The 56,647-nt window shown below is 45.1% G+C and carries 65 protein-coding genes and 1 riboswitch (2 of these 66 running past the window's edge); of the genes, 50 read left to right on the top strand and 15 right to left on the bottom strand.

Features of this window, described 5'->3' with window-relative positions:
• Window positions 1-933 carry the 3' portion of an NADH:flavin oxidoreductase gene (locus P8596_RS15005; RefSeq protein WP_279724238.1) on the top strand. Its footprint begins 171 nt before the window's first position, so 933 of the gene's 1,104 nt are visible here — the last part of the coding sequence; the start codon falls outside the window, past its left edge; the stop codon is at window positions 931-933.
• A 93-nt stretch (window positions 934-1,026) separates the two neighbouring features.
• On the opposite strand, the gene P8596_RS15000 is transcribed toward P8596_RS15005, so the two are convergent.
• Together P8596_RS15000 and zwf are read right to left on the bottom strand one after the other, a co-directional pair.
• Window positions 1,027-1,647: a cyclase family protein gene (locus tag P8596_RS15000; RefSeq protein WP_279724237.1), complete on the bottom strand. Its 621-nt coding sequence runs from the start codon at window positions 1,645-1,647 to the stop codon at window positions 1,027-1,029.
• A 16-nt stretch (window positions 1,648-1,663) separates the two neighbouring features.
• Window positions 1,664-3,172, bottom strand: coding sequence for a glucose-6-phosphate dehydrogenase (gene zwf / locus P8596_RS14995; RefSeq protein ID WP_034758133.1), 1,509 nt, complete (start codon window positions 3,170-3,172; stop codon window positions 1,664-1,666).
• Window positions 3,173-3,452: 280 nt separating this feature from the next.
• Between zwf and rnz the strand changes: the two genes are divergently transcribed.
• The 3 genes from rnz to P8596_RS14980 are packed head-to-tail and all read left to right on the top strand — an operon-like array spanning window position 3,453 to window position 5,720.
• Window positions 3,453-4,379 carry a ribonuclease Z gene (gene rnz, locus P8596_RS14990; protein ID WP_279724236.1) on the top strand — a complete coding sequence of 309 codons (927 nt, stop codon included), beginning with the start codon at window positions 3,453-3,455 and terminating at the stop codon, window positions 4,377-4,379.
• Window positions 4,380-4,390: 11 nt separating this feature from the next.
• Window positions 4,391-4,930, top strand: a complete 540-nt coding sequence (locus tag P8596_RS14985; RefSeq protein WP_279724235.1) for a histidine phosphatase family protein — start codon at window positions 4,391-4,393, stop codon at window positions 4,928-4,930.
• A 34-nt stretch (window positions 4,931-4,964) separates the two neighbouring features.
• Complete coding sequence (locus P8596_RS14980) at window positions 4,965-5,720, top strand: GNAT family N-acetyltransferase (protein WP_279724234.1); 756 nt, start codon at window positions 4,965-4,967, stop codon at window positions 5,718-5,720.
• A gap of 49 nt (window positions 5,721-5,769) precedes the next feature.
• Here the strand turns inward: P8596_RS14980 and namA are convergent, their stop codons facing one another.
• From namA to proC, 3 genes are all read right to left on the bottom strand, one after another.
• Window positions 5,770-6,789, bottom strand: a complete 1,020-nt coding sequence (namA, locus tag P8596_RS14975) for an NADPH dehydrogenase NamA (protein WP_254651788.1) — start codon at window positions 6,787-6,789, stop codon at window positions 5,770-5,772.
• A gap of 96 nt (window positions 6,790-6,885) precedes the next feature.
• The gene (locus P8596_RS14970; protein ID WP_279724233.1) at window positions 6,886-8,037 is read right to left on the bottom strand and encodes a glycosyltransferase; all 1,152 of its coding nucleotides are present in this window, start codon (window positions 8,035-8,037) and stop codon (window positions 6,886-6,888) included.
• Window positions 8,038-8,112: 75 nt separating this feature from the next.
• On the bottom strand, window positions 8,113-8,931 hold the full coding sequence (proC, locus tag P8596_RS14965; RefSeq protein WP_279724232.1) for a pyrroline-5-carboxylate reductase: 819 nt from the start codon (window positions 8,929-8,931) through the stop codon (window positions 8,113-8,115).
• A 507-nt stretch (window positions 8,932-9,438) separates the two neighbouring features.
• Between proC and P8596_RS14960 the strand changes: the two genes are divergently transcribed.
• From P8596_RS14960 to P8596_RS14930, 7 genes are all read left to right on the top strand, one after another.
• Window positions 9,439-10,398 (top strand): MBL fold metallo-hydrolase, encoded by a 960-nt coding sequence (locus P8596_RS14960; protein WP_224519571.1) that lies wholly within the window; start codon window positions 9,439-9,441, stop codon window positions 10,396-10,398.
• A 15-nt stretch (window positions 10,399-10,413) separates the two neighbouring features.
• Entirely contained in the window at window positions 10,414-11,208 is a 795-nt protein-coding gene (locus tag P8596_RS14955) for an SDR family NAD(P)-dependent oxidoreductase (protein WP_224519572.1), read from the top strand.
• A gap of 49 nt (window positions 11,209-11,257) precedes the next feature.
• A complete protein-coding gene (locus P8596_RS14950) occupies window positions 11,258-11,779 on the top strand; it encodes a DUF3221 domain-containing protein (protein WP_224519573.1) in 522 nt (173 codons plus the stop codon).
• 168 nt (window positions 11,780-11,947) lie between these two features.
• On the top strand, window positions 11,948-12,799 hold the full coding sequence (locus P8596_RS14945; RefSeq protein ID WP_034760584.1) for a GRP family sugar transporter: 852 nt from the start codon (window positions 11,948-11,950) through the stop codon (window positions 12,797-12,799).
• Between the two features lie 13 nt (window positions 12,800-12,812).
• On the top strand, window positions 12,813-13,598 hold the full coding sequence (locus P8596_RS14940; protein ID WP_224519574.1) for a glucose-1-dehydrogenase: 786 nt from the start codon (window positions 12,813-12,815) through the stop codon (window positions 13,596-13,598).
• Between the two features lie 499 nt (window positions 13,599-14,097).
• On the top strand, window positions 14,098-15,360 hold the full coding sequence (locus P8596_RS14935; protein WP_279724231.1) for a Y-family DNA polymerase: 1,263 nt from the start codon (window positions 14,098-14,100) through the stop codon (window positions 15,358-15,360).
• Window positions 15,361-15,382: 22 nt separating this feature from the next.
• Window positions 15,383-15,715, top strand: coding sequence for a YolD-like family protein (locus P8596_RS14930; protein ID WP_034758153.1), 333 nt, complete (start codon window positions 15,383-15,385; stop codon window positions 15,713-15,715).
• A gap of 52 nt (window positions 15,716-15,767) precedes the next feature.
• Here P8596_RS14930 and P8596_RS14925 read toward each other — a convergent pair whose 3' ends face one another.
• Window positions 15,768-15,983: a CDGSH iron-sulfur domain-containing protein gene (locus tag P8596_RS14925; RefSeq protein ID WP_034758155.1), complete on the bottom strand. Its 216-nt coding sequence runs from the start codon at window positions 15,981-15,983 to the stop codon at window positions 15,768-15,770.
• 130 nt (window positions 15,984-16,113) lie between these two features.
• On the opposite strand from P8596_RS14925, the gene P8596_RS14920 reads away from it, so the two are divergent.
• The gene (locus tag P8596_RS14920; RefSeq protein WP_034758157.1) at window positions 16,114-16,446 is read left to right on the top strand and encodes an iron-sulfur cluster biosynthesis family protein; all 333 of its coding nucleotides are present in this window, start codon (window positions 16,114-16,116) and stop codon (window positions 16,444-16,446) included.
• A gap of 39 nt (window positions 16,447-16,485) precedes the next feature.
• Here the strand turns inward: P8596_RS14920 and P8596_RS14915 are convergent, their stop codons facing one another.
• The 5 genes from P8596_RS14915 to P8596_RS14895 form a co-directional block, all read right to left on the bottom strand.
• Window positions 16,486-16,914: a hypothetical protein gene (locus P8596_RS14915; protein ID WP_224519577.1), complete on the bottom strand. Its 429-nt coding sequence runs from the start codon at window positions 16,912-16,914 to the stop codon at window positions 16,486-16,488.
• A gap of 83 nt (window positions 16,915-16,997) precedes the next feature.
• Complete coding sequence (locus P8596_RS14910; RefSeq protein WP_224519578.1) at window positions 16,998-17,894, bottom strand: aminoglycoside phosphotransferase family protein; 897 nt, start codon at window positions 17,892-17,894, stop codon at window positions 16,998-17,000.
• A complete protein-coding gene (locus P8596_RS14905; RefSeq protein ID WP_279724230.1) occupies window positions 17,891-18,817 on the bottom strand; it encodes an alpha/beta hydrolase in 927 nt (308 codons plus the stop codon). The genes P8596_RS14910 and P8596_RS14905 overlap by 4 nt, the downstream gene beginning before the upstream one ends.
• A gap of 130 nt (window positions 18,818-18,947) precedes the next feature.
• Complete coding sequence (locus tag P8596_RS14900; RefSeq protein WP_279724229.1) at window positions 18,948-19,076, bottom strand: hypothetical protein; 129 nt, start codon at window positions 19,074-19,076, stop codon at window positions 18,948-18,950.
• 61 nt (window positions 19,077-19,137) lie between these two features.
• Window positions 19,138-20,037 (bottom strand): hydroxymethylglutaryl-CoA lyase, encoded by a 900-nt coding sequence (locus P8596_RS14895; protein WP_279727011.1) that lies wholly within the window; start codon window positions 20,035-20,037, stop codon window positions 19,138-19,140.
• A 176-nt stretch (window positions 20,038-20,213) separates the two neighbouring features.
• Between P8596_RS14895 and P8596_RS14890 the strand changes: the two genes are divergently transcribed.
• The 5 genes from P8596_RS14890 (at window position 20,214) to P8596_RS14870 (ending at window position 23,687) form a co-directional block, all read left to right on the top strand.
• Window positions 20,214-21,401 carry an acetyl-CoA C-acetyltransferase gene (locus tag P8596_RS14890; protein WP_224519580.1) on the top strand — a complete coding sequence of 396 codons (1,188 nt, stop codon included), beginning with the start codon at window positions 20,214-20,216 and terminating at the stop codon, window positions 21,399-21,401.
• Window positions 21,402-21,436: 35 nt separating this feature from the next.
• The gene (locus P8596_RS14885) at window positions 21,437-22,129 is read left to right on the top strand and encodes a CoA transferase subunit A (RefSeq protein ID WP_034758170.1); all 693 of its coding nucleotides are present in this window, start codon (window positions 21,437-21,439) and stop codon (window positions 22,127-22,129) included.
• Window positions 22,130-22,147: 18 nt separating this feature from the next.
• Complete coding sequence (locus P8596_RS14880) at window positions 22,148-22,810, top strand: CoA transferase subunit B (protein WP_279724228.1); 663 nt, start codon at window positions 22,148-22,150, stop codon at window positions 22,808-22,810.
• 116 nt (window positions 22,811-22,926) lie between these two features.
• A complete protein-coding gene (locus tag P8596_RS14875) occupies window positions 22,927-23,157 on the top strand; it encodes a YqkE family protein (protein WP_261750470.1) in 231 nt (76 codons plus the stop codon).
• Window positions 23,136-23,687, top strand: coding sequence for a GrpB family protein (locus P8596_RS14870; RefSeq protein ID WP_279724227.1), 552 nt, complete (start codon window positions 23,136-23,138; stop codon window positions 23,685-23,687). Before P8596_RS14875 ends, P8596_RS14870 begins: the two co-directional genes overlap by 22 nt.
• A 23-nt stretch (window positions 23,688-23,710) precedes the next feature.
• Here the strand turns inward: P8596_RS14870 and P8596_RS14865 are convergent, their stop codons facing one another.
• Together P8596_RS14865 and mciZ are read right to left on the bottom strand one after the other, a co-directional pair.
• The gene (locus P8596_RS14865) at window positions 23,711-24,634 is read right to left on the bottom strand and encodes an aldo/keto reductase (RefSeq protein WP_224519581.1); all 924 of its coding nucleotides are present in this window, start codon (window positions 24,632-24,634) and stop codon (window positions 23,711-23,713) included.
• A gap of 79 nt (window positions 24,635-24,713) precedes the next feature.
• A complete protein-coding gene (gene mciZ / locus P8596_RS14860; protein WP_034758179.1) occupies window positions 24,714-24,839 on the bottom strand; it encodes a Z-ring formation inhibitor MciZ in 126 nt (41 codons plus the stop codon).
• A gap of 81 nt (window positions 24,840-24,920) precedes the next feature.
• Here mciZ and P8596_RS14855 point away from each other — a divergent pair, with 81 nt between their 5' ends.
• Window positions 24,921-25,469, top strand: coding sequence for an NUDIX hydrolase (locus P8596_RS14855; RefSeq protein ID WP_279724226.1), 549 nt, complete (start codon window positions 24,921-24,923; stop codon window positions 25,467-25,469).
• Between the two features lie 423 nt (window positions 25,470-25,892).
• Here P8596_RS14855 and P8596_RS14850 read toward each other — a convergent pair whose 3' ends face one another.
• Window positions 25,893-26,474 (bottom strand): GNAT family N-acetyltransferase, encoded by a 582-nt coding sequence (locus P8596_RS14850; protein WP_279724225.1) that lies wholly within the window; start codon window positions 26,472-26,474, stop codon window positions 25,893-25,895.
• 125 nt (window positions 26,475-26,599) lie between these two features.
• Here P8596_RS14850 and spoIIM point away from each other — a divergent pair, with 125 nt between their 5' ends.
• From spoIIM to P8596_RS14765, 17 genes are all read left to right on the top strand, one after another.
• Window positions 26,600-27,253, top strand: coding sequence for a stage II sporulation protein M (gene spoIIM, locus P8596_RS14845; RefSeq protein WP_279724224.1), 654 nt, complete (start codon window positions 26,600-26,602; stop codon window positions 27,251-27,253).
• 111 nt (window positions 27,254-27,364) lie between these two features.
• Window positions 27,365-27,823 carry a ferric iron uptake transcriptional regulator gene (gene fur / locus P8596_RS14840; protein ID WP_034758188.1) on the top strand — a complete coding sequence of 153 codons (459 nt, stop codon included), beginning with the start codon at window positions 27,365-27,367 and terminating at the stop codon, window positions 27,821-27,823.
• A 187-nt stretch (window positions 27,824-28,010) separates the two neighbouring features.
• The gene (locus tag P8596_RS14835) at window positions 28,011-28,238 is read left to right on the top strand and encodes a YqzK family protein (protein WP_034758190.1); all 228 of its coding nucleotides are present in this window, start codon (window positions 28,011-28,013) and stop codon (window positions 28,236-28,238) included.
• A gap of 6 nt (window positions 28,239-28,244) precedes the next feature.
• Window positions 28,245-29,138, top strand: a complete 894-nt coding sequence (gene xerD, locus P8596_RS14830; protein WP_224519584.1) for a site-specific tyrosine recombinase XerD — start codon at window positions 28,245-28,247, stop codon at window positions 29,136-29,138.
• 209 nt (window positions 29,139-29,347) lie between these two features.
• Window positions 29,348-30,532, top strand: a complete 1,185-nt coding sequence (gene deoB, locus P8596_RS14825) for a phosphopentomutase (protein WP_224519585.1) — start codon at window positions 29,348-29,350, stop codon at window positions 30,530-30,532.
• A 76-nt stretch (window positions 30,533-30,608) separates the two neighbouring features.
• A complete protein-coding gene (locus P8596_RS14820; protein WP_224519586.1) occupies window positions 30,609-31,424 on the top strand; it encodes a purine-nucleoside phosphorylase in 816 nt (271 codons plus the stop codon).
• A 34-nt stretch (window positions 31,425-31,458) separates the two neighbouring features.
• Window positions 31,459-32,763, top strand: a complete 1,305-nt coding sequence (locus P8596_RS14815; RefSeq protein WP_279724223.1) for a pyrimidine-nucleoside phosphorylase — start codon at window positions 31,459-31,461, stop codon at window positions 32,761-32,763.
• Window positions 32,764-32,981: 218 nt separating this feature from the next.
• Complete coding sequence (locus P8596_RS14810; protein ID WP_224519588.1) at window positions 32,982-34,148, top strand: D-alanyl-D-alanine carboxypeptidase family protein; 1,167 nt, start codon at window positions 32,982-32,984, stop codon at window positions 34,146-34,148.
• 121 nt (window positions 34,149-34,269) lie between these two features.
• Window positions 34,270-34,620: an anti-sigma F factor antagonist gene (gene spoIIAA, locus P8596_RS14805; protein ID WP_034758203.1), complete on the top strand. Its 351-nt coding sequence runs from the start codon at window positions 34,270-34,272 to the stop codon at window positions 34,618-34,620.
• Between the two features lies 1 nt (window position 34,621).
• Window positions 34,622-35,065 (top strand): anti-sigma F factor, encoded by a 444-nt coding sequence (gene spoIIAB, locus P8596_RS14800; protein ID WP_034758205.1) that lies wholly within the window; start codon window positions 34,622-34,624, stop codon window positions 35,063-35,065.
• Window positions 35,066-35,077: 12 nt separating this feature from the next.
• Window positions 35,078-35,842 carry an RNA polymerase sporulation sigma factor SigF gene (gene sigF / locus P8596_RS14795; RefSeq protein WP_224519589.1) on the top strand — a complete coding sequence of 255 codons (765 nt, stop codon included), beginning with the start codon at window positions 35,078-35,080 and terminating at the stop codon, window positions 35,840-35,842.
• A gap of 219 nt (window positions 35,843-36,061) precedes the next feature.
• Window positions 36,062-36,682 (top strand): stage V sporulation protein AA, encoded by a 621-nt coding sequence (locus tag P8596_RS14790; RefSeq protein ID WP_034758209.1) that lies wholly within the window; start codon window positions 36,062-36,064, stop codon window positions 36,680-36,682.
• A complete protein-coding gene (locus P8596_RS14785) occupies window positions 36,672-37,094 on the top strand; it encodes a stage V sporulation protein AB (RefSeq protein WP_034758212.1) in 423 nt (140 codons plus the stop codon). The genes P8596_RS14790 and P8596_RS14785 overlap by 11 nt, the downstream gene beginning before the upstream one ends.
• A 23-nt stretch (window positions 37,095-37,117) precedes the next feature.
• Window positions 37,118-37,714, top strand: a complete 597-nt coding sequence (gene spoVAEA / locus P8596_RS14780; protein WP_159362195.1) for a stage V sporulation protein SpoVABEA — start codon at window positions 37,118-37,120, stop codon at window positions 37,712-37,714.
• Complete coding sequence (locus P8596_RS14775) at window positions 37,680-39,158, top strand: spore germination protein (protein ID WP_034758218.1); 1,479 nt, start codon at window positions 37,680-37,682, stop codon at window positions 39,156-39,158. Before spoVAEA ends, P8596_RS14775 begins: the two co-directional genes overlap by 35 nt.
• Before the next feature lie 76 nt (window positions 39,159-39,234).
• Window positions 39,235-40,533, top strand: coding sequence for a diaminopimelate decarboxylase (lysA, locus tag P8596_RS14770; RefSeq protein WP_279727010.1), 1,299 nt, complete (start codon window positions 39,235-39,237; stop codon window positions 40,531-40,533).
• A gap of 363 nt (window positions 40,534-40,896) precedes the next feature.
• Window positions 40,897-41,268: a GNAT family N-acetyltransferase gene (locus P8596_RS14765; protein ID WP_279724222.1), complete on the top strand. Its 372-nt coding sequence runs from the start codon at window positions 40,897-40,899 to the stop codon at window positions 41,266-41,268.
• Window positions 41,269-41,281: 13 nt separating this feature from the next.
• Here the strand turns inward: P8596_RS14765 and P8596_RS14760 are convergent, their stop codons facing one another.
• Window positions 41,282-41,812: a DUF309 domain-containing protein gene (locus P8596_RS14760; protein ID WP_279724221.1), complete on the bottom strand. Its 531-nt coding sequence runs from the start codon at window positions 41,810-41,812 to the stop codon at window positions 41,282-41,284.
• A gap of 165 nt (window positions 41,813-41,977) precedes the next feature.
• Here P8596_RS14760 and P8596_RS14755 point away from each other — a divergent pair, with 165 nt between their 5' ends.
• The 15 genes from P8596_RS14755 to P8596_RS14685 all read left to right on the top strand — a co-directional run.
• Entirely contained in the window at window positions 41,978-42,742 is a 765-nt protein-coding gene (locus P8596_RS14755) for a segregation/condensation protein A (RefSeq protein ID WP_159362192.1), read from the top strand.
• The gene (gene scpB / locus P8596_RS14750; RefSeq protein ID WP_224519592.1) at window positions 42,729-43,322 is read left to right on the top strand and encodes an SMC-Scp complex subunit ScpB; all 594 of its coding nucleotides are present in this window, start codon (window positions 42,729-42,731) and stop codon (window positions 43,320-43,322) included. Before P8596_RS14755 ends, scpB begins: the two co-directional genes overlap by 14 nt.
• Window positions 43,323-43,515: 193 nt before the next feature.
• Complete coding sequence (locus P8596_RS14745) at window positions 43,516-44,676, top strand: D-alanyl-D-alanine carboxypeptidase family protein (RefSeq protein WP_254651772.1); 1,161 nt, start codon at window positions 43,516-43,518, stop codon at window positions 44,674-44,676.
• Complete coding sequence (locus P8596_RS14740) at window positions 44,669-45,262, top strand: nucleoside recognition domain-containing protein (protein WP_279724220.1); 594 nt, start codon at window positions 44,669-44,671, stop codon at window positions 45,260-45,262. Before P8596_RS14745 ends, P8596_RS14740 begins: the two co-directional genes overlap by 8 nt.
• Entirely contained in the window at window positions 45,263-45,790 is a 528-nt protein-coding gene (locus P8596_RS14735) for a spore maturation protein (RefSeq protein WP_034758235.1), read from the top strand.
• 150 nt (window positions 45,791-45,940) lie between these two features.
• Window positions 45,941-46,672: a pseudouridine synthase gene (locus P8596_RS14730; protein ID WP_034758238.1), complete on the top strand. Its 732-nt coding sequence runs from the start codon at window positions 45,941-45,943 to the stop codon at window positions 46,670-46,672.
• A gap of 256 nt (window positions 46,673-46,928) precedes the next feature.
• Window positions 46,929-47,459 carry a thiol-disulfide oxidoreductase ResA gene (gene resA, locus P8596_RS14725; RefSeq protein WP_034758241.1) on the top strand — a complete coding sequence of 177 codons (531 nt, stop codon included), beginning with the start codon at window positions 46,929-46,931 and terminating at the stop codon, window positions 47,457-47,459.
• 31 nt (window positions 47,460-47,490) lie between these two features.
• Window positions 47,491-49,167: a cytochrome c biogenesis protein ResB gene (gene resB / locus P8596_RS14720; RefSeq protein WP_254651771.1), complete on the top strand. Its 1,677-nt coding sequence runs from the start codon at window positions 47,491-47,493 to the stop codon at window positions 49,165-49,167.
• Window positions 49,148-50,323 carry a c-type cytochrome biogenesis protein CcsB gene (gene ccsB / locus P8596_RS14715; protein WP_034760586.1) on the top strand — a complete coding sequence of 392 codons (1,176 nt, stop codon included), beginning with the start codon at window positions 49,148-49,150 and terminating at the stop codon, window positions 50,321-50,323. Before resB ends, ccsB begins: the two co-directional genes overlap by 20 nt.
• A 121-nt stretch (window positions 50,324-50,444) precedes the next feature.
• Window positions 50,445-51,161 (top strand): response regulator transcription factor, encoded by a 717-nt coding sequence (locus P8596_RS14710; protein ID WP_034758246.1) that lies wholly within the window; start codon window positions 50,445-50,447, stop codon window positions 51,159-51,161.
• Window positions 51,158-52,921 carry an ATP-binding protein gene (locus P8596_RS14705; protein ID WP_229592324.1) on the top strand — a complete coding sequence of 588 codons (1,764 nt, stop codon included), beginning with the start codon at window positions 51,158-51,160 and terminating at the stop codon, window positions 52,919-52,921. The genes P8596_RS14710 and P8596_RS14705 overlap by 4 nt, the downstream gene beginning before the upstream one ends.
• 255 nt (window positions 52,922-53,176) lie before the next feature.
• Window positions 53,177-53,731 carry an RNA polymerase sigma factor SigX gene (gene sigX, locus P8596_RS14700; protein WP_224519596.1) on the top strand — a complete coding sequence of 185 codons (555 nt, stop codon included), beginning with the start codon at window positions 53,177-53,179 and terminating at the stop codon, window positions 53,729-53,731.
• Complete coding sequence (locus P8596_RS14695) at window positions 53,703-54,920, top strand: hypothetical protein (RefSeq protein ID WP_224519597.1); 1,218 nt, start codon at window positions 53,703-53,705, stop codon at window positions 54,918-54,920. Before sigX ends, P8596_RS14695 begins: the two co-directional genes overlap by 29 nt.
• A 218-nt stretch (window positions 54,921-55,138) precedes the next feature.
• Window positions 55,139-56,032 carry a peptidoglycan DD-metalloendopeptidase family protein gene (locus tag P8596_RS14690; RefSeq protein ID WP_279724219.1) on the top strand — a complete coding sequence of 298 codons (894 nt, stop codon included), beginning with the start codon at window positions 55,139-55,141 and terminating at the stop codon, window positions 56,030-56,032.
• Between the two features lie 114 nt (window positions 56,033-56,146).
• A riboswitch (FMN riboswitch) is annotated at window positions 56,147-56,281 on the top strand.
• 153 nt (window positions 56,282-56,434) lie between these two features.
• Window positions 56,435-56,647 carry the 5' end (the start) of an ECF transporter S component gene (locus tag P8596_RS14685; protein ID WP_034758259.1) on the top strand. The gene runs 357 nt beyond the window's last position, so 213 of the gene's 570 nt are visible here — the first part of the coding sequence; the start codon lies at window positions 56,435-56,437; its stop codon lies off the right edge, out of view.

Raw genomic sequence — 56,647 nt, 5'->3', positions numbered from 1 at the left:
GGACTGATCGTCACGGAGGGAACCGGAATCAATCACCCTTCTTCTGTTTCAGGAGCAAGCATCCCTCTGTTCCATGGGGAAGAAACACTGAAGGGATGGGCAAAGGTCGTGGAGGAAGTCCATCAAGCAGGAGGAAAGATCGTTCCACAGCTTTGGCATGTGGGGATGACCCGTAAAAAGGGGGAGCTTCCAAATGAAGAAGCGCTCCCTGTTGGTCCATCAGGACTGAGTCTTTCAGGTAAAGAAATCACGGAACCCATGTCGGAAGAGGAAGTCGTCCAGATGGTGGAAGCGTATGCCCAAGCACCTCTTGATGCGAAACGCATCGGCTTCGACGGCATAGAACTGCACGGGGCGCATGGATATTTAATCGACCAGTTTTTCTGGGAGAATACTAATAAAAGAACGGACCGATATGGTGGAGATCTTGTAGGAAGAACCAGATTTGCCGTCGAGGTGATTGAAGCATGCCGGCGTGAAGTGGGACCTGATTTCCCGATCATCTTCCGTTTTTCGCAATGGAAAATGAATGATTTCGGAGCAAAGCTCGCAAAAACCCCCGATGAACTGGAGCGTTTTCTCGAGCCTCTTGTGAACGCAGGCGTGGATATTTTCCATTGCTCGACACGCCGTTTCTGGGAGCCGGAATTTGAAGGATCCGACTTGAACCTTGCCGGGTGGACAAAGAAGCTGACCGGTAAACCGGTTATATCCGTGGGATCGGTTGGTCTGGACGGGGAGTTCACCAGCTTCTCGGGTGCGGGTACGACAAGCCTTGATGGTCTGATCGAGAGACTGGACCGTGGAGAATTCGACCTGGTCGCAATCGGACGCTCACTCCTTCAGGATCCTGAAGGAGTGAGGAAAGTGGAAGAAGGCAAGGCGGATGACCTGCTGCCGTTTGATAAGGAAGCCCTGAAAAAGTTGTATTAAAGGAGTGCCAGGTGTCTCTAATGAGGCACCTGGTTTTATGTTTACAATAAAAAACTCCCCGGCAAGTTAGCCGGAGAGTTCTATATCTACCCTTTACCCGATCATTTCATCAAACAGCAAGACGCGTGCCGGTGATGCATCGGTGTTTTGGATTTTTAGTGGTGCCGCCACCATGAAGTATTGGCCTGCTTTGATGTCTTTCAACTGAAGGCCTTCCATGATGATGACGCCGCTTCCCATCAGGCTGCGGTGAGTGGGGTGACCTTCCTGGGCCCGCTCGATTCCAAGTGAATCGATCCCGACACCTGCAATCTTTTTCTCAGCGAGGTATGCGGCAGCATTTTCTGCTACATAGATGAAGTCAAAGTTGAATTCCGTATCCCATGAATTCTTCGTTTTGAAGAGGATGAAGTCATTCTCTTCAATCTCTAATCCTTCAATATCCTTCAGGCTGATCTTTTCATCGACTTCCGTTACATCAAATACTTTGACAGGGCGGACGAGCTTCTCGATATCGATCGTTTCAATCGTCTCGCCATCGTTGATCATGTGAAGGGGAGCGTCGACATGAGTTCCTGTATGAACATCCATTGAGAGTCTTGACTCCGTCACATGTCCGTTCGTATTGGTTTCAATACTCGGTTGTTTTTCAGGTTTGTTCTTGTACACGGGCATCCCGTTAAAGATCGGGGCTGTTACGTCATAAATTTTCATAGGTTCCACACCTTTCTTAGCATTGGTCTACATCAAGGTTGGCAATCGGCCACCAGGAGAAGCCGTCTTTTGCGAGCAGATTGTCAGCGGCTTTCGGACCCATCGAACCTGCTTCGTAGTTCGGAAATTCTCCGTCACGAGTATGTTCCCATACTTCAGAGATTTTGTCGACAAATGCCCAGGATAGTTTCACTTCATCCCAGTGTGTGAAATTCGTGGCATCTCCACGAAGACAATCGAATAAGAGCTTTTCATATGCTTCAGGTGTGTTCATTCCATCCACGCTGTTGTTGGCGAAGTTCAGTTTCACCGGTGTCGTTTCGATATTCTGTCCGGATTTCTTCACGTTCAGATGAAGGGTGATTCCCTCTTCCGGCTGGATGTGAATGACCAGCAAGTTTGGTGCCAGTGGCTTGTCCGGGTTGTAATATAGGTTCATTGGGATGTCTTTGAACTGGATGACGATCTTCGTTGATTTGGTCTCCATTCTTTTTCCGGTACGGATGTAGAACGGGACACCTGCCCAACGGAAGTTATCAATCATCAATTTACCAGCAACATAGGTTTCCGTATTGGACTGTTCATCGACGTTTTCTGCTTCACGGTAACCAGGAAGAGCTTCATTTCCTGCTTTTCCAGGACCATATTGACCTCTTACGAAGTAGTCTTTGACTTCATCCTGTTCAAACGGACGAAGGGAACGCAACACGCGTACCTTTTCACTGCGGATTTCATCCGTCGTCAATTTGATCGGAGGCTCCATGGCAAGTAATGCAACCATTTGAAGCAGATGGTTTTGTACCATATCGCGAAGGGCTCCGCTTTTTTCGTAATAACGGCCGCGGTCTTCCACACCAAGCTCTTCGGATGAAGTGACCTGGATATTGGAAATATAACGGTTGTTCCAGAGTGGCTCGAACATGGCGTTTGAGAATCGGATGACTTCGATGTTCTGCACCATTTCTTTTCCAAGATAGTGATCGATACGATAAATCTGATCCTCGGAGAATGATTCACGGATCTGGCTGTTCAACTTTTCGGCTGAAGGCAGGTCGTGACCGAATGGTTTCTCGATCACAAGTCGCTGGAAGCCTTTTGTATCGGTTAAGCCTTGATTTTTCAACTGTTCCGTAATCGTCCCGAAGAATTCAGGAGCCATCGCTAAGTAGAAAACGCGATTGCCTTCTAATTCATATGTTTCATCGAGCTCATCGGATAAGTTCTTCAATGCTTTATATGAATCACTGTTGGATACATCATTCGGCTGATAATAGAAATGGGACACAAACTCATCGATGTTCTCATCACTGCCTAACGCTTTATGTACCGATGTTTTTACATGCTCCTGGAATTCTTCATTTGACCATTCGCGTCGTGCCACACCTACAACGGCAAATCGCTTTGAGATTTTTCCTTTACGGAACAGATGATAAAGAGATGGATATAGTTTTCTTTTCGCTAGATCACCTGTCGCTCCGAAAATCGTAATCAGAGATGTTGGTGTAGTTGAATTATTCAATGTCATGACCTCACTTTATCTTGTTGTAATCCTTATTTATGCGTTTCTTCTTATTTAATATCCTATACAATTACTTAATTTTAAAGACTTCTCATTCATTTAGCAAATGATATGCTGAGGACTTTATCTGCGTATATGCATGAAAACGTTTTATCTTTTTTGCAAACATCTTCGTCATTATGTTGGCTTTAATTTTCATTCTTATAACTCATTTTGAGGGAAAGGGTAAAATAGGGGCGATTATGCTAAAATGGAGACAGAATAGCTCATCTGAGGAGTGATGATAGTGGAATTATTATTTCTGGGTACGGGTGCAGGGGTACCGGCCAAGCTCCGCAATGTAACCAGTATCGCTTTGAAATTACTGGAGGAACGCGGTGCGGTTTGGCTTTTTGATTGTGGGGAAGCCACCCAGCATCAAATTTTACATACAAGCTTGAAACCAAGAAGAATCGAAAAGATCTTCATTACCCACCTGCATGGTGATCACATATACGGGCTGCCGGGATTACTCGGGAGCCGTTCCTTCCAAGGAGGGGAAACAAAACTGACGGTATACGGCCCTAAGGGGATCAAGGAGTTTATCGAGGTTTCCCTCTCAGTCAGCAGGACCCACCTTCAATATCCCCTTGAAGTGGTGGAAATCGAGGAAGGGGTCATCTTTCAAGATGAAGGGTTCAGTGTAGAAGCAATGGGACTTGACCATGCTCTTCCTACTTTCGGCTATCGTGTAATTGAAAAAGATAAGCCCGGTGTCCTTCAAGTGGATCAATTACGTGAAAGGGGCGTTCAACCAGGGCCCCTTTATAAGAAATTAAAATGTGGTGAAACGGTTCGGCTGGAAGACGGAACGGAGGTTGATGGAAAGGATTTTCTCGGACCTTCGATTCCTGGACGGGTGGTTACGATCCTTGGAGATACAAGATTTTGTTCCAATGCGATGGAACTTTCTAAGAATGCAGATGTCCTGGTTCATGAAGCGACCTTTAACCGGGATCAAGAAGAGATGGCACGGGAGTATTATCATTCCACGACAAAACAGGCTGGAGAGACCGCTCTTCAAGCCGGGGCCAGGCGCCTCTTCCTAACCCATATTTCTTCCCGGTATGCAAAGGAATCATGGGAAGAATTGGAGAAGGAAGCAAGGGACGTCTTCCCGGAAAGCTATATGGCAAGGGATTTCATGGAGTACGTCATACCTTTAAAGAAATAGGAGGGGTATAAATGAAGGAAATCTATATCGTCCGTCATGCAAAAGCGGAAGGACAGCCCTTTCATGCATCGTTAACGGGGGAGGGGGAACGTCAGGCACGTCAGTTAGCGTCCTTTTTAGAAAATCGATCCATTCAAGCGATTTATTCCAGCCCCTTCAAAAGGGCACTGGACACCATCGCTCCTTTTGCAGATCGCTCAGGCCTCCGGGTACAGGAGGACGACAGACTGGGAGAAAGGGTGCTGAGCGATCAGGATCTTCCTGATTGGATGGAAAAGTTAAAGATGAGCTTTGAAGATTTTTCTCTCTCATTACCTGGTGGGGAATCCAATCAAATGGCGATGGAACGGGCAAGGTCCTTCGTCGATGAAGTGATGGGAAAAGAAGAGGAACACATTGTCTGTGTGAGTCATGGTAATTTAACGACGCTGCTCCTCAAGTTATTTGATGAAAGCTATGGATACAATGAACTGTTCGCTCTATCCAACCCGGACGTCTATATCGTCAGGCTTGAGGGGGACCGCGCTTCTGTACAGCGTGTTTGGGAGTAGGAAATCCCGTTTAAACAGAAAAAGGGGAATCGAGATGAATTCATTTACATTTGAACATATTTATTATCCTGGTCACGTTATAGCCGAAAACGCTCTTTATCTACATATTCATTATCCGGAAATGCTGACGCGGTATGATAGTAACTTTCTTGCATTTAAGAAACAGCCGACTCTTGAAGAATTTATAGAAGCCGCCCGTTTCTTACGGGAATTCCATCAGGCAAAAGGCCAGAAGCATGTAAAGTTCCTTCTTCCTCAAGATCACAAACCTTCAGAAGAACTGATGGACTATTGTAAACTAGAGGGATATGACGTCGGATTCAATGAACTTTATTCCATTGCACCACATCAATTCCCATCGATGGAAGTGAATCCTGATATAGAAGTCAAGGAAGTGGGCAAGGAAGAACTCCAGGATTATCTTTCTTTTCAGTATGAGCAGGATATGGACTATGGTCCGGATTTTGCGGACCAAAAGGTGGATATGCATAAACGGAATTTTGAAAATCCCCGTATCATGCAGCTTTTGGCTTTCTATAAAGGGACGCCGGCCGGATCCGTGGATGTGATCATCGAAGAAGATTCAGCGGAAATAGACGGTTTGATGGTTCACGAATCGTTTCAAAAGAAGGGGATCGGAAGCAGGCTGCAGCGGTATGTCATGGAACGGTTCCCTGACACGTTTATCATCCTGGTTGCGGACGGGGAAGATACGCCAAGACTGATGTACCAAAAGCAGAATTACCGTTGTCTAGGGTTCAGATATGAAGTGCAGAAGGTGTATGAATAAATAAAACAAGAGGGTGGACTTCTGGTCCACCCTCTTGTTTGCGTATTTTTCATTTCCAGCCGCGCTCATACTGTTTAGGTGCTTCGATTTCAACACCGAGCTCTTTGGCCGCCGTTCTCGGCCAGTAAGGGTCCCGAAGCAATTCCCGTGCAAGGAGGATGACGTCCGCCCGTTCATTTTGCAGGATTTCTTCCGCCTGGATGCCTGTTGTAATCAGTCCAACCGCACCCGTGTCAATGTCGGCCCCGTTCTTGATGGTCTCGGCAAGCTTCACCTGATAGCCGGGGAATACCGGGATCCGTGCCGGTACCAGGGCGCCTGAGCTGACATCGATCAAATCGACGCCTTGCTCTTTCATCCATTGTGCAAATACCACGTAGTCCTCGACGTCCAGGCCTTCGTCGTTATAGTCTTTGGCAGAAACCCTCACAAGCAGCGGTCCGTCCCATACTTGTTGAATACCGTCAATGATTTCACGGAGGAAACGGTAGCGGTTTTCTGCCGATCCCCCGTATTCATCTGTTCGTTTATTGGACAGGGGAGAGAGGAACTCGTTGATGAGATATCCGTGGGCTCCGTGAATTTCAATCACATCAAAGCCCGCTTTCTTCGCTCTTTCGGCCCCTTTGATGAATGCGGTGACGGTTTCTTTCACATCATCCGCTGTCATTTCAACAGGCGTTTTCATTTCATCATTAAATGGAAGGGCTGATGGAGCAAGGATATCTCCTTCGAGTACCGCTTTTCTTCCGGCATGGGCAAGCTGGATGCCGGTCTTTGCCCCCTGCTCTTTCATCAGATCCACCAACTCTTTTAAGCCCTCAACCTGTTCGTCATTCCAGATCCCCAAATCCTGTGGGGAGATCCTTCCCTGTGGTGTAACCGCTGTCGCTTCCAGAATTATGAGTCCGACTCCGCCGACAGCACGGCTCGTATAGTGGGTGCGATGCCAGTTTTCGACTTTTCCATCTTCATGGTGGGATGAGTACATGCACATGGGTGCCATGACGATTCGATTCTTCAATTCAACATTTTTAAGTTTATATGGTTCGAATAGCTTTGCGTTCATTTCCAATCACCTTTCCATGAGGAATTTATTTCGGGTTTCTAACAGTAATTCATCATGAGTATACCAACATCACTTTTGACGGAAAAGGAATGTGCTCTATTTTCTTTTCTTCCTCAGATCCTTCAATGGATAAACCGTCCCGCGCCATTCGACCCCGCCTCTTCTAAACGTCAGGAACGTCGCCCGGGAGATGGAATAGATGAATAACAAGGCTGTGACGGGCAGGGAGAGGATGAGAAGGGCAGACTCATTCGTCATCTCCTTTATGACTTTGAAATAGGTGATGGAAATCAACAAAATGATCAACATGCTTACGGTCCGGATCAGGGCGTCCCCGGCAAAGATCGTGAAGAAAGGAAGGACCGTGGAGCAGAACACACCCGTCATGGCAAATAGGACAAGAAGGATGGAGTAATGGAGCCCGGCAAATGTGTTCTTCTCAAGGCCATGAAAGGCTCCTTTCAAGGAGTGATACCACTCCACCTCCAGCGAGTGAAGGGCAGTGAGGAACGCCTGGGTCTTCCCGCCTTTTTTGATATGGATCCCAAGCTGCAGATCGTCATCCGGCATGTGCTTGATCTTTTCATGTGTACCGATTTCCTCATAAGCAGAACGTGTGATCAGATTGAATGCGCCGATTCCGAGGCCCGTCCCCGATGAAGGGTCATTCGCTTTCCATGGCCGTTTATAAAAAGAGAAACCGAATAAAAAGAACACAACAAAGCTTTTTAACCAGTATGTCTTTGATTTAATGTTGGGGGCGAGGGTGAGATGATCGAGCTTCTGAGATTGAAAGACCGCGACAGCCCTTGACAGGGTGGAAGGGTCTTTATACAGGACATCTGCATCCGTGAACAGGATGAGTTCCCCTTCCGAGATGAGGTATCCTTTAAATAATGCCTGATTCTTTCCGAGCCATCCTTTTTCAAGTGTATCGATATGGAGGACGCGGATCCGGCTGTCCATTTCCGCCAATGCTTCAAGTTTATCCGGTGTACGGTCCGTTGAACGGTCATTGACGAGAATCCATTCAATCCGTTTATAGTCCTGCTTGAGTTGAGATAGAATGCTGTCTGTAATCGTTTCTTCTTCATTCCTGGCAGGCACGATGATGGAGAGAAGCGGGCCGCTTGCCTTGCCCGGCAATCCTTCTAGGGGAGAAAGTGTACCCAACCCCCTCCACACCTCCACGGCGAGAACGATCCAGACGACCAGGACTGCAGAAAGTAAAATGAGGAGTAGATTCATCTGTGTCGACCTTCTTTTTTGCTTTGATTGTATCACTGAAACGGGATCTCCCGCGAATCATGATCGGCTGTAGGCTTATTTTTTCAAAGAATTCTCCTTTAATTCATGACCGAGTGTTTGAGAGCGGTTATTCGCGGAAGAAATGCACTGGAAAAAGGCATCCCTGACTTTGTGGTCTTCAAGCGCAGCGATTCCCGCTTCGGTCGTTCCACCTGCACTGGTCACATTCCTTCTTAATTCCCGGGCTTCCAATCCGGATTCAGAAAGCATGGCGCTTGCCCCGGCGATCGTCTGGGTGACAAGGCTTTCAGCGAGCTCATCTTCCAGTCCCAATTCTACTGCAGCATGTTTCAGTATTTCGGCTACGTAATAGATATAAGCCGGCCCGCTCCCTGAAAGAGCCGTGATCAGATCCAATTTCTCTTCTTTTACCTCCGCAGCTATGCCGACAGACTGAAATAGTGTTTTCGTCCATTCCTTCTGGGAGGGTGAGAGATATTGATTGAAAGCCACCGCCGTTGCCGACTTCCCCATGGCTGCACTGGTATTCGGCATAGCTCTCGCGATGGCTCCCTTAAAGTCCAGCCTGCCGCTTATATGCTCCATGGTGATGCCTGCCAGTACAGAGATGATCAGCGTATTCCCGGAAAGGTAGGGTCTGACAGAATCTGCTGCTTCATGGAAGTCCTTTGGTTTCATGGCGAGGATGATGACATCATAGTGTGACGCCCGGTTCACCTTCCGGATACAGAATTCTTGCGTGATTTCATTTAAACGCTCCTGATTGGCACGATTGGTTACATATACTTCTTCGCTATTCAATACTCCCGCTTTCAATGCACCGCTCATTAAAGCATGAGCCATCGATCCTGCTCCGATAAATAATGTCTTCATTCGCTCATTCCCCCTTCTGTTTTGAAAAAAAACAGACCCTTTCATCCATAAAGGACGAAAGGGTCTCTTCCGTGGTACCACCTTGTTTTGTCCATTTTCTAAGAAGAAGATGAACACACTCCATTTCCATTAACGCTGGACGACGTTCTGCTTTAAGACGCTCAAAAGGCAGGTTCACAAATAGAGAGGACGACGGTGCCTTTCAGCCGGTGGGCCCCGATCTCTGACATCATCTATTCATTACTAATCTTTCTCATCGCTTTATTCTATATCAATATGTAATGGGTGATGAATGGAATAAATCTATATTATAGGTGATTATCGTAGAAATACAGCTTATCTGTCAAGGGGTTATTTTTAGTATATTCACACTTTTTAAAAATGACATCATGCTGAAAAAAATGTACACTAGGTAATGAAGGGTCATTCATTTTCTGGAAATGAGTGACAGAACGGGAAGGTACCGTATTGGCTGTACCTTTTTATTATGAAGAATGTGGTGAAACTATGACAACTTTAGTGAATGATATCGCAAAAATCACACTCTCCACTCCTTTTGCCGTGGGAGATGTGAATGTTTATTTAGTCAAGGGGGATGCCTTGACATTGGTGGATGCTGGCCCTCTTACAGATACGGCCTGGATGCAGCTGACTGAGCAATTGTCCCTTTTAGGGTACACACCTGAGGATATCGAACAAATCGTTTTGACGCATCATCATCCTGATCATGCAGGTCTGCTTGATCGGTTCTCATCCGACGTCACGGTATATGGTCACAAGTATAATCGATTCTGGCTCAAGCGTGATGAGCACTTTCATGAAGAGTATGACCGTTTCTTCACGGAGCTTGCCATGGAATCAGGGCTCCCTGAAGAATATCTCCCGGCCATCCCCAAGTTCAAGAGTCCATTGAAATTCATGGGGGATCGAAAGCTGGACGTGGCGATAGCAGAAGGAGATAGCATTCCTGGAATGGGAGGGTGGTCGGTCATTGAAACCCTTGGTCATGCCCAGAGTCACTTATCCTTTTATAGGGAACGTGATGGCGTTCTGATAGCGGGCGACCATATACTCGCCACTATTTCTCCTAATCCCCTCATCGAACCGCCATTTGAAGGGGAGTTGGAGCGTACAAAGCCACTGCTGCAGTATAATGCTTCTCTGAAAAAACTTTTCGATTTTCCGATTTCCCTCGCCTACACAGGACATGGTGACGACGTATGGGATGTTCATGGGTTGATTCCGAGGAGATTAGGGAAACAGGAAGAAAGAGCAAGAGATGTATTCGACATGATCAAAGGAAACCGCGTGACCGTATTTGAGATATGCAAGAGGTTATTTCCCTCCGTGTATCGAAAGGAGCTCGGTTTGACATTGTCCGAGACCATCGGGCAATTGGATTACTTGGAATCCAATCAATTTATACGGAAAGAAAAGCATGAAGGAATCTATTATTATTTTGCTTAGGAAGATGTGACTGACATGAACAGTAAAATCAATGGAAAAACGATTATCATTACCGGTGCCTCGGGAGGAATCGGGGAGCAAATGGCCATAAAAGTTGCGGAAAATGGCGGGAATCTTGCATTGATCGCACGCCGTGTCCACCTGCTCCAGGCATTGAAGGAAAAGCTGACAACAACATTCAACTGCAAGGTGGAAGTATATCCTTTAAACGTCACGGATTATGATCAGATCCCCCTTGTTTTCACTGCCATCCGGAAGGACTTTGGATCCATCCATGCCCTGATCAATAACGCAGGATATGGAATCTTCCAGGAAGCACACGAAACCTCCTTCCAAGATGTAAAAGGGATGATGGATGTGAATGTTCTTGGTCTGATGGCATGTACAGGGGAAGTCCTTCCTTACATGCGTGAACAGGGGTTTGGCCACATCATCAATATCGCTTCTCAGGCAGGGAAGTTTGCCACTCCGAAATCAAGTGCCTATTCCGCTTCCAAGCATGCTGTCCTAGGATATACGAACAGTGTCAGGATGGAAGCGAAAAGATACGGCGTGAAGGTGACGGCGGTGAATCCCGGACCAATCGCCACCAACTTCTTCTCCATTGCCGATGAAACCGGCACGTATGTGAAGAATGTGGAGAAGTTCATGCTTGATCCTGCATTTGTCGCTGGGAAAGTAGTGGATTCACTATTTACCAATAAAAGAGAAATCAACCTGCCGCGATGGATGAATATAGGGAGCAAGTTCTATCAATTATTCCCATCTTTTGTCGAAAAAGTAGGAAATAACCTTTTTTTCAAAAAATAGTGAAACCAAACAGTGCCATCAATCGTCTAATATAATAAGGGGGGAGTCTATGAAGAAATGTTTGACTGTTATGATCCTTTTTTCCTGTATACTGTTCACCGGATGCGGGCCATCAGCATCTGTCAATTCTCAGGCCAGCACAGATTTCATAGGCTTTGTCACCCAATTGGAAAACAATCAAGTGCTGATCAATGACGTTTGGTTTTCTTTCGATCAACAAACTGTCATGTTGACAGATCAAGATAAAAAGCTTCATAAAGAAGATATAGAGATGGGCAAAAAAGTGAATGTGACCTTTAATGGGGAGATGCAGGAATCCTATCCCAGAAGGGCTTCGGCGGATCAACTGGTGTTTCTGACAGATAAAGAGAGTAAGACCGAAGAGACTGTTGTGAAATTAGTCATGAGTGATCCCCGGTTCTCACAGGTAGTCATCCAATCCATCGAAAAAAACCCCACCGGTCTCTACTCGTTACGATTCAAAGACCTTTCCCTCGACCGTGATGTCCATGTCATGGTGAATGTCGAGAATGAAAGGGTCATTGTCCCGATACATACTTCTACCAAATAACAAAGAAGAAAGCGTCGATTACACCTCGACGCTTTCTTTTTTTTGAGGTTACACCTTAGGGAAGAAGGGTATGCAAGAGAGAGTGGGAAATATTTTGCGTTAAACGGGTAGAATTTTTGTTTCAGAGGAAAACTATGATTATTGTCGGAAAAAGGATGTGGGTGTATGATAGGGATTCTTTTAGCCCTGATCCCCGCGGTCGCGTGGGGAAGTCTTGTGTTTGTAAGTGTAAAACTTGGAGGGAATGCCTACAGTCAAACAGTTGGGATCACGGTTGGTTCACTGTTGTTTGCGATTGGCGTCTTCTTCATCAAGTCCCCTGAGTTAACATTATTTGTGTGGGGCATCGGGTTTATTTCCGGCGTCTTCTGGGCTGTCGGGCAAGTGAACCAGCTTGCCAGTGTTAAATTCATCGGCGTTTCGAAAACCGTCCCGATTTCAACGGGAATGCAGCTGATCGGAACGACGCTCTTTGGTGTTCTGGTATTTAAAGAATGGAAAACGACTGAAACGATCCTCCTTGGAAGCGGGGCGGTTCTGGCTCTGATCATCGGTGTCGTCCTCACCTCATTCACACAGAAGTCCGAAGGGGATGAAGGCTCTCAGTTGAAAAAAGGTCTGTTAACCCTGCTCCTTTCCAGTTGTGGATACATAGCCTATGTTGTCATATTAAGATGGTTTGATATTGACGGATGGCAAGCGATTTTACCACAGGCAATCGGTATGTTCATCGGAGCCGTTGTCATCACATTCAGGCATAAGCCATTTAACAAATATACGGTTCGAAATATTTTAACCGGACTTATGTGGGCATCCGGGAATCTCGGATTGCTCCTTGCCCTGCCCCGGATCGGTGTGGCGACAAGCTTCTCCCTGTCCCAAACGGGAATCGTCATTTCCACTCTCGGTGGTTTGTTCTTCTTAGGGGAAAAGAAATCGAAAAAGCAGATCCTCCTCGTCATTGCAGGGTGTGTCCTGATCATCATTGGCGGGGTTCTATTGGGCTTTACGAAAGATTAAGGAGGAATAGGACATGTATACAGATTTAACGGATAAGGTTGTCATCATAACGGGTGCCGCTACTGGTATAGGAAAGGCGATTGCTAAACGCTTTGCCTCTGAAGGCAGTAAGGTGGTCATTAATTATTTCAAAGAAGAAGAAAACCCTGAAGGACTTGTAAAGGAAATCGAAGAAGCAGGTGGGACAGCCTCCATCATCCAAGGGGATGTGTCAAAAGAAGAGGATGTCCAGGGGTTTGTCCGATTTGCTCATGACACGTATGGCCGTCTGGATATCTACGTGAACAATGCGGGAATCGAAAATGAAGTTCCGTCTGAAAATCTGCCGATTGAAGATTGGCAAAGGGTCATCAACACGAACTTGACAGGTACATTCCTAGGTTGCCGTGAAGCGGCGAAATACATGCTCGAGCATGGCATCAAGGGATCGATCATCAATGTATCGTCTGTCCATGAAATCATCCCGTGGCCTCACTTCGCTCATTATGCAGCCAGTAAAGGTGGGGTGAAACTGCTGATGGAAAGCCTGGCGCTGGAGTTTGCACCAGATGGGATACGGGTGAACAATATTGCTCCAGGGGCCATTGATACACCCATCAATGCCGAGAAATTTTCCGATCCGGAAAAGAAAAAAGGAGTGGAGAAGCTCATTCCCCTCGGCTACATCGGAGAACCTGAACAGGTCGCTTCCTGCGCTGTTTTCCTAGCCTCCAATCAGGCAAGCTACGTCACGGGTACAACGCTCATCGCGGATGGGGGTATGACGAAATACCCAGGATTCCAAGCTGGAAAAGGTTGATGAATGAGAAGGTAAGTCCAAAATCACAAAAATGATTTTGGACTTATTTTTTTGTTCTGATCCTTGTGTATGCCAGACTTTGTGTCAATCATTTTATGCTTGTCGCCCCATGGCATGCCCCTCCGCTTTTCTATTTGGCCAGCTCCGGCGGCTAGAGGCTCGAGGTCATAAGTCAAACATACCAAAAAGGTAAATGGCGCCTTTCCGGTATGTTCATCTTATGCTTTTCGCCTCTGTCCAAGCCGCCTTCGCTTTTCTTTGTCCAGCTCCAGGGCTTAGAGGCTCGAGGTCATAAGTCAAACCTGCCAAAAAGGCAAAGAACGCCTTTCCGGCAGGTTCGTCTTATGCTTGTCGCCTCTGGGCAAAGCCCTTCCGCTTTTCTTATTATTCTCTCTGTTTCCAGTAATTTAAGTTGAAAGGGAACGTATATTCGGTTAGAATCATAACTATACTATATAAGAACGTTTGTTCTATTTTAGGTAAGATGGAGGATGAGGATATGACTGTCGATTACAGTGTGCTGCCACACCACAAGATTTTGTGCATCGATATGAAGAGCTTTTATGCTAGCTGTTCGGCTGTCATGGAGGGGTTGGATCCCCTTGAATGTCACTTGGCTGTAGTGGGGGATAAAAGTCGGCAGGGAAGCATCGTACTGGCGGCCTCACCCAGGATGAAGAGGGACTTTGGAATCAAAACGGGTTCGAGGATGTTTGAAATTCCAAGCGACCCGAGAATCCAGCTTGTAGAGCCGAAGATGGCGACGTATGTCCGGATCTCCACGGAGCTGACCCGCCTGTTTCATCGTTATGTTCCAAAGGATGCCATCCACACGTACAGTGTGGACGAAAGCTTCATTAAGATTGATGGGGCGACGGGCCTCTGGGGGGACGCGGCCACCATCGCCGGCAAAATCAAAGACGATATGGAAAGGGAATTCCAGCTTCCGTGTGCCATCGGAATCGGCCCCAATATGCTCTTGTCCAAGCTGTGCCTGGATCTTGAAGCAAAGAAAGAGGGAATTGCCGAGTGGACCTATGAAGACGTCCCGGAAAAGCTGTGGCCGCTCTCTCCGCTCCGTGAAATGTGGGGGATTGGAGGACGCCTAGAGAAGACCCTCAATCGCATGGGCATCTTCTCTATCGGGCAATTGGCGAAGTATGATTTGGAGAAGCTGGAGGCGAAGCTCGGTGTGATGGGGAACCAGCTTTATTATCATGCATGGGGGGTGGACCTGTCCGAAATAGGGGCACCGATCATGGATGGGCAGGTCAGCTTCGGCAAGGGTCAGATCCTGCTGCGGGATTATAAGGAGAGAAAGGAAATCAAACGCGTCATTTTAGAAATGTGCGAAGAGGTCGCAAGGCGTGCCCGGACCCATCGCAAGGCCGGGCGGACCGTGAGCTTCGGAATCGGCTACAGCCACGAGGAGTTCGGAGGGGGATTCCACAGGTCACGGACGATAGAGGAACCGACCAATATCACCATGGATCTGTACCGGGTGTGCCTGGAACTATTCGAAGAGAACTATAATGGGAAAACCGTACGGAAAATCAATATCGCCCTTTCGAATATTGTAGAGGATGGAGCGCTGCAGGTTTCCCTGTTCGAACCTGACCGCTGGGAAAAACGGGAGCTCGGGTATGTAGTGGATCACATCCGGAATAAATATGGTTCCGGGGCCCTGCTTCGCGCCGTCTCCTACACAGAAGCCGGGACGGCAAGGCATCGTGCCCGTCTGCTCGGCGGACATAAATCATAACGAATGACAGGAGGTGAGAGAGTTGATTCGGGATCGAGGTAGAATCAAGTGGACCTCCATGATGCTCCCCGAGCACGTGAAGCTCCTGAGGGATTGGGCAAAGGAAGATACACACGAAAAGAGGATCGAACTTGATGAGCAGGAGCTCGACAGGATGAATGAAGTTGTCGCAGAGGCGATGGAGTTTGATAAAATGGTGTCGATTACCCACTATGTGAAGCACCGTCATCAATTATCGATCGGAACCGTTCATCATGTCGACCCATTGGAAGGGAAGCTGCACGTCGTAGACAAGTTTGAAGACGTACACTATATTCCACTGGCAAGCGTGGTGGACATTCGTTTTTTTGACTGATCTCCAAATGAAAAAAAGAGACTTCGGGTGAAGTCTCTCTTTTTCATTCCATTTACTCTTCGTCCAATACCTTTTCTGCACGTACACATGATTCAAATTTCCCTTTGTGAGAAGCGTCGCAAAACGGCATGTTGGTTGATAGACCGCAGCGGCACAGAGTAAACACTTGTTTCGTTGGAAATACATTTCCGTCAGCATCAATCAGTTCCACATCGCCGCTTACGCGAAACGAACCGTTATCATTCACTTTAATTTGAGCTTTTGTCATGAAAACCCACCCTTTCTAGAAAATACAAAAGAATCCCCACTATCGATAGTAAGATGAAAAGAGTAAAAAAGCAATATTCTAAAAGGAACAAATGAAATGTGGTAGGATAAAGGACAGAGGAGGTCATCGAATGAAAATCCAACTAACGAACGAAGCAACCCAAAAGATCCAGGATAAAATAGAAAACAAACAAGGTCACCTGAAACTCAAATACGATACAGAAGGCTGTGGCTGTGTGGTGAGCGGCATTCCTACCCTGTGGTTTGTCCATCACCCGGTTGAAGGTGAAGATATCAAGATCGACACGAACAGTCATTCAATTCTCGTAGAAAAATCAAAGATGGTCTTTCTGGATGAAGAGCTGAAAATCGATTTTTCTTCCCAAAGCAATACATTCCAATTAAAAAGCCCCGCTCAGATCATCAATGGGAGAATGAACTTTTTGATGTACCCTGAGGAATAGAATACAAAAGCTCCGGTGCATGCCGGAGCTTTTGTGTTCTTAAAACCAATAATACGCACAAAATATAACCATGAAGCCGAAAACAGAAAAAAGGAGAGTCCCTGTAAAAAACGGGGAGCGGACCGGGATGAAAATCCGTATCGGAGAAGAGAGCCCGAATTTTTTCAAAAACAACAAGTCTGTATTCATGTTGAAATGAGCATGGTAGGGGATCACCCAGATGACAAATAGAAAGACGGTGCAAGAAATGAACAGTGCATCCAAAAAAGCCAGGTGGAAAAAGAAATAGACAGAAAAAAGAAAAAGAATTTCAATGAAAAGGGTAAGGGAGAAGAAGAAAAGCTGCTGACGAAAGGCGGTTAATTTGACAACGAAATAGTCCTCAAATCTTCCCCACAAAGAAGCGAAGAGGGCGATAAGCGCGATCCCTCCAAAAATATTCCCGAAGGCCAATGCAATCTCTCTCATATAATCCACCCCATGTAAAAAACTAGTTATATAAATATTAACATATAATCCCAATTTACTGGGTGGTTAAGGAAGATTATCCATTACTCCGCCAAGAGCTCTTCAAACATCCCCGCCAAAGAAACCCCGGTTTTCCATCCATCAAGTCCACCTTCTACAGACCAGGACGCAGACAGAATGGAATGACAAAATCCATACTGAAGCAACCGCTCATAAGAGAGGGAAAGGAGGGAAGCGATTGTCTCTGTCCTATATCGGAGCAGCTCTAACGGCGCATCCCATTTCTCCCACTCATTCAACATGAACTGAATGCAGTCATATTCCCTCTCGCCGATCAGCCCTTTGGGATCGATGGCAGTCCAGCCGGAAGAATCGGAGTAGAGAATGTTTCCGTGATGAAGATCACCGTGAAGAAGATAGAGATCTGTGGAAGAACTCAGCAATTCCGGATAAAGGGTTTCAGCTTTAGCGACGAGCTCCTGAGGGATGGGGCCGGTTCCCCCGTTAAATCGTTCCCGTAGCCTTCCGATTCCCTTTGACCAGGATTCAACCGTAGGGTAGGGGTGGGTGCTGACAGGTTTATGCCAAAGTCGTTTGGCGGTATGGGAGAAGACAGAAAGGACCTCTGTTTCATCTTCAATCGAGAGAAGGGAAGATCCCGGCATGAGACGGTCTAACAGGATCCAGCCTTCTTCCTTACTGTAGTCGAGCATTTTCACCATTCCCTTTCCTTGAAAATCCTGAAGGGCATGAAACTCATTGGAGAAATCATTGTTCGGATACCCGATCTTTAAAACGGCTCGCTCCTGCAGGATCTGGACCGGAATCACGAAGTTATAGCTTAGAGAAAAAGGCTCACCGTAGGTTAACTGGAATCGGTCTTTTAATGACTCCATGAGATCTTCCGTATCCGTAATCCAATCATCCCCCGCATCCCCATACATCGTTTGCATTTTTAACCTGAAATCCGTTGGAATCATGAGACGACATCCTTTCCCTTTAAAACAAATTGCTCCAGGAACCGTTGGATCAATTCCTCGTATTCTTCCGGGTTATCATTATACGACTGGGCATGGGTACCGGTGAAATCAAGGAAAAGCTCCTTTGGACCCTGCTTCTTCTCAAATAGATCCTTTGTCATTTGAGGAAGGATGAAATCATCGTTCTTGCTGTGAATGAATAATACGGGTTTTTGAATGTTTTGGACAACCGAAATTGGTGATAAATCCTTTAATGTATAGCCTTGTCGCAGTTTCAGGGTACCGTCCACGAGGGGGAGGAGGAATTTTGCAGGCATCTTCACTTCTGCACTCATCCGGTAAGCAAGCTGTTCACCAAAGTCGGAGAAGGGACAATCGGCAATATAAAAATCAGCCCGATCTTCCACGCTGCCGGCATAAAGAAGCAAAGTCGCTGCCCCCATGGATTCTCCGTGGATTCCAAAGAATACATCGTCCCCTTCCCGGCGGATCAGCTCGTCCACGACCGCCTTCAGGTCATATTTCTCAAAATATCCATAGCTCGTTGTCTTCCCCCCTGATTCCCCATGACGCCTGTGGTCATAAATGACGGCATTGAACCCCTGTTTGATGAAAAGATTCATGTACTTGATGGAATTCCACTTGTTTTCCGTCACTCCATGGGAAAAGATCATAAATTTATTATGAGAGTGGGGCTTCACGAATACCGCTTTAATATCATAACCGTACTGAGAAGAAATCAGGACCTCTTCTTTAGGAAGGGAGTCATACTCTTCTTCGATCAGCCGGGTCGATTCGGTTTCACGCGCCCTGATGAAGTCGTCCCCCTTTTTCGGTAAATACATAAATCGATTCGTAATATAAACCCCAAGCAGCCCGATAGAGGACAGGGTGCCGCCGAGGATGGCCCATTTTTTTCGCATATGTCATCACCTCATAGGAATATCGTATATTCTTATTGTAGCAAATAAAGGAAATAAGCGGAATTTTGAGAATGAAAAAAAGTGCCTCGGGAAGAGACACTCTTTTTTTAATCCATGTGTAGTTGAGGACTTATGATTTAGCATTTTGTCCTTTAGTTGGATGAATGGCTTTATCCAGTTCTTCTTTCGCCATGGTGTTTGAAACCGTATCTGAATTCGGTTTCCCTTTTTGACTGAATCCTTTATCGCGTTGGCTCATGTGAATCATCTCCTTAGAGGTTATCACCATTAGAATGCTCGAAGGAGAAAGGGCCTATGCATTACTGATTCAATTCATGAAGACGGTAGTAACCGCTTTCAATCGGACGGCTGACATGCGGTTTAACGACTTCGATGGCATGTGCAAGCTTCTCCAGGTCAATCCCGGTGAAGATCCCCATTTCTTCGAGCATATACACAACATCCTCGGTTGCCACATTCCCGGTCGCACCGGGAGCAAAAGGGCAGCCTCCGAGACCGCCGGCACTTGTGTCGAAACGGTCGATCCCTGCTTGAAGGGACGCAAGGATATTCGCGAGGGCCATCTTGCGGGTGTCATGGAAATGTGCTGTCAGTAAGGTATGAGGTAATTCCTGCTTCAATAATGTAAAAAGATGATACGCTTCAGACGGATTGGCACGGCCGATCGTATCGGCGACGCTCAGTTCATCTACACCCAGTGAAACAAATTTCTTACATAGAGCAAGAGTATCCTCCGGTAGGATTTTACCTTCGTATGGACAGTAAAAAGCGGTAGAGATGCAGGCTCTCACGAAATAGCCCTTTTCTTTTAACTCTAAAATAAGCGGCGTCAGGTCTGTAAGAGCTTCATCGGTTGTCTTATTGATGTTTTTTTGATTGAACGTATTGCTCACGCCAACGAATACTGCGACAGACCGGCAGTCTGTTTCATAAACACGTTCCATCCCCTTTTTATTAGGGGCAAGTACCATATCACGGGAGTCCAGTGTCATGCACGAGTTGACAATGTCACTCGCATCCTGCATCTGTGGAACCCATTTCGGAGACACAAACGAAGTCAGTTCCATTTCTTTGATTCCCGATTGCTTCAAACGCAGGATAAATTCTTTTTTAACGTCCGTCGGGACAAAATTCTTCTCATTTTGTAAGCCGTCTCTCGGACCTACTTCGATAATCGTAGCTTTTTTAGGTAAATTCATCATTTCACTCCTCCCTCTCCATTTTAAGAAAATTTCGACATATAAATCAATATAAAAATTTTTTGACAAATTTAGAGGAATTTAACCGCTTACATAGAATGAGTTAAAGTGGAACAGTTTTCAGGAAGTAACGAATTGGCAAGCACATCAGTCAGAAGAGAAAGGGAGGAAGAAAGATGTCGAATGAAGTTGTCATCGTAAGTGCAGTACGTACAGCCATCGGGAGCTTTAACGGATCATTAAAAGGTATTTCCGCTCCGGAACTTGGAGCGATTGTGATTAAAGATGCCCTTGATAAGGCTGGCTTAAGCGGTAGTGATGTGGATGAAGTAATTATGGGGAATGTGTTGCAGGCAGGATTGGGACAGAACCCGGCCCGTCAAGCATCCATTAAAGCGGGACTGCCTGAGCAGGTACCGGCCATGACGATAAATAAAGTATGTGGATCAGGATTAAAAACGGTTCATCTCGCAACGCAGGCAATCCTTGCAGGGGATGCAGATATCATCGTTGCAGGTGGAATGGAAAATATGAGTCAGGCCCCTTATTTACTGCAGGGAGCAAGAGAAGGATATAAAATGGGGGACCAGAAAGTCGTAGACAGCATGATATCAGACGGCTTATGGTGTGCCTTTAATGATTACCATATGGGTGTGACGGCAGAGAATTTATGTGACCGATACTCTCTCTCAAGAGAAGAACAGGACGAATTCGCTGCATGGAGTCAGCAAAAAGCTGCTGCAGCCATTGAATCCGGCCGATTTGATGATGAGATCGTTCCGGTTTCCATCCCGCAGCGAAAAGGGGATCCGCTCGTGTTCAAACAGGATGAGTTCCCACGTAAGGGATCAACGGCGGAGAAGTTATCGGGTCTTCGGGCTGCCTTCAAAAAAGATGGCTCTGTGACAGCCGGTAATGCATCGGGCATCAATGATGGGGCTGCTGCTGTTGTCGTCATGTCCAGGAAGAAAGCAGACGAACTTGGCATCACGCCTCTCGTGACGATCAAAGGGAATGCCAATGCAGGTGTAGATCCGAGTGTCATGGGAATCGGACCGGTTGCCGCTGTTAAAAAAGTATTGGAAAAAACGAAGATGACGATTGAGGATATGGAATTGATTGAAGCCAATGAAGCATTTGCCGCACAATCATTGGCAGTGGATAAAGAGCTTCAATTCAAAAAGGATGCCCTTAATGTAAACGGGGGAGCCATTGCCCTGGGTCACCCGATTGGAGCCAGTGGAACTCGGATCCTTGTGACTCTGATTCATGAGATGAAGAAAAGAGGCGTCCAAAATGGACTTGCTACCCTTTGCATCGGTGGGGGACAGGGAGTAGCGACAGTCGTTGAACTTCATAAATAAGGAATGGGAAAATCCAGATTGGAGGAGGGAATACAATGAAAGAAGTATACACTTCATATGACGAAGCGGTGGCGGATATTCACGATGGAGCAACATTGATGGTTGGAGGATTCGGCCTGTGCGGGATCCCTGAAAAGCTCATTCTTGCCCTTGTGGAAAAAGGAGTGAAAAACCTGACCGTCATTTCAAATAACTGTGGAGTAGACGATTGGGGCTTGGGTTTATTACTGAAAAATAAGCAGATTGATAAGATGATAGGTTCCTATGTCGGGGAAAACAAAGAATTTGAAAGACAGGTCTTATCGGGAGAGCTTGAGGTGGAACTCGTTCCCCAAGGTACGCTTGCGGAGAAAATCCGTGCAGGTGGTGCAGGGATCCCTGCATTCTACACGCCTGCAGGAGTCGGGACACCGGTAGCGGAAGGAAAAGAAACCCGCACATTCAATGGAAAAGAATACTTGTTGGAAGAAGCGTATACGGCAGACTTCTCACTTGTACGGGCGTGGAAGGCCGATAAGATGGGGAATCTGATCTATAACAAGACGGCGCAGAACTTTAATCCGATGATTGCGGCGGCGGGGAAAGTGACGATCGCCGAGGTGGAAGAATTGGTTGAAATCGGGGACATCAACCCGAATGAAGTGCACACACCGAGCATCTACGTGCAACGCCTGATACAGGCCGAGCAGGAAAAGCGGATTGAAAGAAGAACAGTGAGACAAGCATAGAAGGGAGAGTGGAACGGGATGGATCGTGCCAAAATGCGTGAAAGAATCGCAAGAAGAGCGGAAAAGGAAATAGAAGACGGTTTCTATGTCAATTTAGGGATCGGGATGCCTACGCTGGTAGCCAACTACATTACAGAAAACAAACAGGTTGTCCTTCAATCGGAAAATGGATTACTCGGAATAGGACCATATCCGGGTGAAAATGAAGTCGATGCCGACCTCATCAACGCCGGAAAAGAGACCGTTACGGCGATTCCGGGCTCCTCTTACTTTAATAGCTCGGAGTCATTCGGAATGATCCGCGGAGGGCATATCAATATCGCCATCCTTGGAGGAATGGAAGTAGCCGAAAACGGGGATCTTGCCAACTGGATGATCCCGGGGAAAATGATCAAAGGGATGGGTGGAGCGATGGACCTGGTTCACGGAGCCCAGCGCATCATCGTCATCATGGAACATGTCAATAAGGCCGGGGAAAGCAAGATCCTGAAAGAATGCACCCTGCCCCTGACGGGAAAAGGCGTCGTTGACCGCATCATAACGGACCGCGCCGTAATGGATGTAACGGAGGAAGGCTTACTGCTTCGCGAAGTAGCTAACGGCTTCTGTGTGGAGGATATCCAATCATCCACGGATGCAACGTTGATCGTAGGGGATGACGTAGTACTGGAAGCGTATTGATGGAGAGAGCCGGTTAGAAGGGGAGAGTACCTCTTTTGACCGGCTTTTTTTGAGCCTGCCTTTTGACTAAAGAGAAAAAAAGATTTATAACTATGACAGATAGGGGGAATCAGAACATGTCCAAGAAAAAGAAACAGGAAGCCGAATTGACGTTAAAAAATTCCATCAACGGGGACATCTTCGAACAACTGAAGCAGAAGAAGGCAGAGCTTGAAAAAGTAGAGTCTGTGAAGAAGGAAGAAGAGCGCCTCCGGAAAATGGAAGAGAAAAAACAGCGTGAAAAGAATAAAAGTTTCGAAGAGCTGTTGAATGAAAGTAATATGAATTGGAAGAACTACAAGGATTGATGAGGGAAGTAAGAGTGGTGCCTCATCAAGCAGACTGGCAGGAGAAATTTGAAAATGAAAAACGCAGTCTGAATAAGCTCCTTCCTGACGCAACCATCTATCATATCGGTTCAACCTCCGTACCGGGTTTGGCTGCTAAGCCGATCATAGACATAATGATAGAAGTACCGAGCTTAGAGAGCGTTGATGAACGTAGAGAACAATTCAGGCAACTGGATTTTGTCGGAAAAGGTGAGAATGGCATCCCGAACCGCCGCTACTTCTATAAAGGAGAAGGGAATGAGAGAGCCGTACATCTTCATATTTTCCCTTATGGCATCGATCATGTAGTAAGGCACTTGGCGTTTCGTGATTATTTGAGGGAATTTGAAAAGGAAGCCAAACGATACGGTGACTTGAAATCAATGCTTGCAAAGAAGTTTCCGCATGATATGGATGGCTACATTCAAGGGAAGGATCAATTTGTGAAGGACCTTGAGGAAAAGGCGTTAAGCTGGTATGAAAAAAATAAGCGGGCAGGGAACCAATAAACCCTGACCCGCTTATTTTTTTCTCAGTCCCTATGTTGCTCATATCGTGACAATTTGGTTAACTGTTTTAGCATGTCAAGCTCTTCGGAAGATAAAGGTTCCGCATTCACTGCGTCGATATTCTCCTGAAGCTGTTGAACGGAGCTGGCGCCCGGGATGACAGCACCAACCGACTCATGAGCGAGAATATATTGAAGAGCAAGTTCGTTCATTGAACGGTTGTCCCCCATTTTCTCATGGATGGACTTCAGTGTTTCTTCAAGTTCTTGATAAGAGTAGTCCAGATACCCATCTTCCTTCATTTTCGCAGAAGCTTTAGACAGCATCTTTTCGGAAAGAAGTCCCTTTGCCAAAGGTCCCCGGGCCACGATGCTCACTTTATTTTCATCGAGCAGATCCATCCATTCTTCCGGGCGGCGATCCAGTAAGCTGTACTGCATCATGACGCTATCAATGGAAGAAGAACTCAGAAATCGCTTGATGACATTCGGACGGATGGAAGAGATGCCGTAATAGCGGATCAACCCTTCTTTCTTCAATTCTTCAAATGCCTCGATCGTTTCTTCAAAATCATCTTCGATGGTCCCTCCGTGAAGCTGGTAAAGATCGATATAGTCCACTTTCAAGCGCGATAAACTGTCCTTCACGGCAGACTTGATATAGGATTTGGAAGGGTCCCAGCGCCAACCATCCTCGACATCATTCCAGCGATTTCCACCTTTTGTAGCGAGGATGATATCGTCCCGGACATCACGAATGGCGTTGCCGACGATTTCTTCATTCTGGCCAAAGTCATATAAATCAGCCGTATCAAGATAATTGATTCCATTTTCTAAAGCGTGCTGCACAATTTCCTTCGCAGAACTCTCTTCGGTTCCAAGGGACATACAACCGAGCCCCATTTTTGATACATGTAAATCGGAATGACCTATTTGTCTTTTTTCCATGGTATCCGTCCTTTCAACATTAGCACTCTCTATTATATTAACGAAAGTGGGGACGAATAAACAAAGAAAACGGCTGCCTTCAACGATTGGCTTCGATCCATTCCTTGACAGTAACGTAGGTTTGATTATATTCCTTCAACTTAGCCTTGATTTCCCATGCTTTCCCTACCAGGATGATCCGGTCCTTTTCAGCAATCACCTTCAAGGGTTTTCACCTCGATCCTCGAATAGGATATGGTAAAATGTATGAGGACAAGGTCGATGACAGAACAAGGAGAGTTGAACGATGAAAAAATTCGAAGAAAAGACGATCACAACAGAAACGATCTATCAAGGGAAAATCATTGATCTTCAAGTGGATGAAGTCGAGCTTCCAAACGGCAAGACATCCAAGCGGGAACTGATCAAGCACCCTGGAGCCGTAGCGGTCATCGCATTGACACCGGAAGGGAAAATAGTGATGGTGGAGCAGTACCGTAAAGCGTTGGAGAAATCCATCATCGAAATACCTGCCGGAAAGCTCGAGCCGGGTGAAGAGCCGGATAAAACGGCCCTGCGGGAATTGGAAGAAGAAACAGGATACGGGTGTGAGAATCTGGAGCATCTGATCTCGTTTTACACTTCACCTGGATTTGCGGATGAGCTGGTTCATTTGTATATCGCTCACGATATCCATCCCATCCTGGAGTCGAAAGCAACGGATGAAGATGAATTTGTCGAGTTGCTTGAAGTGACAGTAGAAGAGGCACTGCAACTTATTAAAGAACAGCGGATATATGATGCGAAAACGGCTTATGCGGTTCAATATCTGCAACTGCAGAAGTTGGGGAAATAAAAGATGATGTGAAGAAAGCTGGACTCCCGTTGAGAGGGGGTCCAGCTTTTGTTGGAAATTATTGGTGAAATACGCAAATAATGAATAAATGACGCAAAAAAATGGACTTTGACGCAATAAATAAAAAAATGACGCAATTACCCTCAATTTTGACGCAATTATCCCCATAGGGTGCAAACGGACCTTCAAATTACTTTCCTCAAAGCCACAATCCACCCAGAAAAGTATTTTTCATCTAAAAGATTCATATTCTTAGTTGAAAAAGGGCTTAAAGCTACTATTTTTTTCTCTAAAAGAGGGAAGGATGATCTGATTTAATTAGTACTAGTCTTCAAAATGATGGTTTATATATTCAGAAACAGGTACACCTCTGCAAAGGTACAAATGAGACCCAAAAGAGGCTGACCCTACTACATACAGGAATCAACTTTTAATTAGGTCCCCCGGAATCAGAGAATAAACACATGTATCACGTGCATCCGTCCCATTTTCATCAAGATGATCATTCCTTAAAATCCCTTCAAGCTTGAATCCCAGTCTCTCAGGCACCCTCCGAGAGGCAGTGTTCCTCTCATCACAGCGGATTTCCACACGCTGACAGGAAAGGTCGTGTAGGGCGAAATGGGTCAACGCCTTCACGGCTTCCACCATATAGCCTTTTTTTGTGTGCCGTGAGTTGAGCCAATACCCGATTTCCACTTTAGGTACATCCCAATCAATGCGGTGAAGTCCCGTGGATCCGATGAATTCATCCGTTTCTTTCAGATAGATATGTAGTCGGATATCGGTCTTCTTAATGAAATCTGCAAAGGATTCCCGGACGCCTGCCTCCACCTCCTCAAGGGTCTGTTCTTTCCGGGCGAAGGGGAGCCATGGTTTTAACTCACTCCGTGAATCTGCAATGGCACGAAACACGTCTGACCCGTCACCAGGCATGCATGGCCGAATATAAAGGCGTGGAGTTTCAATACGATCGGGAAATTCGATTAAGCTTACCTTGGTCATATGATATTCCTCCCACTCAGGTTTCTATGATTATACGTTTATCCCTATGGAAGTTCAATAGAGTAGAATAAACCTCTTCCGCCTTACATATAGATTAGTAACCGATATCTAGGAGGAGCACTGTGATGCGTAAAAAAATATCAAATTCAAATCCACTCGTTCAACATGTACAAGCACATTCCTCAATCTATTTATTTATCATTACATTGTTTTTAATGGGGATCATTTTTGGTGCGATTGTCGTGAATTCATTATCCTTTGCCCAAAAGGAAGACCTTTATTTCTATTTAAGTAAGTTCTTCAGTGAGATGGAGGATGGAAGCATGACATCAGCGGAAGAACTCTTCCGTCAGAGTTTCCTCCATAATGTGAAGTATCTCGGGTTGATGTGGCTACTCGGGATCTCGATCATCGGGCTGCCCCTCATCTTCGTCCTATTATTCATGAAGGGTGTCGTCGTTGGCTTTTCTGTCGGGTTTCTAGTCAATCAAATGGGCTGGAGCGGATTTTTATTGTCTTTTGTGAGCGTCCTGCCACAAAATATCATCATCATTCCGGCATTTATTTTCATAGGTGCGATCAGCGCGAACTTCTCCCTGACGTTGATCCGGAAGATCTTTATGAGGCAGTCGTCGTCCATGCAGTTCCAGATGATCCCGTTCCTGTCCAAATACGTCATCTTCATGGTGGTGGCCATCGGAATCGTCACCGTTGCCGCAAGTATTGAAGCCTATCTTTCACCTACTTTAATGGAAGCGGTCATAGGGAAAATAAAATAAAATGATTCTTATATAAGAATCATTTTATTTGTTTGATTATAATTATTTTATTTTGCTTATTCCTCCCTTTTTGATATAATAGTAAAGACATTGACGAGGGAGGAGAGGACTATGGAAAGCCGCATTGAACGAATAAAAAAACAGCTTCATTCTGCCAGCTACAAGCTTACGCCACAGCGCGAAGCTACGGTCCGCGTGTTATTGGAACATGAAGAAGATCACCTCAGCGCCGAAGATGTATACCTCCTCGTTAAGGAAAAATCTCCGGAAATTGGACTGGCGACCGTATATCGTACATTGGAATTGCTGTCTGAACTGAAAATTGTAGATAAAATCAATTTTGGCGATGGTGTATCGCGTTATGACCTCAGGCAAGAAGGGGCAGCCCACTTCCATCACCATTTAGTATGTATTGAATGTGGAGCTGTCGATGAAATTCAAGATGATCTTTTAGAAGACGTGGAAACGATTGTCGAACGAGACTGGAAATTTAAAATAAAAGACCACCGCCTCACCTTTCATGGCATTTGTTCCAGATGTCAGGATAAAGAAGAAGATCCAGAAGAATAAGATGATGCCGAAAAGCCTTAAAGACCCCTGTGTTGTTTCTAGAATCGGAAACATCCCATACATACTCTTTAAGGCTTTTTTCATACTCTCCCGGAATTTTTCACAGTATCTCACTCCATAAGGTATAAAACGGTTCAAAATCGTCATAGCTTGTATTAATAAGCAAGCGAATATGGAGGACGACAGGATGATAAAAGGGGTTCAATTGGTATGGCAGACCATTAAGGTGTTTATTTTATTTACGGGTTCAACGATTTTATTTTACTATGGTATCATGTGGATAAGCGAAGAATACGAAGGTTACCACAAATATGATGAGCCAGAGGGAGCAGCGGTGAAGGTTTATTCTTCCGTGACAGAGGAAGAAAGCCATTGGTATGACCGATTATTATTTTTTTATATGAACGGGGAGTAATGCAGTGTGGAAGACCATATTCAAGATTTCATGCACTTTTTAATAGTAGAAAAAGGGCTTGCAAAGAATACGATCGAGTCCTATCAACGTGATTTAAAGAATTATGCCTTATACTTATCGAAGGTTGAAGAAGTGGCGGAATTAAACGCCGTTTCAAGGGTCAATATCCTTCAATTTCTCGGACATTTAAAAAACCAGGGGAAATCTTCAAAGACCGTTGCCCGTCATGTGGCGTCGATTCGTTCCTTTCATCAGTTCCTCTTAAGGGAAAAGGCGACGGACCAAGACCCGACTGTGCACATCGAAACACCAAAGACTGAAAGGACACTCCCAAGGATCTTGAGCATCGCTGAAGTGGAGGCTTTACTTGAAGCCCCTGAAGAATCGACACCCTTAGGGATGAGGGACAAGGCGATGCTTGAACTCCTTTATGCGACGGGGATACGGGTAAGCGAGCTCATCCAGCTTCAATTGGAAGACGTCCATTTGACCATGGGATTTGTCCGGTGCATCGGAAAAGGGAACAAAGAGCGGATCATCCCGATCGGGCAGACGGCCATGGATGTCCTCGAGAACTATTTAGGGGATGCACGGTTGAAATTACGGAGCAAGAAGCATCGTGATGATCATTTATTTCTCAATCACCATGGGAAAGGGCTGACAAGGCAGGGCTTCTGGAAGAATTTAAAGGCCCTTGCGAAGAAAGCCAATATTGAGAAGGATTTGACGCCTCATACGCTTCGCCACTCATTTGCCACTCATTTGTTGGAGAATGGGGCGGATCTCAGGGCGGTTCAGGAAATGCTGGGTCATGCAGACATTTCCACGACCCAAATCTATACACATGTGACGAAAACCCGCTTAAAGGATGTCTATTCGCAATTCCATCCCAGAGCTTAAAAGAATGAAGGGGGATTCCTTAAAGAAATTACGATTCTTTAAGGGATCTCTCTTGTTTTTTTTGAGAGGGAAAAGTAGAATATAGATGTCAGACTTCTGACGTTAAATCCTGTCGATTGCTTCAAAGCAGATAAGGGTATGATACGTTTGAAGGTCGAAAATGTAACCGCTTTTTTAAAAATGGATTACTATATAGGAGGTTTACGATAATGAGCAACTATACATACAAACGGGTTCACTTGATCGTAATGGATTCGGTCGGTATCGGCGAAGCGCCTGATGCAGAACTGTTCAACGATAAGGGATCTGATACGCTCGGTCACATTGCTGAACACATGGATGGACTGAATATGCCGAATATCGGGAAGCTTGGCCTTTCCAATATTAAAGAAGTGAAGGGTATCGAGAAGGCCGGCAAACCTCTTGCATACTACACAAAAATGCAGGAAGCGTCAGTCGGGAAAGACACGATGACGGGGCATTGGGAAATCATGGGCCTGAATATCGATAAGCCGTTCAAGACGTATCCGGATGGATTTCCAGAAAAATTGATCCAGAGACTGGAAGCGGAAACAGGCAGGACGATCATTGGAAACAAGCCTGCCAGTGGCACTGAAATCATTGAAGAATTAGGAAAAGAGCATATGGAAACAGGGGCACTCATTGTGTATACATCTGCAGACCCCGTTCTTCAAATCGCAGCTCATGAAGACATCATCCCGATTGAAGAACAGTACAAAATCTGTGAAATTGCCCGTGAAATCACGAAAGAAGAGGAATACCTCGTCGGACGTGTCATCGCCCGTCCGTTCGTAGGGGAGCCGGGAGCGTTTAAGCGCACATCCAATCGCCATGACTATGCATTAAAGCCATTTGACCGTACAGTCATGAATGAATTGAAGGACTCCGGCTTTGATGTGATCGCCATTGGGAAAATATCAGATATTTATAATGGTGAAGGGGTGACCGAATCCATTCGCACGAAGCATAACATGCACGGAATGGATGGACTCGTCGAATCATTCGACAAAGACTTCACAGGCTTAAGCTTCCTGAATCTGGTTGACTTCGACGCGTTATATGGACATCGACGCGATCCAGAAGGATATGGAAAGGCGCTGGAAGAATTTGATGCGCGCCTCCCTGAAGTATTCGAGAAAATGACCGAAGATGATCTTCTGATCATTACAGCTGATCACGGGAACGACCCCACTGCTCCAGGAACAGATCATACGAGGGAGTATGTCCCACTTCTTGTATATTCAAAGCGTTTTGATGGAGGGAAAGAACTTCCTATCTCTGAAACATTCGCAGATATCGGGGCAACAGTAGCAGATAACTTCAATGTGAACATGCCAAAGTTCGGCCAAAGCTTCTTGACGAAATTAAAATAAAAAATATGAGTGGGAGTGGGGTGAAGCCAAACGAAAGGCTCATTTCCTCCTCTTTACGTTGAAAAGGAGTAATAAGATGAATTACGAAAACATCCAAAATGCAGCAAGTCATTTGAAAAATCAATATACAGGACAGCCTAAGGTCGGATTGATCCTTGGATCGGGGCTTGGTGTACTGGCAGATGAAATCCAAAACTCAGTGAAGATCCCGTATAAGGAGATTCCTGATTTCCCTGTTTCAACCGTGGCAGGTCATGCGGGACAGCTTGTGTTCGGACAATTGGCCGGACAGGAAGTTGTCGCCATGCAAGGGCGTTTCCATTACTATGAAGGGTATGGTTTCGATAAAGTGACATTTCCTGTACGCGTCATGAAAGAGTTGGGCGTGGAAGTGCTGATTGTGACAAATGCTGCCGGCGGCGTGAACGAAAGCTTCCAGGCGGGGGATTTAATGCTGATTTCCGATCATATCAATAATATGGGAGGCAATCCACTCATCGGAGCGAATGATTCCCGCTTAGGGCCGAGATTCCCGGATATGTCAGAAGCATACTGTAAAGAACTGCGTCAAAAAGCGAAAGAAATCGCCGGGGAATTATCCATCGAAGTGCAGGAAGGGGTCTATGTCGGAAATACCGGCCCTACTTATGAAACGCCTGCTGAAGTTCGACTTGCCCGTACCCTGGGTGGAGATGCAGTCGGAATGTCAACGGTACCTGAAGTCATCGTGGCCCGTCATGCAGGAATCAAGGTACTGGGAATTTCATGCATTTCAAATATGGCTGCCGGGATTCTGGATCAGCCCCTTTCCCATGATGAAGTCATGGAAACGACGGAGATGGTACGTGCCAATTTCCTTTCATATGTAAAAGAGATCGTGAAATCATTATAAACGCTGATTAATACTAGAAGAGTGGGTGAAGGCAATGAGAATGGTTGACTTAATAGAGAAGAAGCGTGAAGGAAAAGAATTATCTACGGAAGAAATCAAATTCATCGTAGAGGGATATACAGACGGAAGCATCCCTGATTATCAGGTGAGCGCCCTGACGATGGCGATTTTCTTCAAAGATATGAGCGATAGAGAACGAGCAGACTTGACGATGGCCATGGTGGAATCAGGCGATCAGATTGATTTGTCCGCCATCGAAGGAATCAAAGTGGATAAGCACTCTACAGGAGGAGTCGGTGATACAACAACGCTTGTTCTTGGACCGCTTGTGGCATCAGTCGGTGTCCCTGTAGCGAAGATGAGTGGAAGGGGTCTTGGTCATACCGGGGGAACCATCGATAAGCTTGAATCCGTAGAAGGATTCCATGTGGAAATCGAAAACGAGGAGTTCATCCGCCTGGTGAACAAGAATAAACTTGCCGTCATCGGCCAAAGCGGTAACTTGACACCTGCTGATAAAAAGTTGTATTCCCTTCGTGATGTGACGGCTACGGTCAATAGTATCCCACTGATTGCAAGCTCGATCATGAGTAAAAAGATCGCAGCGGGTGCCGATGCCATCGTACTTGATGTGAAAACCGGTGCCGGTGCCTTCATGAAGACGCTGGACGATTCTAAGAACTTAGCCAAAGCCATGGTGAACATCGGGAATAACGTCGGACGAAAGACGATGGCCGTCATTTCCGACATGAGTCAGCCCCTTGGTTATGCCATCGGGAATGCCCTGGAAGTGAAGGAAGCAATCGATACGCTAAAAGGGGAAGGGCCTGAGGACTTAACGGAACTTTGCCTGACACTTGGAAGCCATATGGTATTCTTAGCAGAGAAAGCTTCAACGTTGGAAGAAGCAAGAGCATTATTACAAAGAGCGATTGAAGACGGTTCAGCTCTTGAGAATTTCAAGGTATTCCTTGAATCACAAGGTGGAGATCCATCTGTTGTGGATGACCCAGCCAAACTTCCTCAAGCAAAGTACAAGATCGAGCTTGAAGCGAAACAGGATGGCCATGTGTCTGAAATCGTGGCCGATGCAGTCGGAACGGCTGCCATGTGGCTTGGAGCAGGCCGTGCAACGAAAGATTCTGTGATCGACTTAGCCGTCGGTCTTGAACTTCGCAAGAAAATTGGTGATGAGGTCAAAGCGGGAGATTCCCTTGCCACCATTTACAGCAATGAAGAAAACATCGACAATGTGAAAGAGAAGCTATATGAGAGCATTAAAGTGACAACTGAACATGTGGATGCACCCACGTTGATTCATACTGAAATCACTGGTTGATCATCCATTTGAACGAAGCCTTTGCCGAAGGAATTAATTTCTCTTCGGCAGGGGCTTTTTTTGTGTGAAAACAGATTTTTGATTTCATTTCAATGAGCGAACGGCGCAATAAGTTTTGAATGACTTTTTACCAATGTTTGTATAAAAATGATGAGGATGGAAAAAATGGATCTATGAGTATTGAAATAATAACGAGATTTTGATTGGAGGACAGTTGGATGAAACGTTTTGCGTATATAGTGGTGACATTTGTTTTAACAGCTTTTCTATTTCCTTCCATAGGATTTGCCCAGGAGAAGAAATCGGAGCTCGCCGACGTGGCGAAATCAGCCATTTTAATCGAGCGTGATACTGGGGCGGTGCTTTATGAGAAAAATAGCCATGAAAAGCTGGCACCTGCGTCCATGACCAAAATCATGACCATGACTCTGATCATGGAAGCCCTCGAAAAAGGTCAAATCAAGTGGGATGATAAAGTGCGTGCAAGTGAATATGCTGCCTCGATGGGCGGATCACAGATTTTCCTGGAGCCGGGTGAAAGCATGTCTGTAGAAGAAATGCTGAAGGGAATTGCCATTGGGTCCGCCAATGACGCCTCAGTCGCGATGGCGGAGCATATTGCAGGAAGTGAAGAAGCATTCGTTGAGAAAATGAACAACAAGGTGAAAGAGCTTGGGTTGAAAGACACTCATTTCAAGAACCCTACAGGTCTACCTTCGAAGGATCATTACAGTTCGGCACATGACATGTCCATGATGGCCAAGGAACTTCTTAAATACGACGGAATCACAAAGTTCACGGGCAGCTATGAATCTTACCTTCGTGAAGGATCGGATAAAAAATTCTGGCTCGTGAATACGAATAAATTGGTCCGCTTCTATGACGGAGTGGATGGTTTGAAAACAGGCTTCACGAATGAGGCGAAATATTGCCTGACGGCTACGGCAAAGAAAGACAATATGAGAGTGATTGCGGTCGTGTTCGGTGCCCCAACACCAAAGGAACGGAACAACGAAGTCAGTAAAATGCTCGATTATGCCTTTAATCAGTATTCGACCAAACCTCTCTTCAAAAAAGGAGATTCCCTGGCTAAGGTGAAAGTTTCAAAAGGGAAGGAGAATAAAGTGGATGCCGTAACGGATGAGCCCATTTCCCTCCTTACCCAAAAAGGTGAAAAGTTAGATGAAATCCAGCAGAAGATCACATTATCGAAAGACTTGAAAGCTCCGATTAAAAAAGGAGACAAAGTCGGGACGCTCGTGGTGATGAATAAAGGGAAAAAAGTAGTGGAAAGCACTCTCGTTGCCAAGAAAAATGTAAACGATGCAAGCTGGTGGGAATTATATAAAAAATCCTTTGGACTTTTTACAAAGGTAGGAAAGTAATGAGCCTCGGAAAATAACCTCTAATTATGACGAATTCCTTCTAGTTTTGTCATGGAGAAGGAATTTACTAAAAGAATAGCGAAATGACTCACTATACGACAGAGAAGGAGGCTTTCTGATAGTGAGTCTTGCTATTAACTTAGAAGTCAAAAAAGATGTACTGTGTGTCCGTTTAAGTGGTGAGTTGGATCATCACACTGCCGATGAACTCAGGGAAAAAGCTTCAAGCCTGATCGAAAGTGAGAATGTAAAGCATATCATTTTGAATTTAGAGGAATTAAGCTTTATGGATAGTTCTGGATTAGGTGTCATTTTGGGTCGTTACAAGCAGATCAAGCAAAAGCATGGAGAAATGGTGGTATGTGCGATTTCCCCTTCTGTAAACCGATTATTTGAAATGTCAGGATTGTTTAAGATCATTCGTCTTGAGCCGTCTGAAGAAAATGCATTACAAAGATTGGGGGTCGCATAATATGAGAAATGAAATGAACATTCAATTTAGTTCCTTAAGCCAAAATGAATCCTTTGCCCGCGTGACTGTGGCGTCATTTATTGCCCAACTCGATCCGACCATGGATGAGTTGACTGAAATCAAGACCGTCGTCTCGGAAGCCGTGACCAATGCCATCATTCACGGTTATGATAACAGGCCCAATGGGACGGTTTATATTTCCGTGATCATGGAAGAGGATGGGTTCATTGATATGACCATCCGCGATGAAGGAATCGGGATTGGAGATGTAGAAGAAGCCCGTCAACCACTCTTCACCTCCAAGCCGGAGCTTGAGCGTTCCGGTATGGGATTTACGATCATGGAGAATTTCATGGATGAAATAGAAGTGTCATCACACCCAGGTACAGGCACCACGGTAAGGCTGAAGAAGCACTTGACCAATAGTAAAGCGCTATGCAATTAAGGAGTCGTGCCCATGGATGTCGAAGTGAAAAATGAAAAGGAACAGACCTTTTTGAAGGATCATGAGGTGAAAGAGCTGATCAAGCAAAGTCAGGATGGCGACCAAAGCGCAAGGGACTTGATCGTCCAGAAGAATATGCGTCTGGTATGGTCCGTTGTGCAACGCTTCCTCAATCGCGGTTATGAGCCGGATGACCTCTTTCAAATAGGCAGTATCGGGTTGCTGAAATCAGTGGATAAGTTTGATTTAAGCTACGATGTCAAGTTTTCGACGTATGCGGTTCCGATGATTATCGGAGAGATCCAGCGTTTCATTCGGGATGATGGGACAGTGAAGGTGAGTCGTTCCCTGAAGGAAATGGGGAATAAAATCAGGAAAGCGAAGGATGAGCTCTCCAAGAAATTCGGCAGGGTCCCGACCGTCAGCGAGCTTGCCGACCATCTTGAGTATTCCGTTGAAGAGGTGATCATGGCCCAGGAAGCGAGTCGTGCCCCTTCTTCGATTCATGAAACGGTTTATGAAAATGATGGTGATCCCATCACGCTTTTGGATCAGATTGCCGATAATACGGATAATAAGTGGTTTGATAAGATTGCCCTGAAAGAAGCCATCCGGGAATTGGATGATCGGGAGCGGCTGATCGTGTATTTAAGGTATTACAAAGATCAGACCCAATCGGAAGTAGCGGATCGGCTGGGGATCTCCCAAGTGCAGGTATCAAGACTTGAGAAGAAGATTTTACAAACGATGAAAGAACATATGCATTCAGAACCTTAGGCAACATAACCTTGTGGATTCCATTTACTGAATCCACAAGGTTATTTTTTTGCTTGAAATTGTTTCCATAAACCTTCCCTCCAGACCTTCCCATCACTTCCATCCCGACGTTTCGTTCACCCATTTGTCCCATCGTCCCCGAGGATATTACATAAATAAATCACGTTAATCCATACTATTGGTACGAAGGGAAAATCATGTTTTCAGGAAGTGAACTGCATGGAAGGTATTTTGTATATACGCTTACGCCATCGAGTGCAGGTAAGGGAAGAGAGCATGGTCAAGCTTTCTCAGCTGGCGCAAATCATAGCATCTGAAACGATTGTGGAAGATATAAAGGAAATCCCGATTCATCAGGTGACCCCTTCAGATAAGAATATTGTCGTAGTCGATGTCATGAAGGTCATCAGTGAGGTATGCAAAGTATACCCGGACCTGGATATTCAAACGATCGGGCCTACTCAAAGCATCATTGAAGTGATCTATGAGAAAAAGAAAGTCTCTCTCCCTTTATTCATTGGCGTTTGGTTACTATTATTCATCGGTGCGGCCCTGGCTATAATGAATTTCCATGAAGACGTAAGTATGAGAGAAGTTCATCAAAGGCTGTATCATTTTGTGACGGGAGGGGTGGATCCCCACCCATTATTATTCCAGGTTCCTTATTCGTTTGGTTTAGGTCTTGGAATGATTTTGTTTTTCAATCATGTGTTTCGAAAAAGACTCAATGAAGAGCCGAGCCCTCTTGAAGTTGAAATGTTTAACTACCAGCAGGATTTAGATCAATACGTGATTATGCACGAAAATAAAGAAAGTCAGAAGAAACTGGATGACCATTAATGTATTGATCACCGTATTTATCGGATTTGCCGGGGGGCTGGCTGTAGGCTCGGGATTCGTTGCATTTTTAACCGTTTTGGGTATCATCCCCCGGTTAACTCAATTGACTAAAACAATGAAAATGATTCATTACTATGAGATGGCCGTCATTACCGGGGCGCTTGCAGGAGGATTCATCAGCCTGAATGACTATACTCTCCATTTCTCTCCTTTGGTCCTTATCCCCCTCGGTCTCATGAGCGGAGTGTTCATCGGACTGTTGGCTGCTGCCTTGACAGAAGTATTGAATGTGTTTCCCATCCTGGCCAAACGAATCGGGATTGATGGACAGATTGTGATACTGATCATGGCAATCGTATTCGGGAAGATTTTCGGTTCTCTATTTCATTGGCTTTACTTGGTTCATCAATAATTTGCAAGAGGCAGGGGTTTCGTATGGACAATAAAAGGAAAGTGATCCTGATAACAGATGGGGATGAATACGCCAAGCGCGCCATCGAATGTGTGGCGAAAGGATATGGCGGAAGGTGTATATCAAGCTCCAAAGGCAATCCCTCTGTGTTGTCGGGACCCGAAATTGTAAAGCTGATTCAAAGAGCCAAAAACGACCCTGTCTTTGTGATGTTTGATGATAGTGGATTCATTGGGGAAGGCGCAGGTGAAAGGGCGCTAAAGTATGTTGCGAATCATGCGGAAATAGACGTGCTCGGAATTATTGCGGTAGCAAGTAAAACCAGGCAGGCGGAATGGACCAGGGTGGATGTCTGCATTGATAAATTCGGGGAGTTGACTCCATACGGGGTCGATAAATTCGGTGTACCTGAAATGGATGTTGGAAGATTGACGGGAGACACTGTTTACTGCCTTGATGAACTGGATGTGCCGGTGATTGTCGGAATTGGTGACATAGGGAAAATGGCCAAGCGGGATCATTATTCCCAAGGCGCCCCCATTACGAAAAAAGCAGTGGAGATCATCTTAGAAAGGAGTGGGTATCATGCCTCAAAAGACGAAAGAAACACCGATACCTAAAGATTTAAAGGTCATTGAAGATTATATGAAAGAGCACGTAGGGTTGAACACGAGCTTTGACATCGGTGTCCGCAAATTGATGGTCTTGAAAAAAGGTGTTCATTTTTATTATATAAATGGCCTCACCGATGCATCCTATATCATTGAAATTGTAGAAGAACTTGTGGAGATCAATGATCATGAACGGGCTACAAGCAGATTATACGATATTGTACATAATCGACTTGTGCATCAATCCGTTGAACCGGTAAAAACGATTGAAGAAGCAGTTGATGAAGTGCTTTCCGGTTTGATTGCCGTATTTGTTGAAGGATATGAAGAAGCGCTGATCGTAGATGTCAGGAGTTATCCTGGAAGACAGCCGTCAGAACCCGATACGGAGAAGGTCGTCCGCGGTTCCCGTGACGGTTATGTCGAGAATATCATCGTCAATACAGCCTTAACAAGAAGAAGAATAAGAGATCCCAGGCTGAGGTTTGAAATATTCCGGATCGGAGAGCGTTCCAAGACGGATATTTCAATTGCATATATCGATGATGTGGCCAACCCGAGCTTGATTGAAGTGATCAAGAAAGAATTGAAAAGTATTAAAATCGATGGGTTGACGATGGCGGATAAAACGATAGAAGAGTTTCTGGTAAAGCAAGGATATAATCCATATCCACTGGTCAGATATACAGAAAGGGCGGATGTAGCTGCGACCCACCTGCTAGAAGGGCATGTGCTGATCTTTGTCGATACATCGCCGAGTGTCATCATCACGCCTACCACGTTCTTTCATCATCTGCAGCATGCGGAGGAGTATAGACAATCACCGGCTGTTGGGACGTTTGTGAGATGGACAAGATTCATGGGAGTGCTTGCTTCACTTTTCCTTCTTCCGTTATGGTATCTATTCGTACTGGATCCATCACTGCTGCCGGAAGTCATTAAATATGTCGGACCTCAGGAACAAACCAATATTCCGGTGATCGTTCAATTATTCATTGCTGACCTTGGGGTGGAGATGTTCAGGATCGCCGCCATCCATACCCCGACCCCGCTCTCGACGGCCATGGGTTTGATCGCCGCCGTCTTGATCGGTCAGATTGCCATCGATGTAGGGCTATTTCAGCCTGAGGTCATCCTGTATGTAGCTGTCGCTTCGATCGGTACGTTCGCAACTCCGAGTTATGAATTGAGTGTAGCGAATAAGATGGCAAGGCTTCTTCTCCTGGTGATGGTTGCGTTCTTCCATATCCCTGGTTTGATGATTGGAAGTACCCTGTTCATTCTGTACGTAGCGAATATCAAATCCCTCAATACACCGTATCTATGGCCGCTGCTGCCTTTCAGTCCGAAGGCGTTTATGCAGATTCTCGTCAGGAAGTCGGTACCGGGGTCTAAAATTCGACCAAGTATCGTCCAGCCGAGAAATAAATACAAACAACCTGCTAAATCTTAGAATATTGCAACAATTCCTTTTCTGTGGTAAATTACGTTTAATTAGTAGTGGACTATAGAGGGGAATGAGACGTTTCATGCATCTTCATGGATCAGCAGAAATAAAAAACGGGGGCTTAACGATAGGCGGGGTCAGTACCGGAGACCTGGCGGCTCAATATGGTACCCCCCTTTATGTTTATGACACGAAACTTGTCAGGGAGCGTGCAAGAGGGTTTAAAGAAACATTTGAATCCCTCGGGGTGAAGGCGGAAGTGGCCTATGCCAGCAAAGCATTCTCCTGTATCGGAATCTTTCAGTTAATGGATGAAGAAGGGCTGTCCCTGGATGTCGTTTCTGGAGGAGAGCTATTTACGGCCTTGAAGGCAGGTTTTCCTCCGGGGCGGATCCATTTTAATGGGAATAACAAGTCAAGGGAAGAACTGACGATGGCCATTGAACATAAAATCGGCTGTATCGTCGTCGATAACTTTCATGAACTGGAGCTTGTGGGTGAATTGTCACGATCTCTTGAAGAAGCCACAAAGGTGTTGTTAAGAGTAACACCAGGGATCGAAGCTCATACCCATGATTATATCCTTACGGGACAGGAAGATTCGAAATTCGGATTTGATTTAGAGAACGGTCAAGCCGAAAAAGCGATGAAATCAGCGCTGGATTCCGAAACAATTGAATTGTTGGGACTCCATTGCCATATAGGTTCACAGATTTTTGAAACGACGGGATTCATTCTCGCCGCCAGGAAAATCATTGAAAAGGTCGCCCTGTGGCGTTCTCAATACAGCTTTGATCCACAGGTCATTAATCTGGGTGGTGGATTTGGAATCCGATACACGAAAGAGGATGATCCCATTCCTCCTGCTCAGTATGTGAAAGAAATGATTGCTGCAGTGAAAGAGGAAGTGGAGAAATACAATTTAGCTATGCCTGAAATCTGGATTGAACCGGGTCGGTCACTTGTAGGGGACGCGGGTACAAGTCTTTATACGTTGGGGTCGCAGAAAGATGTCCCGGGCGTCCGGAAATATGTAGCGGTCGATGGGGGAATGAGCGACAATATCAGACCTGCCCTATACAAGGCGAAATATGAAGCGATTATAGCGAATAAAGCAGACCGGATGTGTGAAGATACGGTTTCCGTTGCAGGGAAGTGCTGTGAGTCCGGAGACATGTTGATATGGGACCTGCCACTCCCTGTCGCAGAAGACGGGGATATTCTCGCTGTGTTCTGTACAGGTGCATACGGATATTCAATGGCGAATAACTATAATCGGATTCCACGGCCAGCCGTCGTATTCGTCGAGGACGGAGAAGCGAGGTTAGCTGTCCGAAGGGAGACATATGAGGATCTGATTACCCATGATGTTAGGTTTTAACGACCAATCATATAGTCTTTAAGTATATCGTACTTAAAGACTACTTTTTTTGTATTCTGAATTACATACTTTAACAAATTTCGATTTTACTATACAATAACAATGACATAAACACATAGAGTGAAGACAAAGGAGTCAGTCATGAAGATCAGTAATAAAGCATTGTTCTTGTTATTAATCGTTGCCGGTCTGGTGTGGGGAGTCATCTACTGGATGTTCATCGCTGGAAACTGATTGATTGGGATTTGCTTAATAAAAGTAAATTTAGTAAGATAAATAAACGTTCATATCAATTAAATTTCTAGTTTTTGTCTATAATTAGGAAATAAATAGATTAGACATAAAACATGACGAGGGGTAAATATGTTAATTCGGTATAAAAAGGCGTTTGAAAAGATTGCCATGGGATTATTATCTTTCATGCCAAATGAAAAGGATTTGAAGAAGCTTCAACAAACGATGAAGCAATACGAAACTGAAGAAAATTGGCAGCTCTTTTTATGGAAAGAAGAGGACATAGTAGGTTTGATCGGAGTTTACAAAACAGAAGGTACATTAGAGATTCAACATATATCAGTCAATCCATCACATCGTCACGAAGGAATCGGGAAATCCATGGTGAAACATCTGAGGGATATGCACTCGGAGCTTGAAGTGAAGCCCAATTCAGACACCGCATCATTTTTTGAGAAATGCGATGAAATTGGTGAAGACAACGAGGAACAGGAACAATAAAGAGGCAGGCCGCCTATACTGGTGGTCCGCCTCTTTTTTTTCGTAAGGCATTTCTCCGCTCGGTAATCACATCGGTGCGGTCCCTGAAGGAATGGCGGTGAATGAGCGCTGAATTCGTCAGGTCACTCTCTGAACACCAGATGTAGCCATTTTTCCTGCACCGCAGTTGAACCTGATCTGAAAGGGAAGCATCCGTTAAAGGCAGGATGATACTGTGATAAGGTTGATTTTCACCGATTTGGTGAATGGTTTCCTCCATCATTGCGTGAAGCTTTCCGGAATGAATCCCCAACCCGGTCAATTGTTTGTGATTTCCCTCAATATTCTTCATGGCTTTATTGAATGTCCTCACAGCACCTGTCAGATTGCCTCGTCTATAATGATAAAAGCCCACTGCGACCTGAATGAGACCCACCCAGTGGGAAGTCCTGTTTCCCGGATCGACTTCTTTCCAATATTCTTCTAATACTTCATGGCATTCAAAATAATCTCGATTACCGTGAAAATACATTAAGTATTCGATGTAGGCTTCAGGATAAACCATAAGATCCCTCCATATGACGCAAAGTAGTTAAATTGTAGCATAAACCCCCGCTGATACGACAGGAAAGCCTGTAAATACAAAACTTTCTATTGGAGAATAGTGGTCTTTCTACTATACTATTAAGTAGCGTTCCAGCAAGATTGTTATGAGAAATTTGGTGATAAAGTGGAATACAATGTAAAGATTGACGCTTTTGAAGGTCCCTTGGATCTTCTTTTGCATCTGATTAACTCGTTAGAAATTGATATATATGATATTCCTATGGCTCAGATCACGGAGCAATATATGTTATATGTACATACGATGAAGGATTTGCAACTGGATGTCGCAAGTGAATATCTGGTGATGGCAGCTACGTTACTCGCCATTAAAAGTAAAATGCTCCTGCCTAAGCATGATGAGGGCATGATGGGCGATGAAATCGAATTTGAAGAGGAAGATCCCCGCGACGAACTGGTGGAGCGGTTGATTGAGTACCGTAAATTTAAAGAAGCAGCGAATGAACTGAAGCATCGTGAGGAAGAGAGGGGGCAAGTGTATACCAAGCCTCCAAGTGACCTTTCTGAATTCAGTGAAGAGGTTGATTTAAAGAATACTGAGGTTCAGGTATCTTTATATGATATGCTTGGAGCTTTTCATAAATTATTGAGAAGGAAAAAACTCCAGCGCCCCGTTCAAACGAGAATTACGAGACAGGAAATATCCATTGAGAAGAGAATGACCGATATTCTGGAAAACTTACAAAATTTAAAAAGACGCACCTCCTTTACAAGTCTTTTCCCCTCTGATAGTAAAGAGCATCTCGTGGTGACGTTCCTTGCTGTGCTTGAATTAATGAAGCGGAAACAAATCATCGTCAACCAGGAGAATAACTTTACGGAAATATTTGTAGAAGCAGGAAAGGAGGCTGGAATGGTTGAGCAATATTAATTGGAAAGGGATCCTTGAAAGCTTATTGTTTGCAGCAGGGGACGAAGGTCTATCACTGAAACAGGTCTGTTCTGTGCTGGAAATCGAAGAACAAAAAGCAAAGGATGTCCTTGAAGAATTGAAGAATGATTATGAGAATGATTCCAATAGAGGCATATACATCATTGAAATAGCAGGAACCTTTCAATTAGTGACAAAAAAAAGGAATGCAGACTACTTAAAGAAACTGGTAGAATCCCCACATGTAAGCTTCCTGTCCCAGGCAGCCCTTGAAACCCTTGCGATTATCGCGTATAAACAGCCAATCACGCGTATGGAAATCGAGCAGATCAGGGGTGTCAAGACCGAGCGTCCCATTCAGACCCTTACATCAAAAGGGCTCGTCAAGGAAGTGGGCAGGGCGGAAGGGACCGGACGTGCCTTTTTATTTGGTACCACGAAAGAATTTCTGGACTACTTCGGCCTGAAGAGCATTGAGGAGCTTCCGCCTCTTCCTGAAAGCATTGAAGACGAATTCGCCCAGGACGAAGCGGACCTGTTCTTTGAGAAATTTCAAGAGACGATGGAAACGAACGAATAGAAAATCATATATGAAAACGCAGGACTGTAATGATGCATACACAGTCCTGCGTTTTTTGTTTTGGAGACGGCCCCATCGTGATAAACCTTTCACTTGTACAATCTGCCCTTTTGCTTTCGAGATTTCACTCATATTACCCCTTGTCCTCTCATAAACTTGTACAAACACGTTAGATTTAAAGGAGTAGATGGGTGTGAATCGAAAGAGAGCGAGATTTTACATATACTATTTTCTAATCATTGCTTTTCTGTTTGTCTCTGTTTCCAATAAGGTTCTGGCTGCACCTTCAGTCAGTTCACAAAAAGCAATCTTAATGGATCAGGAAACAGGGCGCATTCTATATGAAAAGGATGCCCATACTCAAAGTCGCATTGCCAGCATCACGAAAATCATGACCGCGATCCTTGCCGTCGAGTCCGGAAAGATGGATCAGGAAGTAACCGTATCTCAGAACGCGGCCGGTACGGAAGGCTCCTCCCTTTACTTGAAGGCAGGAGAGAAGATAAAGCTTGAGGATCTCGTGTACGGATTGATGCTCAGGTCAGGGAATGATGGGGCAGTCGCCATTGCGGAATTTGTAGGGGGAAGCCTCGACGGTTTTGTCTATATGATGAATGAAAAGGCAAAGGAAATAGGGATGGAAAATACTCATTTCTCCAATCCACACGGTCTGGATGACCATGAAGATCACTATTCGACAGCGTATGATATGGCCGTTCTCACGAGATATTCCATGGAAAACGATAGGTATAAGGAAATTGCAGGCACCAAGGTCCACACCGCCCCTAATCCAGATGAAAAGTGGGACCGCAAGTGGAAAAACAAAAATAGACTGCTGACCGAATTATATAAATATAGTACAGGAGGGAAAACGGGTTATACAAAACTGGCAAAAAGAACGCTCGTTTCCACCGCATCCAAGGATGGGGAGAATCTGATTGCCGTGACCCTGAACGGCCCTGATGACTGGAATGACCATATTGGGATGTTTGAATACGGATTTAAACACTATGATTACAAAATCGTCCTGGACAAAGGCAAAATTGAAAAAATGGATGATAAAATCTATAAAGACCATACCTATCTCAAGCGGGAATCTGTATTAACCTTGACGGATGATGAAGTGGATAAGGTCAAGGTGGAGTATAAGATGTTGAAGCCAAAACAGGAATGGTTAAAGGGCCAGCATGTGCCTGAGGTAGTCGGGAAGGCAGTGGTTTATTTAGGTGACAAGGAAGTGGATACCCTTCCCGTTTTTTATAAAGCATCACCTGAAAAGAAAGAAGAAAAAAGCTGGTGGAAGTTTTGGGCTTATTCCTTCGAATCCATCATAGGGGTACGGGACCATGGTTAACTTGATCTGGGTGGGGATGACCATCATCGGGTTGATATTCGCCATCATTAACGGAAAAATGGCAGAAGTGAATGAAGCCATTTTCACTTCAGCTAATGATGCCGTTACCTTATGCATAGGATTGATCAGTGTATTAGTGTTTTGGCTCGGGATTATGAGGATCGCCCAGGAAGCGGGATTGCTTGATAAATTGGCTAAGTTGTTCAGGCCATTTGTGAAGAGACTATTCCCGGAAGTGCCCGATAATCATCCGGCAATGGGGTATATCCTTTCCAATATGATGGCTAATATGTTCGGCTTGGGGAATGCTGCGACCCCCCTCGGGATCAAAGCTATGGAGCAGTTGAAAAGCTTAAACGGTGGAAAGGATGTGGCCAGCAGGTCGATGATCACATTCTTGGCGATCAATACCTCCAGCATTACGATCATTCCGACAACGGTGATCGCCATCCGTATGAAATATGACTCTGCGTCGCCAACTGAAATCGTAGGACCCACTCTGATCGCCACGATGCTGTCCACCATTGGTGCGATTCTGATCGACCGTTATTTTCATTACAGGCGAACCCGTCGAGAGGTGAAGTAAATGCAATGGATATCCACCATTTCCTTATGGCTGATACCGATCATGATTGGATTTATATTAATCTATGGGACCATCAAAAAGGTCCCGACGTATGAAACATTTGTTGACGGTGGAAAGGAAGGGATCAAAATAGCGGTATCGATCATTCCCTTTCTGATTGGGATGCTGGTGGCCATCACCATCTTTCGGGAATCGGGTGCCCTTGAATTCTTTGTTGGTCTGATCCGCCCGGCATTGCTTGCACTCGGCATCCCTCCGGAAATCGTCCCTCTGGCCATCATCAGGCCGATTTCCGGAACTGCTGCCCTCGGCATGATGAGTGATATCATCGCCACCAACGGCCCTGATTCCTTCATCGGAAGACTCGCTTCCACCTTGCAGGGAAGCACGGATACAACGCTATATGTACTGACCGTATACTTCGGTGCAGTCGGCATCCGGAAGATGGGGGATGCCCTGAAAGTAGGTCTCCTCGCCGACCTAGTCGGAATAGCCGCCGCCATCTTCATCGTCACCATCATGTTTTAAAAGTCCTTCTTAAAATCATTTGATAAAAATGAAAAGGCATAAAGGGATCGACTGAATTGGTCGATTTTCCTTTATGCCTTTCTATTTTGCCTGGATTGTGTAATAATTCATGAAGGTAAATGTATTGAAAATTAAATGAGGTGAAAGACCGTGGAACGATTACAAAAGGTAATTGCTCACAGTGGCGTGGCGTCACGTCGTAAAGCAGAGCAATTAATTATAGAAGGTAAAGTAAAGGTCAATGGGAAAGTCGTGAAGGAACTTGGGACGAAGGTATCACACTCCGATCGAGTTGAAGTGACGGGCATCCAGATTGAAAGAGAAAATAAAGTATATTACATGCTTTATAAACCAAGAGGGGTCATCTCCGCTGTAACAGACGATAAAGATCGTCAGGTGGTAACGGATTTCTTCCCTGAAATCGAGGAAAGAATTTATCCTGTCGGCAGACTTGATTATGAAACTTCAGGGATCCTCCTGTTAACCAATGATGGCGACTTTGCCAATTCCCTTATGCACCCCAGCAATGAGATTGAAAAGACGTATGTGGCAAGATTAAAAGGGATTCCGCCTAAATTCAAGATCCGTGAGCTTGAGAAAGGAATTAAGCTGGAAGACGGAATGACCGCACCAGCTAAAGTGAAGGTCCTCAGCATCGATAAAAAGCAGGGGAAATCAATCGTGGAAATCACGATTCATGAAGGAAGAAACCGTCAGGTCCGCAGGATGTTCGAAGCCCTGGGGTATCCTGTTCAAAAGTTGAAAAGAGAAAGATATGCATTCCTTTCCCTCCACGGCTTGAATGCTGGAGAGGGAAGAGAACTGACACCACATGAAGTGAAACAATTGAGGGCGCTCGCTGAAACAGGCAGTATCCACTAATGTCCACTATGGAAAGTGTCACATATCCTTCATATAATTTACATTAACTTTAAAGTGATAAATGATATAATGAGAAAGGAATTTTACCCTGAAATCATGGGATATTTCTCTGCTCATTATGAGGATATGAAACCGTACATTATGGCAGGGACTGATTTCATAAGTGGACTCTTATGACTTCAGGCCCTTTGCTACTGTAAAGAGAGAAAAACTTCTCCATTCTTGAGAACGATTTCAATTTGGGAGGCACACGTAAATGAATAAGAAAAAGCGCAGATTGCTCATACGGACCATTATTCTCATTGTGCTGACTTCTGCAGTTGCATATACCCTTTATGCAAACTTTACGAAGGACGAAAGAGGGATGTTAAAGGCAGGCGATAAGGCACCGGATTTTGTCCTTACGGATATGGATGGGAATACACACCGCCTTTCCGATTATGAAGGAAAAGGGGTCTTCCTTAACTTCTGGGGAACATGGTGCAAGCCGTGTGAAAGGGAAATGCCTTACATGAACAATCAATTTAAGAAGTACCAGGATCAAGGTGTACAGATTTTAGCGGTAAATGTAGGGGAATCCGATTTCCTCATTAATCGATTCGTTTCAAAACATGGGTTAGAGTTCCCTATATTAGTAGACAAGGAAGAGGAAGTGCAGAATGCATACGGGATCGATCCACTTCCTACGACGTTCCTGATCAACCCTCAGGGAGAAATTGAGAAGATCATAACGGGTACGATGACAGAAAACGATATCATTGAAGATTTAGAGAGCATCAAGCCGTAAGGCAGTTTAACTTGAAATAAGGAGTTTTAGCATGAAAGAGATTAAATGTGTATGCGGTCATGTGAATCCAAATGGTACAGTTCTCTGTGAATCCTGTGGACGGGCTTTAACGGAGGAAGCAAAGAATGAAAAGCTCCATGACATGCGTTACGAGGGGAGTGCAAGACGTTCCCAAACGTATAATAAATCAATTATAGATAAGATTTGGAATTTCTTTTCATCTGTGAAAGTGGGCGTATGGTTAATCGTCATCACGCTTATTGCTTCAGCAGTGGGAACGATACTGCCCCAGGAACAGTATATTCCAAATGGTCAGCCTGCAGATGAGTACTATGAAGATGTTTATGGTTTCTTCGGAGAATTATACTATACGGTAGGGTTCCATGATCTTTATAGCTCATGGTGGTACTTGCTATTGATTGCATCCATTGGGGTTTCCCTCGTCATATGCAGTCTGGACCGTGTGATCCCCCTCTATCGCGCCTTGAAGAATCAGCGTGTCACAAGACATGCCGGCTTCTTGAAACGCCAAAGGATCTACGGGAAAACGGACACGGCCGAATATGAAGAGCCACTTGGAAAAATAAAAGAAAATCTGACCCGGAAAAAATATAAGATCCGGGAAGAGGATGGGAATATCCTTGCAGAGAAGAACCGGTTTTCAAGATGGGGTCCTTATGTGAATCATATCGGTCTGATCATCTTCCTTTTCGGTGGCATGCTTCGATTCGTTCCGGGGATGTACATAGACGAAACGGTGTGGATCCGTGAAGGAGAGACGAGAGCCGTTCCGGGGACGGACCAGGAATATTACTTGGAAAACAAAGGCTTCACCCTGGAGACATACGACAAGAATAAGGATAAAGAAGTATTCGGTGAAGCGATTGACAAAAACGGGACCATTGCGAAGAATTTCCAATCAGATGTGATCCTGTATAAGGAATCAGGAGATCGCGTTCCCGGTCAGAAGGCAGAACGCGAGAAAGAACAAGAGGAGTCCATTAAAGTAAACCATCCTCTTAAATTCGGGAATTTTGCTGTCTATCAAACAAGTTATAAACTGGATGAATTCAAATCCATGTCTTTTACCCTGGATAACAAAGAGTCGGGGAAAAGCTTCGGTGAATTCACAGTCGATTTATTCGACCCTCAAAACGCCTATACGTTTGAAGATGGGTATAAAGCAGAACTTATGGGATATTATCCGGATTTTTCCGGGTTCAACGAGCAGGGTGAACCCCAGACGAAATCCCCGCTTCCGAATAACCCGGCATTCCTGTTTAAATTGTTCTCACCTGAAAAGCCCGAAGGTGAAATCAGTTTTGTAGGAATCCGAAAAAACCTTGAACCTTTAGGAGAAAATGACTATAAATTGTCATTTGCCGGTGTCGAGACGAGAGATGTATCCGCCTTAACCGTACATAAAGATCTTACCCTCTGGATCCTGGCCCTTGGAGGAGCCATCTTCATGATCGGTGTCATACAGGGTGCCTACTGGCATCACAGAAGGATTTGGATCAGGCGGAGTGATGATGGGGATGGAGTCATCGTAGCCGGTCATACGAACAAAAACTGGCATGGTTTGAAAAATGAAATCAGCTTTGTATTGGAAGGCAGTGGAATCAATGAGCCTGTCGATCAACAACAAAAGGACGAAGTAAGGAGGAATGAGGATGTCAACGACAACAATGGCAGAGTGGAGCAGTAATTTACTTTACGTATCCTTCATCATGTATTTGATCGCGACTCTGTTTTTTGGCGGGAGTATCCGTCAAAAGAATACAACGGAAACGAACCAGAAGAAATGGGGCTTTATCGGAATTGCTTTAACCCTTGTCGGATTTGCCTCTCAATTGGGGTACTTCTTTCTTAGATGGGGGGCTTCGGGACATGCACCGGTAAGTAATTTATTCGAATTTACAACCTTTTTCGGTATGATGCTTGTCGGGGCATTCATCATTCTTTACTTTATGTATAAGACGACGATCCTTGGTGTCATCGCACTGCCATTCGCCCTTTTGGTGATTGCATACGCCAGCATGTTTCCAAAGGACATCAGTCCACTCATCCCCGCCCTTCAAAGTGATTGGTTGAAGATCCACGTCACAACCGTTTCAGCAGGGGAAGCGATTCTTTCCATCAGCTTCGTAGCAGGGCTGATCTACTTACTGAAATCAGTTCAGCATACAAAAGGCAGCAGGCAGTCATTCTGGCTCGAGACAGTGATGTATTCATTGGTTGTCGTACTGGGGTTTGTTGTCGCATCGACGGCATTTACCCTTGGCCATTATGAAGCGAACTTTCAATATGTGAATCAACAGGGGGAAGAGGCCATTTCTGAATACACGCTCCCTGCCCTGGTAGGTCCGAATAAAGGTGAATTATTGAGCGAAGACGTGATGGAGCCACTCGTTGAAATGCCTGCTCTCATCAATGCGAAGAAATTAAATACCGTGATTTGGTCATTTATGGTCGGGACAGTCATTTATCTTCTTCTCCGCTTGATCTTCAGAAAGCGGATCGCAGCTAAGATGCAGCCACTCGTAAAGAATGTGAACCTCGACCTGATGGACGAAATCGGTTACCGTTCCGTATTGATCGGATTCCCGGTATTCACTCTCGGAGGACTCATCTTTGCCATGATCTGGGCACAGATCGCCTGGACCCGCTTTTGGGGATGGGACCCGAAAGAGGTTTGGGCATTGGTTACATTCTTATTCTATGCAGCCTTTCTCCACCTCCGCCTGTCCAAAGGCTGGCATGGGGAGAAATCGGCATGGCTTGCTGTTGTAGGGGTTGCAATCATTCTATTCAACCTTGTAGCGGTTAATCTTATCATTGCCGGGTTACACTCATACGCATAATCAATCGTAACGAAAGGAAGGAGCTGACAACCATGAGAATCGAATTCTCTTTCCTGTCAGCTTCTTTTTTTATACAAAATATAGGATAATATAGTGTAAATATACAAAGGGGGATGTACCCATGGAGGAAAATATTCGCATTCTGGTTGTTGATGATGAAGATCGAATCAGAAGACTGCTAAAGATGTATTTGGAAAGGGAAAACTATGAAATCGATGAAGCGGAAAATGGGGAACAGGCGTTAGAGATGGCCCTCGAACAAAACTATGATTGTATTCTATTGGATATCATGATGCCTGGAATGGATGGAATCGAAGTGTGTCAGCACCTTCGGGAAAGCAAGGCGACCCCCGTCATCATGCTTACTGCCAAGGGTGAAGAAGTGAATAGGGTACAAGGTTTTGAGGTCGGGACCGACGACTATATCGTGAAGCCTTTCTCTCCCCGTGAAGTAGTTCTCAGGGTGAAGGCACTATTACGACGCTCCACGAAGTCAAGCTTCATTCAGACAGATGCAAAAGCAAAGGACCTGATTGTTTATCCTCATCTGACAATCGATAATGATGCCCACCGGGTGTCGGCGGATGGGATCGATGTCAATCTGACTCCTAAAGAATATGAACTCCTCTATTTCCTTGCGAAAGCTCCAGATAAGGTATTTGATCGTGAGCACCTGTTGAAGGAAGTTTGGCATTACGAATTCTTCGGCGATTTGCGTACGGTGGATACCCATGTGAAACGATTACGGGAAAAGCTGAACAAAGTATCTGAAATGGCTGCTAAAATGATCGTAACCGTATGGGGAGTAGGCTATAAATTCGAGGTAACAAATGAATGAGGCTTTGGCGTAGTGTAGTAGGGAAACTGTGGGTGACCATCCTGCTTCTGGTTTCCTTTGTATTATTTATTCTCACCATCTTATTGCTTGAATTCTTTCAAAATTACCATGTTGGTGTAGTCGAGAAAGAATTGACCAATACGGCTGAAAAAGTAGCCAGGGTCATCGAGAATCATAATGACCTGACCCTTGGAATGGAACTTGGGAAAGAAATCATCGATGAACCTGTCAATATCATCATTTCCCTGGATCAAAACCAATCATTATATTCTCGGGATTCGACTGTCTTTCAAAAGAAGATCCACCAGTATATCTCGAAGGATAACAAGCTTCAGTCGGTCAAATCAAAAGAAATCACCGTGAAAAAAGAGGTTGAACTGTCCAAGGAATCGTCTAATCGATATGAGAATGTCATTGTAGTCGGCACGCCCCTTCATATCAATGGGGAAGATGGTGCGGTTTATCTCTATCAGTCCCTAGGGGTGATCAAGGATACGACACGACAAACCACCAAACTGATTCTGCTTGCGGCAGGGATTGCCATCATCCTTACGACCATCTTTGCCTTTTTCCTCTCCACCCGTATCACTGCTCCGCTCCGAAAAATGAGGGAGGCAGCTTTCGAAGTGGCAAAGGGAAAGTTCGATACAAAGGTTCCGATCCTGACAAAGGATGAAATCGGTGAGCTTGCTACCGGCTTTAATCAGATGGGAAGGCAGCTGAAGTTTCATATCAACGCACTCAGTCAGGAGAAAGAGCAGCTTTCATCCATTCTCAGCAGTATGGCTGATGGTGTCATCACCTTTAACCGGGACGGGACCATCCTGATTACAAACCCCCCTGCTGATCGTTTCCTTCAACACTGGTATTACGAGCAGAGTGAAGAGGGTGAAGAAGCCATTCCGACGACTGTAAGGGAGTTGTTGCAGAGTGTGGTCGTAACTGAAATGGAACAGACGGATGAACTGAGTCTGCAAGGGCGTTCCTATGTAGTGATTGTGAGTCCCCTTTATAATAATAACACCATCAGGGGAGCTGTCGCGGTGGTTCGGGACATGACAGAAGAACGGAGATTGGATAAGCTCCGCAAGGATTTCATCGCCAATGTCTCCCACGAACTTCGCACCCCCATTTCCATGCTGCAAGGGTATAGTGAAGCGATCGTGGATGATATTGCTGGATCCGAAGAGGAGAAGAAAGAAATTGCCCGCATCATCTATGATGAATCGCTTCGCATGGGAAGGCTCGTCAACGACCTCCTGGATCTCGCCCGCATGGAAGCTGGGCATATCACCTTGAACAAAGATGTGATCGGTGTTGTGCCTTTCACGGAAAGAGTGACAAATAAGTTCATCGGATTGGCCAAGGAAAAAAAGGTTTCCATTTACTTTGAAAGTGATGTGGAACTGAATAAAGAGATTTTCATAGACCCCGATCGAATTGAACAAGTATTAACGAATCTCATCGATAATGCCCTTAGGCATACGCCGACAGGAGGGGAAGTGACGGTTTCCCTTAAGGAAAAGAAAGGCGGATTTCTGTTCCATGTCAGGGACACGGGTTCCGGCATACCTGAAGAGGACCTTCCTTTCGTATTCGAGCGGTTTTACAAGGCAGATAAAGCAAGAACAAGAGGAAAGTCCGGAACAGGTCTCGGCCTCGCCATCGCCAAGAATATCATTGAGTCCCATAAGGGGCATATTCAGGTGCAAAGCAAAGTCGACCAAGGGACAACCTTCACTTTCTTTCTCCCTATTTAGCCAATTATCGATCATCTCCATAGAAACATGACGATTTTTCTTGTTACATGGGAAACATTCTTTATTTTTTGCTCTATTTCAAAAAGGTTGTTGAAAAAGAGAAAATGAGCCAGCAGGGTGATTTCCCTGTTGGCTTTTTTCATGCGGTTTCCAGGTCAATAGGGGTCTTTCCTTTTCACCTAAATAATACTATATTGATAGTGTGTAACTTTTTTACATAGTAATCGACTAATAATTTGACGGGGAGGGAATAAAGTGAACTCCGTTTTTGAGAAATTATACTCTGCTTATCATCAGGATGTATTTCAATTCCTCATATACATGGTACAAAATAAACAGCAGGCTGAAGACCTGGCCCAGGAAGTCTATATCCGGGTGCTTAAATCTCATGAGAATTTCGAAGGGAAAAGCTCCGAAAAGACATGGCTTTTTTCCATTGCGAAAAATGTTGCCATCGATCATTTCAGAAGACAAAAAAACTGGAAAAACCGTATTCTTGATAAATTCGATTGGAGTCGCAATGAAGTAACAGACGACGGGGCGCTTCCCGAAGAGATCGCCGTTGCCAATGAAGAAATCCAGGTGTTGTATGAATGTTTGAAACACTGCACAACGGACTTTCGAATGGTCATCATCATGCGTTATTTACAGGAACTTTCAATCTCTGAAACCTCTGAGGTGCTTGGCTGGTCAGAAAGCAAAGTGAAAACGACCCAGCATAGGGCCATCAAATGGTTGAGGATTGAAATGAACCAACGGCTCCCAAAGGAGGAAAGAGACATTGAACCAGTCAGAATGGAAAGATCGTGATATCGAGGACCTCATCAAAAAGCTTCCTCAAATCAAAGATGATCGAACTTCTCACTATATCCATGCACGAATGGAAAGGAGAAAAAAGAAAAGGCAAACCACATTTAAACGATTCATACCGGCAGTCGCTGCATTTGCCGCCATATTCATCATGGTCCTACTCGCTCCCACCGTTCTAAATCAACTAACGGATACGGGTATGGAGAAATCCGAATCGGGTGCGGAACCAGGCAGCTTAGAAAATAAAGGGGACATCGCTTCTCTGCAGAAAGAAAGTGAACTCCCTCCCCAATCCGGTAAAGAAAAGAAAGTCGCTGCGACGGAGGTTGATCCAAATGAAAACAGCAAGCTGACGATGTCTGAGGATCTAAAAGAATCCCCCAAAAGGCTTTCTCTTTATGAAGAAGATCTAGAGGGAAAGGAATTCTATTCCTTTGGACTTGTTTCACCTGAAGCAGTACCCATACCTGTAACCATTGTGGAAGAACAGAGACAGGAAGACTGGTTGACAAGACATGAGCAAATCGGTGAGGAACTGCCGGAAACCGATTGGGGACTTGAAGACTATCTGCCTTTAAATGGAGATGTGTCTCTTGATAAGAATAAGGTCATTTTCACCCTCGACCCCGATCATTCTTACAGTGGCAGCAGTGCAGTAGAATACGCTTTTTATCACTCTCTTCAATATTCATTCCAGCATAAAGGGCTAGAAGAGGTTGTACTGAAAAATCTTGACGGTTCGGTCCCTCAATTCAGTTCGACGGGAGAATTCTCAAGTGTTGATCTGAATGAAAAAACGCACAGTGCATACTATCTTTACTCACCCAATGGGAAGGACCGCTTCCTCGTACCGGATAATATAAACAGAGGGGGGATCAAGGAGTCGATCCAAGCAATGAAAAGTGCAGAGACGGGCCTTTTCCAAAGCGTCATCCCGAAAGACATCAATTTTAACGTGACAGAAGCAAGTGAGGTGGTCACAATCAGTTTTTTAAATGAATTGGATTTAACCTCTTTAGGCGAACAAACCGCACAGGAGATGATCGAAGGAATCCTGCTGACAAGCAGGAGTTCCGGCTTTGAAAGTGCCCGGTTTGAAAACATTAAACAGGAAAGCTGGAACGGCTTTGACTTCACAGAGCCCCTCGAGACACCGATCAGTCCGAATAAAAAGAGCGTTGTGAATTAAATATCATGGAAAAGACCAGAAGCGGATTTGATCCGAATCTGGTCTTTTTATTTATACGCTATAAAAACGAATATTTACCCAATACACAGACAAACTACACAAAGGAAAAATATCTCAAAAAGAATGCCTATGCATGTAATGAGGGGGAAACGGTTAGAATGGTGTAATACATATAGAAGTCAAGGTACGTCTGTCAATAAGACCGAAGGAGGACAAGCATGATTTTCGATTATGCAAAAAGGCTTTTCATCGTTTTTCTTTTAACGGTAAGTGTATTCATGATGTTCTTAACCGAAAATGCAGCAAACGCAGAGCTGGATAAGGTGTCAGGTGACACATCGTCCTGGACATTTCCCGTAGAAGGTATGATAACAGATTCATATGGTACAAGGTCGGGTTCTCACAAAGGCATGGATATCGGAGGGGACATCGGGTCGCCTGTATATTCTGTGGCTAAAGGAAAAGTGATCAAATCTTATCTTTCAGATAGCTACGGTCATGTTGTATTCATCAGGCATGAAAATGGATATGAAACCGTCTATGCTCATCTTCAAAGCAGGCTTGTGGATGAAAATCAGGAAGTGGCACAAGGTCAACAACTTGGACGGTTGGGGAACACTGGAAGATCAACGGGGGCTCATCTCCATTTTGAAGTACACAGAGGGGAGTGGACGATTGATAAAGAAAATGCTGTCGACCCTTATCGTGTATTCGGTCAGGGAGAAGTCGGACAGCTGGTATTTGCTAAAGAGAAGGATCCTTTCCAGGCAGTAGGTGTCTCTGGGACTCCGGAATCGCTTCCTGAAGAAAGTGTAGCCGAGGGAGTGCACATCGTCCATAAAGGCGAGACTCTTTGGGGGATTTCCAGACAATACGGGATGTCAGTTGAAGAAATCATGCAGAAAAATGAATTGAAGAGCTCCGTGTTAAAGGTCAATCAGAGGTTGATGATTCCAGCATTCTCCCCTAAAGGGCAATATGTAGTGAAGCAAGGGGACACACTGTATTCGATCTCTAAGGCGCAGGGGATCGATATGGATGAACTGGTGTCGAGGAATGACTTGAACCCGGCATCGGCGATTTATCCCAGGCAGGTGCTGAAGGTGAATTGATGATGTCACACACAGCATGGGAAAGGGAAAACACATAATTAGTTCGAATTCGAACTGTTTTTCTTCACATAACACTCAACTTTATGTATAATGAGAATGTATAAAAAAATAAAGATTCGTCTTCGGGGCAGGGTGAAATTCCCTACCGGCGGTGATGAAACCACGTGTTTCTAAGCCCGCGAGCCTTTTGGGGCAGGATTTGGTGCGATTCCAAAGCCGACAGTATAGTCTGGATGGGAGAAGATGAAGGTGATGGCCACAACGTTTAGAAAATGGGAAGCTAAACGTTTATTAGGGTATGCCTTTCATTCTCCGGGATATGTTTATCCGGGAGTTTTTTAATGCTACCTTTTGCTTGAACCGTCTTCGATTTGAGATGAATCTCCTAAAGGAGAGAGAGTTATGAAAAAAATGAATACGAGAATGTTTGTCACAATTGGTATGCTAAGTGCCATATCGTATGTACTAATGTTATTCAACTTCCCAATTCCACCATTTCCAAAGTTTCTCATGGTTGATTTCAGTGATGTACCTGCATTGATTGCGACGGTCACACTGGGACCGCTTGCAGGAATATTGGTCGAACTGTTTAAAAACGTGATCGATTATGTCATG

Source organism: Rossellomorea sp. DA94, assembly GCF_029834455.1.
GTDB lineage: Bacteria > Bacillota > Bacilli > Bacillales > Bacillaceae_B > Rossellomorea > Rossellomorea vietnamensis.
The sequence above is the reverse complement of the archived record's forward strand: the minus strand, read 5'-3'. Positions and strand labels throughout refer to the sequence as shown.

Bases quoted from the DNA above. Each gene is read 5' to 3' on its own strand.
- spoVAEA (WP_159362195.1), top strand. From the start codon at position 37,118: ATGGACAATAAAAGGAAAGTGATCCTGATAACAGATGGGGATGAATAC.
- P8596_RS14895 (WP_279727011.1), bottom strand. From the start codon at position 20,037: ATGAATTTACCTAAAAAAGCTACGATTATCGAAGTAGGTCCGAGAGAC.
- P8596_RS14785 (WP_034758212.1), top strand. From the start codon at position 36,672: ATGACCATTAATGTATTGATCACCGTATTTATCGGATTTGCCGGGGGG.
- proC (WP_279724232.1), bottom strand. From the start codon at position 8,931: ATGAAGACATTATTTATCGGAGCAGGATCGATGGCTCATGCTTTAATG.
- P8596_RS14835 (WP_034758190.1), top strand. From the start codon at position 28,011: ATGATAAAAGGGGTTCAATTGGTATGGCAGACCATTAAGGTGTTTATT.
- P8596_RS14980 (WP_279724234.1), top strand. From the start codon at position 4,965: ATGAATTCATTTACATTTGAACATATTTATTATCCTGGTCACGTTATA.
- P8596_RS14810 (WP_224519588.1), top strand. From the start codon at position 32,982: ATGAAACGTTTTGCGTATATAGTGGTGACATTTGTTTTAACAGCTTTT.
- P8596_RS14985 (WP_279724235.1), top strand. From the start codon at position 4,391: ATGAAGGAAATCTATATCGTCCGTCATGCAAAAGCGGAAGGACAGCCC.
- P8596_RS14740 (WP_279724220.1), top strand. From the start codon at position 44,669: ATGGTTAACTTGATCTGGGTGGGGATGACCATCATCGGGTTGATATTC.
- P8596_RS14775 (WP_034758218.1), top strand. From the start codon at position 37,680: ATGCCTCAAAAGACGAAAGAAACACCGATACCTAAAGATTTAAAGGTC.
- zwf (WP_034758133.1), bottom strand. From the start codon at position 3,172: ATGACATTGAATAATTCAACTACACCAACATCTCTGATTACGATTTTC.
- ccsB (WP_034760586.1), top strand. From the start codon at position 49,148: ATGGCAGAGTGGAGCAGTAATTTACTTTACGTATCCTTCATCATGTAT.
- sigF (WP_224519589.1), top strand. From the start codon at position 35,078: ATGGATGTCGAAGTGAAAAATGAAAAGGAACAGACCTTTTTGAAGGAT.
- spoIIAB (WP_034758205.1), top strand. From the start codon at position 34,622: ATGAGAAATGAAATGAACATTCAATTTAGTTCCTTAAGCCAAAATGAA.
- resA (WP_034758241.1), top strand. From the start codon at position 46,929: ATGAATAAGAAAAAGCGCAGATTGCTCATACGGACCATTATTCTCATT.
- P8596_RS14710 (WP_034758246.1), top strand. From the start codon at position 50,445: ATGGAGGAAAATATTCGCATTCTGGTTGTTGATGATGAAGATCGAATC.
- P8596_RS14960 (WP_224519571.1), top strand. From the start codon at position 9,439: ATGACAACTTTAGTGAATGATATCGCAAAAATCACACTCTCCACTCCT.
- P8596_RS14790 (WP_034758209.1), top strand. From the start codon at position 36,062: ATGGAAGGTATTTTGTATATACGCTTACGCCATCGAGTGCAGGTAAGG.
- P8596_RS14905 (WP_279724230.1), bottom strand. From the start codon at position 18,817: ATGCGAAAAAAATGGGCCATCCTCGGCGGCACCCTGTCCTCTATCGGG.
- P8596_RS14875 (WP_261750470.1), top strand. From the start codon at position 22,927: ATGTCCAAGAAAAAGAAACAGGAAGCCGAATTGACGTTAAAAAATTCC.
- P8596_RS14970 (WP_279724233.1), bottom strand. From the start codon at position 8,037: ATGAATCTACTCCTCATTTTACTTTCTGCAGTCCTGGTCGTCTGGATC.
- P8596_RS14760 (WP_279724221.1), bottom strand. From the start codon at position 41,812: ATGGTTTATCCTGAAGCCTACATCGAATACTTAATGTATTTTCACGGT.
- P8596_RS14955 (WP_224519572.1), top strand. From the start codon at position 10,414: ATGAACAGTAAAATCAATGGAAAAACGATTATCATTACCGGTGCCTCG.
- P8596_RS14690 (WP_279724219.1), top strand. From the start codon at position 55,139: ATGATTTTCGATTATGCAAAAAGGCTTTTCATCGTTTTTCTTTTAACG.
- P8596_RS14705 (WP_229592324.1), top strand. From the start codon at position 51,158: ATGAGGCTTTGGCGTAGTGTAGTAGGGAAACTGTGGGTGACCATCCTG.
- P8596_RS14815 (WP_279724223.1), top strand. From the start codon at position 31,459: ATGAGAATGGTTGACTTAATAGAGAAGAAGCGTGAAGGAAAAGAATTA.
- fur (WP_034758188.1), top strand. From the start codon at position 27,365: ATGGAAAGCCGCATTGAACGAATAAAAAAACAGCTTCATTCTGCCAGC.
- P8596_RS14890 (WP_224519580.1), top strand. From the start codon at position 20,214: ATGTCGAATGAAGTTGTCATCGTAAGTGCAGTACGTACAGCCATCGGG.
- spoIIM (WP_279724224.1), top strand. From the start codon at position 26,600: ATGCGTAAAAAAATATCAAATTCAAATCCACTCGTTCAACATGTACAA.
- P8596_RS14915 (WP_224519577.1), bottom strand. From the start codon at position 16,914: ATGAGAGAGATTGCATTGGCCTTCGGGAATATTTTTGGAGGGATCGCG.
- resB (WP_254651771.1), top strand. From the start codon at position 47,491: ATGAAAGAGATTAAATGTGTATGCGGTCATGTGAATCCAAATGGTACA.
- P8596_RS14765 (WP_279724222.1), top strand. From the start codon at position 40,897: ATGTTAATTCGGTATAAAAAGGCGTTTGAAAAGATTGCCATGGGATTA.
- P8596_RS14885 (WP_034758170.1), top strand. From the start codon at position 21,437: ATGAAAGAAGTATACACTTCATATGACGAAGCGGTGGCGGATATTCAC.
- P8596_RS15000 (WP_279724237.1), bottom strand. From the start codon at position 1,647: ATGAAAATTTATGACGTAACAGCCCCGATCTTTAACGGGATGCCCGTG.
- deoB (WP_224519585.1), top strand. From the start codon at position 29,348: ATGAGCAACTATACATACAAACGGGTTCACTTGATCGTAATGGATTCG.
- P8596_RS14735 (WP_034758235.1), top strand. From the start codon at position 45,263: ATGCAATGGATATCCACCATTTCCTTATGGCTGATACCGATCATGATT.
- P8596_RS14920 (WP_034758157.1), top strand. From the start codon at position 16,114: ATGAAAATCCAACTAACGAACGAAGCAACCCAAAAGATCCAGGATAAA.
- P8596_RS14850 (WP_279724225.1), bottom strand. From the start codon at position 26,474: ATGACCAAGGTAAGCTTAATCGAATTTCCCGATCGTATTGAAACTCCA.
- P8596_RS14940 (WP_224519574.1), top strand. From the start codon at position 12,813: ATGTATACAGATTTAACGGATAAGGTTGTCATCATAACGGGTGCCGCT.
- P8596_RS14925 (WP_034758155.1), bottom strand. From the start codon at position 15,983: ATGACAAAAGCTCAAATTAAAGTGAATGATAACGGTTCGTTTCGCGTA.
- namA (WP_254651788.1), bottom strand. From the start codon at position 6,789: ATGAACGCAAAGCTATTCGAACCATATAAACTTAAAAATGTTGAATTG.
- P8596_RS14910 (WP_224519578.1), bottom strand. From the start codon at position 17,894: ATGATTCCAACGGATTTCAGGTTAAAAATGCAAACGATGTATGGGGAT.
- P8596_RS14865 (WP_224519581.1), bottom strand. From the start codon at position 24,634: ATGGAAAAAAGACAAATAGGTCATTCCGATTTACATGTATCAAAAATG.
- lysA (WP_279727010.1), top strand. From the start codon at position 39,235: ATGCATCTTCATGGATCAGCAGAAATAAAAAACGGGGGCTTAACGATA.
- P8596_RS14855 (WP_279724226.1), top strand. From the start codon at position 24,921: ATGAAAAAATTCGAAGAAAAGACGATCACAACAGAAACGATCTATCAA.
- P8596_RS14820 (WP_224519586.1), top strand. From the start codon at position 30,609: ATGAATTACGAAAACATCCAAAATGCAGCAAGTCATTTGAAAAATCAA.
- P8596_RS14935 (WP_279724231.1), top strand. From the start codon at position 14,098: ATGACTGTCGATTACAGTGTGCTGCCACACCACAAGATTTTGTGCATC.
- P8596_RS14900 (WP_279724229.1), bottom strand. From the start codon at position 19,076: ATGAGCCAACGCGATAAAGGATTCAGTCAAAAAGGGAAACCGAATTCA.
- P8596_RS14880 (WP_279724228.1), top strand. From the start codon at position 22,148: ATGGATCGTGCCAAAATGCGTGAAAGAATCGCAAGAAGAGCGGAAAAG.
- P8596_RS14950 (WP_224519573.1), top strand. From the start codon at position 11,258: ATGAAGAAATGTTTGACTGTTATGATCCTTTTTTCCTGTATACTGTTC.